This window comes from Micromonospora fulviviridis (assembly GCF_014648395.1).
In the GTDB taxonomy this organism is placed as follows: domain Bacteria; phylum Actinomycetota; class Actinomycetes; order Mycobacteriales; family Micromonosporaceae; genus Micromonospora; species Micromonospora fulviviridis.
Map to the genome: position 1 here is coordinate 510,643 of NZ_BMRA01000002.1, position 54,331 is coordinate 564,973.

Sequence of the window (54,331 nt, forward strand, 5' to 3'; positions counted from 1 at the left end):
GGCTCGGCGTCGGCCCGCTCGCCGACGTGCTCTTCGAGCACCTCGACCGGTCGTACGCCCGCGGCAGCCGGGAGTGGGAGATGTGGGCGCGCTGGCGGGGCCAGCCGGTGCGACTGCTGCACACCGGCGACGCGCTGCGCTTCGGCCAGATCTACCGGGCGGTGCAGCGCGCCATGGAGAGCGCGCCCGCCGCTCAGAAGGCGATCGGCTCGTCGGGCAGCAACCCGAGGCCGCGCAGCAGGCCGTAGGTGTCCTGCTCGCCCCAGAACTGGACGATCCGCCCGCCGGCCAGCCGGTACATCTTGCAGGCGCTCTGCACCGTGGTCGCGCCGGTCGCGTCCCGCCGGTAGGTCTGCGCCATCGAGACCACCACCCGGTCCCCGGCCGCGAAGATCTCCAGGATCTGCTGGTCGAGCACGGTCAACCCCGGCGAGGAGACGGCCGCCTCGGGGTAGCGCCGGCCGCGCACCGCCGTGCCGGAGCCGTAGATCTCCACGTCCTCGGCGACCACCTCGGCCAGCTCCGCCAGATCCTTGGTGACGAAGGTCCGCAGGTACCGCCGGACCACCTCGACGTTGCGCCGCTGCTCGGTGCCGGCCGCCTCGGCCCCGTCCCGGTCCGCCATGCCGGCACGCTACCCCGCCGGCCCCACCGCCGCACCGTCCCCTCTGGACTCCCGGTGGTTAGGCTGAGTGATGACCCTCTATTACCGGGACGACTCGGTACAGGTCACCTCCGAGACCATCCACGCCGGCGGGCACGTCGTCGCGCTCGCCGACGTCACGTACGTCTGGCACGCCCGCGGCGCCACCACCCTGGCGGTCCGGGGCCGGGTCCTGGGGCGCGGGGTGCTGGTCCTGCTGCTGTCGCTGCCGCCGCTCGTGGCGCTGGTCTGCGTGCTCTCGCTGGCGTGGGCCGCGCAGGACCGGGGCGACTGGAAGCTGGCGCTGGTCATCCTGGCGGCGTTCGTGGTGGGCGGGCTGGCCCTGACCCCGTTCCTGGAGGTGCCGCTCGGCTGGCTGGATCGCTCCTACGAGCGGGGCAACCGGGTGCACGAGCTGTGGGTGCAGCACCACGGGCGCGAGGTGCTGCTGCTGCGCACCCCCGACGCGCTCCGGTTCGGGCAGATCTACCGGGCCGTGCAGCGCGCCGTCGAGCAGCAGGGCGACCATCGGTGACCACCCGACCCGGCGCGGCCGTCACCGTCCGCACCGCTGGGGTGTGACGGCGGCCGCGCCGCCGTCACCCGGCGGCCCTGGCCGGCGGGACGCACACTGGGTGGCATGGCGATTCCCCTCCCCCGACCCGGCGCCGTCGTCGGGCTCACCCGTTCCGCCCTCGACCAGGCGCTCGGCTCGGCCGCCGCGTTCGCCGCCGTGCCGGCCCGCGCCTTCGCGGTGCTCGACGAGGTGGAGACGCTGCTGCGGCGGATCAACGGGGTGGTCGACCGGATCGAGGGCACCCTGGACCGCACCGACCGGGTGCTCGACGACGCGGAGGCGGCGGTCCGGGAGGTGGCCGTGATCAGCGCCGCCGCCACCGAAGCGATCGACACCGCGACCGACGTCGCCACGGCCGCCGCCGTCGTGGTGGGCGAGGCCGACCGGGTGGCCCGGGCGGCGGCCACCGTGGTGGCCGAGGCCGACGCGGTGGCCGCCCGGGCCGCCGGCACGGTGGTCGCCGCCGAGGAGGCGGCCGGCACCGCGGCCGAATTGCTGGGCGCGTACGAGCCGGCGCTGCGCCGGGCCGCGCCGATGGCGAGCCGGTTCGTCGAGCAGCTCAGCCCGGAGGAGGTGACCGCGGCGATCCGGCTGGTCGACGAGCTGCCGAAGCTGAAGGAGCACCTCACCTCGGACGTGCTGCCGATCCTGGCCACCCTGGACCGGGTCGGCCCGGACCTGCACGACCTGCTGGCCGTCACCCGGGACCTCAAGCTGGCCGTGGCCGGCATCCCTGGGCTGGGCATGCTGCGCCGCCGGGGCGAACGCCTGACCGACGAGCCCGTCGACTGACCGTCAGCAGTCGCAGCTGACCGCGGACCGGGGCGCGGTCAGCTCGTCCACCCGGCGGCGCACCGTGCCCGTCGGGGTGACCACCGGCAGCCCCTCCCGCGCCCAGTACTCGAAGCCGCCGAGCATCTCCTTCACGGGCCGGCCGAGCCGGGCGAACTCCAGCGCCGCCCGGGTGGCCCCGTTGCAGCCCGGCCCCCAGCAGTACGTGACCACCGTCGACCCGGCCGGCACGAGCTCGGCGGCCCGGGCGGCGATCTCGGCGGTGGGCAGGTGCAGGGCACCCGGCAGGTGGCCCTGCCGCCACGCGGCGTCGCCCCGGGAGTCGACCACGACGAGTCCGGGCGTGCCCGCCTCCAGCGCGGCGTGCACGTCGCTGACGTCGGTCTCGAAGCTGAGTCGGGCACGGAAGTGGGCAACGGCGGTGGCCGGGTCGGCCGGCGGCACGGAGAAGGTCATGTGCCGATCGTGCGGCCCGTCGGGACACCGGCGGGAGTGGCGTGATCGCCGTCCTTCGCTAACATCCCGCCATGACCTCCGTCGACCGGACCGTGGCGGTGCTCGCGTACCCGGGGATGTCGGTCTTCGAGACCGGCATCGTGACCGAGGTGTTCGGGCTGCCCCGGCCCGAGCTGGAGGTCGACTGGTACCGGCTCACCGTCTGCGCGGAGCGCCCCGGGCCGGTGCCGGTCGTCGGCGGGGCCGCCCTGCACACCCCGTACGGCCTGGAGACCCTCGCCGCCGCCGGCACGGTGATCCTGCCCGGGGTGCCGGACGTGACCGTCGACCCGTCGCCGGAGCTGGTGGGCGCGCTGCGCCGGGCGCACCGCCGGGGCGCCCGGCTCATGTCGATCTGTTCCGGCGCCTTCGCCCTGGCCGGCGCCGGCCTCCTCGACGGCCGGCGGGCCACCACCCACTGGCGGTACGCCGACCTGCTGGGCCGCCGCCACCCGGCGGTCACGGTCGACCCCGACGTGCTCTACCTGGACGACGGCGACATCCTCACCAGCGCGGGCAGCGCCGCCGGGCTGGACCTCTGCGTGCACGTGGTCCGGCGCGACTTCGGCGCGGCCGTGGCCAACGCGGTGGCCCGCCGGCTGGTGATCCCGCCGCACCGTGACGGCGGGCAGGCGCAGTTCATCGAGGCGCCGGTGAGCGTCGACCCGGAGGACGACCGGATCGCCGCGAGCCTGGCCTGGGCGGTGCGCCACCTGGCCGAGCCGCTGACCGTGGCGGCGCTGGCCCGGCAGGCGCACCTGTCGACCCGCAGCTACCTGCGGCACTTCGCCCGGGCCACCGGCACCAGCCCGATCCGCTGGCTCATCGACCAGCGGGTGCGGGCCAGCCTGGCACTGCTGGAGACGACCGACGCCCCGGTGGCCGAGATCGCGACGGCGGTGGGCTTCGACAGCCCGGTCACCTACCGGCACCACTTCGGCCGGGCCATGCGGACCTCGCCGTCGGCGTACCGGCGGGCGTTCCGGGCCGGTGCGCCCGAGGTCAGACCGGCTGGCTGAACAGCTCGTCGATCTCCACCCGGCGGGGCAGCGCCACCGAGGCGCCCAGCCTGCGGACGCAGGCCGCCCCGGCCGCCGCCGCCCAGTGCACCGCCTCGACCAGCTCCCGCCCCTCGCCCCAGGCCACCGCGAGGGCGGCCGTGAAGGCGTCACCGGCGGCCGTGGAATCGACCACGTCGACCTTCACGGCCGGGACGTGCACGGCCGGTCGGTCCCGCTCGACGTACCAGGCGCCGTCGCCGCCGAGGGTGAGCACCGCGCGGGGCACCAGTTCCAGCAGCGCCGCCGGCTCGTCCCGGCCACGGCCGGTGAGCGCCTGCGCCTCCGTCTCGTTGACCACCAGCAGGTCGACCGCGGCCAGCAGCTCCGCCGGCACCGGCCGGGCGGGCGCCGCGTTGAGCACCACCCGGGTGCCGGCCGACCGGGCCGCCAGCGCCGCCGCGGTCACCGTCTCGACCGGCACCTCCAACTGCGCGACCAGCACGTCCGCCTCGCGTACGGCGGCCAGCTCACCCTCGGTGAGCCCGGTGAACGCCTCGTTGGCGCCGGGCGTGACCAGGATGGTGTTCTCCCCCGCACCGCCCACCATGACCAGGGCGACGCCCGAGGCGCCGTACACCACCCGGAGGTGGCCGGTGTCGACGCCGGCCGCGGTGATCCGGGCCTTGAGCGTCACCCCGAAGGCGTCCGAGCCGATCGCGCCGAGGAAGACGCAGGACGCGCCGGCGCGCACGGCGGCGACGGCCTGGTTGGCGCCCTTGCCGCCGGGCAGCATGACGAAGTCGCTGCCGAGCACGGTCTCCCCCGGCCGGGGCAGCGCCGCGGCGGTGCCGACCAGGTCCATGTTCGCGCTGCCCACCACGGCGACCCGGGTCTGCTGCACGGCGTCGTCTCCCGTCGGCTCAGGCGGCGCGCGCGGTCCAGCGCTCGCCGGCCCGCGACACGACCAGCGGCAGGCCGAACGTCTTCGACAGGTTGTCGGCCGTGAGCGTCTCGGCGAGCAGGCCCTGCGCCACGACGCCCCCCTCGCGCAGCAGCAGCGCGTGGGTGAAGCCCGGCGGGATCTCCTCGACGTGGTGGGTGACCAGCACCATGGCCGGGGCGTCCGGGTCGTACGCCAGCTCCGCGAGCCGGGCGACCAGGTCCTCCCGGCCGCCCAGGTCGAGCCCGGCGGCCGGCTCGTCGAGCAGCAGCAGCTCCGGGTCGGTCATGAGGGCCCGGGCGATCTGCACCCGCTTGCGCTCGCCCTCGGAGAGCGTGCCGTACGTCCGCTCGGCGAGGTGGGCGACGCCGAGCTGGCCGAGCAGCGGGCGGGCCCGCGCCTCGTCGGTGCGGTCGTAGCTCTCCCGCCAGCGACCCACCACCGACCAGGCCGCGGTCACCACGACGTCGGTGACCCGCTCGTCGGTGGGGATCCGCTCGGCGAGCGTGGCGGTGGAGAGGCCGATCCGGGTCCGCAGCTCGTTGACGTCGGTGCGACCGATCCGCTCGCCGAGCACGTGCGCCACGCCGGTGGTCGGGTGCAGCCGGCCGGCGGCCAGGTTGAGCAGGGTGGTCTTACCGGCGCCGTTCGGGCCGAGCACCACCCAACGTTCGTCCAGCTCGACCCGCCAGTCGACGTCCTGCAGCAGCGCGCTGCCGGAGCGCTTGACGCCGACGCTGTCGAGGCTGACCACCAGATCCGCGTCCACGGGGGCGGGGGCGGGGGCGCCGGCGGCGCCGGGGATCAGGTCACCAGTCACCGTTCCATCCAACCACGCAGCCCGCCCGGTGCCCCCCACGGGCGTCGTCGCGGCCATAGGGTGGGGCGCCGTGTCGTTGGTCACCACTCCGGGAGGACGCCTCATGCCCGACCGCTGCCGGGAGGCGTGCGGATGAGCGCGGTCATCGAGATCGCCGGTCTCCGCAAGACGTTCCACACCCTGCGCCAGGGGCGCCGGGTCGCCGTCGACGGCTTCGACCTGCTGGTCGAGAGCGGCCAGGTGCACGGCTTCCTCGGGCCGAACGGCTCGGGGAAGACCACCACGCTGCGCGCCCTGCTCGGGCTGGTACGCGCCGACGCGGGCCGGATGAGCGTGCTCGGGGCCGACTCCCCGGAGCGGCTGTCCGAGGTGGCCGGGCGGGTCGGCGCGATCGTGGAGAGCCCCCAGTTCTTCGGCAACTTCACCGCCCACCGCACGCTGCGGCTGCTGGCTCTGGCCGGCGGGGTGCCCACCACCCGGGTCGACGAGGTGCTGGAGCAGGTCGGCCTGCGGGACCGCGGCGACGAGCGGGTCAAGGGCTACTCGCTCGGCATGAAGCAGCGGCTGGCGGTCGCCTCGGCGCTGCTCAAGGACCCGCAACTGCTGATCCTGGACGAGCCGGCGAACGGCCTGGACCCGGCCGGCATCCGGGAGATGCGTGACCTCATGCGGTCGCTCGCCGCGGCCGGGGTGACCGTGCTGCTCTCCAGCCACATCCTGGCCGAGATCCAGCTCATCTGCGACCACGTGACGATCATCAGCCGGGGCCGGCGGGTCGCGTACGGGCCGGTGGCGGAGGTGCTGGCCGGCTTCGACCAGCACCAGTGGCAGGTCCGGGTGGCCGAGCCCGAGCGGGCCGTGGAGCTGCTGGGGCGTGCCGGGCTGGCGGTGACCGCGTACCCGGAGCACCTGGTGGTGACCGGGGTCGTCGACCCCGAGCTGATCAGCCGCACGCTGGGCGAGCAGGGCCTCTGGGTGCGCGAGCTGGTCCCGCTCCGGCCGGACCTGGAGAGTGTCTTCCTGGAGCTGACCGGCGACCACCCGCACCCGGCGCTGCCCCGCCAGGTGGACGGGGCCCCGCCGCGCGACGGAGTGATCGACCTGGACGTCCGGGAGAGCCGGGAGGTGGACGCGTGAACCTGGTCCGTGCCGAGCTGGAGCGGCTGGCCGCCCGCCGCTTCGTGCAGCTCATGGTGCTGCTGCTGGTGGTCGCCTTCGCGGTGACCGTGGCGACCACGCTGGCCGGGTCGCACCGGCCCACCCCGCTGGAGCTGAGCCGGGCCCAGGCGCAGGCCGCCGATCAGGTGCGCGACATGGAACTGGCGCACGACCGCTGCCTGCGGATCAAGGCGGGCACGGTGACCCCGGACGAGAACGACTACCTGCCCCGGGACTGCGCGCAGATCGACCCGGCGCGGATGGAGAAGCTCCCGGCCGCCTCCGACTACCTCAGCGGCGTGTTCGTCTTCGCCAACGAGGCCGAGCCGCTGCTCTACTTCCTGATCGCGTTCCTGGCGATGTTCGGGTTCCTGGTCGGCGCCTCCTACATCGGCGCCGACCTGAACTCCGGCGGTGTGGTCAACCTGCTGCTCTGGCGGCCGCGCCGGATCGCCGTGCTCGGCGCCAAGCTGGGCACGCTGCTCGGCGGGCTGCTCGGGCTCTCCGCGCTGGCGTCGGTGGCGTACCTGGGGGTGTTCTGGCTGATCGGCGAGGTGTCCGGGCTGACCGGCCGGCTGGGTGGCGAGTTCTGGTCGTCGCTCGGCGTCGTCTGGGCGCGGGGCGTGGTGCTGGTGCTGCTGGCCGCGGCGATCGGCTTCGCGGTGGCCACGCTGGGCCGGCACACCTCGGCGGCGCTCGGCACGGTGGCCGCCTACCTGGTGGTGTGGGAGCTGGGCGCGCGGCTGGTGTTCCAGATCCTGGACGTGGCTCGCCCGGAGCGGTTCATGCTCTCCAGCTACCTGGGGGCCTGGCTCAGCGGCGAGGCCCGGTTCTGGGACGGGAGCGCCTGCGACGACGGCGTCGGCGGCTTCTGCGACGGCTCCTACACCCTGGGCTGGGCGCCGGGGCTGGTGGTCCTGCTCGGCCTGACCGGGGCCCTGGTCGTGGCGGCCTTCGCGGTGTTCCGCCGCCGCGACCTGATCTGAGCCGCGCCGGTGCGGCCCCCGACCGGGGGCCGCACCGGCAACTCCTTGCAGAGGCTCGCCGCTTCGTGAAGAATTCCTTCACATGGCGGCGCGGGCGACGACGGGCCGGCGGTCAGCCGACCGTCGAGCCGAACACCTCGTCGCGCACCGCGTCCAGGGCGGTACGCAGCGCGCCGCGCAGGATCGGCTCCTCGGTCAGCCCGGTGCTCACCACCCGCGGCCGGACCAGGGTGATGGCGGCGACCTCGTGCTGCACCCGCTCGGCCAGCGCCGCCCCGCCGGCCCGCCCCACCTCGCCGGCCAGCACCACGAGCGGCGGGTCGAGCACCACGCAGGTGCTGGCCACCCCGAGCGCCAGCCGGCGGGCCAGCTCGTCCAGCATCGGGCCCCCCTCGGTGCCGGCGGCGATGGCGGCGCGCACCGCGTCGGCCGCGCTGGCCGCGGCGAAGCCGTGCTCGGCGGCCACCGCGCGGACCGCGTCGGCCCCGGCGAGCTGCTGGAACGCCGGCTTGGCCCGCTTCGACACGTCCCGCGGGATGGGCACGCCGGGCACCGGCAGGTAGCCGATCTCGCCGGCCGCGCCGCTGCTGCCGTGGTGCAACCGCCCGCCCAGCATGATCGCCAGGCCCACGCCGGCGTCCACCCAGACCAGCACGAAGTCCGCCGTCCCCTGCGCCGCGCCGGACTGGGCCTCGGCCACGGCGGCCAGGTTCACGTCGTTCTCGAAGACCACCGGGGTGTGCAGGTCCTCGCGGAGCGCGGCGAGCAGGCCGCTGTGCCAGCGCGGCAGGTTGAACGCGAAGGTGATGTCGCCGGTGCCCGGGTCGACGAGACCGGGGGTGCCCAGCACGATCCGCCGTACGCTGGACAGCTCCGCGCCGGCGCTGCTGGCGGCCTGGACCACCGCGTTGTGCACCACGCCGACCGGGTCGTCGGTGTCCTTCGTGGACTGCTCGACCCGGCCCACCACCGCGCCGGTGATGTCGGCGCAGGCGGCCACCACCCGCTCGGCCCCGACGTCCACGCCGACCACGTACGCGCTGCCCGGGCGGACCGCGTAGAGCTGGGCGTTCGGGCCCCGCCCGCCGGCCTGCTCACCGACCCGGGCGACCAGGCCGCGTTCCTCCAGCCGTTCGACCAGCTGGGACGCGGTGACCTTGGAGAGCCCGGTCAGCTCGCCGATCCGCGCCCGGGTCAGTGGCCCCTGCTCGAGCAGCAGCTCCAGCGCCGCGCGGTCGTTGAGCGCCCGCAACAGTCGGGGGGTGCCGGGCAGCCGGGTCGCACTCATGCCACGTCCTCTATTTTCAGTAAAGTTTCTAAACCACAAACGCCTGCCGAGGGGTGTCCGTTAGCGTATCGGCCACCCCGATCCAAGGTCGTCGGACGACCCGGCAGGGAAAGGGGCTACTCGTGGGGTTGGATCCAGGACTCCGTCGGCTCGCGCTGGGCACGCTGCTGGCGGCGTACCCCGGCCCGGTCCCGCCCGACTGGGCGGTCGACCTGCTCGCCGACGGGCTCGCCGGGCACACCCTGTTCGGCACCAACGTCCACGACCCGGCCCAGCTGGCGGCGACCACGGCGGCGCTGCGCGCCGGCCGCCCGGACGTGCTCATCGCGATCGACGAGGAGGGCGGGGACGTCACCCGGCTGGCGCACGCCACCGGCAGCCCGTACCCGGGCAACGCCGCCCTCGGCGCGGTCGACGACCTGACCCTCACCCGCCAGGTGTACGCGGCGATCGGCGCCGAGCTGGCCGCCCTCGGCATCAACCTGGACCTCGCGCCGACCGTGGACGTGAACACCGCCGACGAGAACCCGGTGATCGGCACCCGCTCGTTCGGCGCCGACCCGGCCCGGGTGGCCGCCCACTCGGCCGCCGCGGTCGCCGGCCTCCAGTCCGCCGGGGTGGCCGCCTGCGCCAAGCACTTCCCCGGGCACGGCGCGACGGTCGCCGACTCCCACTACGAGCTGCCCACCGTCGACGTGTCGCCGGCCGTGCTGCGCGAGCGCGATTTGCCGCCGTTCGCCGCGGTGGTGGACGCCGGGGTACGCGCCGTCATGACCGCGCACATCCGGGTGCCCGCGCTGACCGGCGACGGTCCGGCCACCTTCAGCCGGGCGGTCCTGGTCGACCTGCTGCGCCGCGAGTACGGCTTCACCGGCGCCGTGATCACCGACGCGCTGGAGATGAAGGGCGCCGCGCTCGCCGCCGGCGGGGTGGGACCGGCCGCGGTCCGCGCCCTGGCCGCCGGGGCGGACCTGCTCTGCATCGGCGCCAAGGTCGACGCCGACCTGGTGGCGCACGTCGTCGAGGAGATCGTCGCGGCGCTCGCCGACGGCCGGCTGGACCAGGCCCGGGTCGAGGAGGCCGCCGGCCGGGCCGCCGAGCTGGCCGCCTGGACCGCCACGGGCGTCACCGCGGCCACGACCCCGGACGGCCTCGGCTACGCCGCCGCCCTGCGCGCGGTACGCGTGGAGGGCGACGTCACCGGCCTGGCCGCGCCGCTGGTGGTGCAGGTGCACGCCACCTCCACCATCGCCGAGGGGCGGGTGCCGTGGGGGCTGGGCCCGCACCTGGCCGGGGCCGAGGTGGTCCGCGCCGTCGCCGGCGAGACCGACCCGGAGGAGCTGCGCGGGCTCGCCGGTGAGCGGCCCATCGTGCTGGTCGGCCGGCACCTGCACCGGCTGCCCGGGGCCCGAGAGCTGGTCGACGCGCTGGCCGCCACGCACCCGGTGACCGTGGTGGAGATGGGCTGGCCCGGCGACTGGCGGCCGGCCGGCGCCCGGGCCTTCGTCACCACGTACGGCGCCAGCCACGCCAACGGCCGCGCGGCGGCACAGGTGCTCGGTCTGGCCGGCTGAGGTCTGCCGGGCCCTGTTGCGGGGTACTCCGGCCGGATGAGCACAGTCGACCCCTGGCACCGGGCGCTGGCCGACCTGGTCTTCCGGTCCCACCGGGTGCCGCCGGAGGCGCTGTCCACGGCGGTGACCGCGGCGGTGCGCGACCTCGGCGTGACCGTGACGACCTACGTGGTGGACGTCGAGCAGGAGCTGCTGCGCCCGCTGCCCGAGCCGGGTCGGCCGCTGCCGGATCCGCTGCCGATCGACGCCAGCCTGCCCGGCCGCGCCTACACCGAGGTACGGGTGCGCGCCGGGCAGGACGGCCGGCTCTGGGTGCCGGTAGTCGACGGCACCGAGCGGCTGGGTCTGCTGGAGGTCGGGCTGCCGGCCGGGGCGGACCCGGACGACCCGGCCCTGCGGGACGGCTGCCGGGCAGTCGCCGGCCTGGTCGGGCACCTGGTGGCCAGCAAGTCCGCGTACGGGGACGGCCTCCAGCGCGCCCGGCGGAGCGAGCCCATGGCGGTCTCCGCCGAGCTGCTCTGGCAACTGCTCCCGCCGCTCACCTTCGCCGTCGACACGGTGGTCGTCAGCGCGATCCTGGAGCCCTGTTACGAGGTGGGCGGGGACGCGTTCGACTACGCGCTGGACGGCGGCCGGCTCGCGCTCGCGGTGCTGGACGGCGTCGGCCACGGGCTGCCGGCGACCCTGACCACGGCGGTGGCGCTCGCCGCGCTGCGGGCCGCCCGGCGCACCGGCGGTGGACTGGCGGAGCAGATCGCCGCCGTGGAGACGGCGCTGCGCAGCCAGTGGCGGGACGGGCGGTTCGTGACCGCCGTGCTGGCCGAGATCGAGGTCGACACGGGCCTGATCCGGTACGTCAACGCCGGGCATCCCGCCCCGGTGCTGCTGCGCCGGGGACGGGCCGTACGCGCCCTGACCGGCGGGCGCCGCCCGCCGCTCGGGCTGAACCTGCCCGGCGGCGAGCCCGGCGAGGCCCGGCTGGAGCCGGAGGACCGGCTGCTGCTCTACACCGACGGGGTGACCGAGGCCCGGGACGCGACCGGGGAGATGTTCGGGCTGCCCCGGCTCGCCGACCTCGCCGAGCGGCACATCGGCTCGGAGCTTCCCGCGCCGGAGACGCTGCGCCGGCTGGCTCGGGCCGTGGCCGCGTACCGGGGCACCGCCTCCCTCGACGACGCCACCATGGTGCTGGTGGAGTGGTCCGGCGCGGCGGCCGCCCGGGTGGAGCCCTGAGCGGGCTCAGCGCAACCGGCGCCAGCCGGGCTCCACGGCGGAGCTGCCGTCGCCTCTCCCGCCCGGCCAGCCGAGCAGCACGTCGACCGCGGTGATCCGCAGCACCTTGGCCACCACCGGCTGCGGGTCGGCCACCCGGAGGGAGGCGCCCCGGCCGACCGCCTCGGCCGCGCCGCGCAGCAGGGCGGCCACCCCGGTCGAGTCGAGGAACGGGACCGCGCCGAGGTCGACCACGATCTCCACCAGGCCGGGCCGGTCCAGCACCTCGTCGAGCGCCCGGTCGAACGCGGGCACCCCGGCCATGTCGAGGTCGCCGACCGGGCTGAGGAACAGCCGGCCCTTCCCCGCGTCCCGCGTACCGATCTCCATGACCCGCCCGTCCGCTCCGCCAACGCCGTCGCGACCATACCGGCCGCGCGGGATCCGCGCGACGGGCAGCTACTTGAACGCGTTCAAATACTGTCGTACGCTGAGCCCGACTTCGATTTGAACGTGTTCAAGAGAGGCGACGGCGATGGATGCGAAGGTCTGGATGTACCTGGCCTACCTCGCGGTCAGCATCGGGCTGACCGTCTGGGTGGCCCGGGCGCTGTCCCGCAACGGGCTGGTGTTCCTGGAGGACGTCTTCGCCGACAAGCGGCTGGCCGACGCGGTCAACAGCCTGCTGGTGGTCGGCTTCTACCTGCTCAACCTCGGCTACGTCACGGTGGCCATGAAGGAGGCCGGCCCGGTGGGCGACACCAGCCAGGCGCTGGAACAGCTCTCCATGAAGGTGGGCCTCGTGCTGCTGGTCCTCGGCGCGCTGCACTTCTTCAACGTCTTCGCGCTCGGCCGCTACCGGCGCGGGCGGCTGCGCCAGCAGGCGGCCGCGCACCCGCCGCTCGCCCCGGTCGGCTACCTCCTGCCGCAGGGCGGCCCCCGACCGGTCAACCCGGCCGGATCGGCGCCGGCCGGGCCCACGCCGGGGCAGACGCCGCCCGCCCCGCCACGATGACGCTCGCCCCGGGCGGGCGCCCGACGGATCCCACCGGGCACGGGGCCGGTGGGATCCGCGGGTTCACCGTCCTCTACGACGCGCACTGCCCGCTCTGCCGGGCCGCCCGCCAGTGGCTCGCGTCGCGCGCCCAGCTCGTACCCCTGGAGTTCGTGCCGGCCGGGTCGGCGGAGGCCCGGCGGCGCTTCCCCGGGCTCGACCACGACGCCACGCTGCGGGACCTGACCGTGGTGGCCGACACCGGCGCGGTCTACGCGGGCGACGGTGCCTGGTTCGCCTGCCTCTGGGCCCTGGCCGACCACCGCACGACGGCCGAGCGGCTGGCCCGCCCGCACCTGCTGCCGCTGGCCCGGCGGGTGGTGACGACCGCCTCCGCGGTGCGTGAGCTGGTCCGGGAACCGCGGCCGGACCCGGGATACGGTGACGACGATGACCGAGCAGACTGCGCCGACGACCGCTGCGGACGGCCCGAGCACCGGGGCGACGGCCCGGGGTGAGCAGACCCGCCAGCTGATCCTGGACACCGCGATGCGGCTGTTCCGCGAGCGGGGGTACGCGCGCACCACCATGCGCGCCATCGCCCAGGAGGCCGGCGTGGCGGTGGGCAACGCCTACTACTACTTCGGCTCCAAGGAACACCTGATCCAGGAGTTCTACGCGGAGACCCAGCGTGAACACCAGGTGGTGGCCGCGCCGGCGCTGGCGCGGGAGCGGGACTTCGCCGCCCGGCTGGCCGCCGTGCTGCACGCCGGGGTGGACGTGCTGACGCCGTACCACTCGTTCGCCGCCAGCTTCTTCAAGACGGCGGCCGAGCCCACCTCGCCGCTCAGCCCGTTCTCCGCCGAGTCGTCCGGCGCGCGGGAGGCGTCGGTCGCGCTCTTCCGCGAGGTGCTGGAGGGTTCGGCCGCCAAGGTGGACGCCGACCTGCGCGAATCCCTGCCGGAGCTGCTCTGGCTCGGCTACATGGGCGTGGTGCTCTACTGGGTGCACGACCGCTCCCCCGGCCAGGCCAAGACCCGCCAGCTCATCGACGGCGCGGTCCCGCTGGTCGACCGGCTGGTGGGGCTGTCCCGGCTCCGGGTGCTGCGCCCCGTGACCCGCCAGGTGGTCACCTTGATCCACACGCTGCGTCACTGACCGCCCCGACCACCCCGCCGGACTGAATCGCAGGTCAAGTCCGCAACCGGACAGGGGTCACCGGCCCGTCACCCCTTGCTCGACACGCAGCGGACACATAGCGTTACCAGGGTCGGGACCTGGGGGGAGAGGCCGCGGACCGTGGATCCGGCCCGGGATCCACGGTCCGCGCCCGCCTCAGTGCGGGAAGACCCCGTACGAGGTCCAGCCCCGGTCCGGGAAGCCGGCCGCCTCGGCCACCCGCGCCGAGGCGTGGTTGTCGTGGTTGTGCAGGTAGGTGGGGACCGCTCCCTCGTCCAGCACCCGCCGGGCCGCCTGGGCGACCAGCCGCCGGGCCAGCCCGCGCCCCCGCGCCGCCGGCGCCGTGCCCACCGCCAGCTCGTGCCCGTACGCGTCGTGCCGCTTGATCCCCGCGCCGGCCTGGTACGCCCCGTCGGCGTCCCGGACCACCAGCACCTCCCGGTCGAACAGCCGCAGCCACGGCGGCAGCCCCGGCGTGGTGGGCGCGACCCACTCGCCGACGTCCGGCAGCGGCGCCGGAGCGGTGCTCCACCGGAACAGCCCGGCGTGGGTGGCGAACTCCGGCGCGCCGACCGCCGCCGGAAGGGCGGGCAGCAGACGTGCGCCGGGCCGCTCCCGGACCAGATCCCGGACCGCGGCGGCCCGGTCCGGCGGCACCGACAGGAGCGCGCACTCCGGGGAGGCGACCGCGATGGCCGGGCGCAGCCGGCCGTCCCAGGCCGGCCGGGCCCGCCGGTGCGACCGGACCACGTGCAGCCCGGGACCGGCCGGCCACTGCCCCAACCAGGTCGCCAGGTGCAGGAACAATCGCCGGTCGAGCACGTGATCACCGTACGCCCGCCGCGCCGGTCCGGCGCGCCGGATCCACCCGCCCGGCGCCGTAAGAACTCGGCAATAGATCGACTACTCGCCCGTGGCTACGCTGACCTCCGGGTACGGGGAGGTGCGCCGTGGCGCAACGGGTGCTGATGGTCGACGACGACCGGACGGTCGCCGACGTGGTCTGCCGCTACCTGGAGCACGCCGGCTACGAGGTCGAGCACGTCGGCGACGGTGCCGCCGCGCTGGCCGCCGTGGCGCGGCAGCCGCCCCAGCTGGTGGTGCTCGACCTCATGCTGCCGGTGCTGGACGGGCTGGAGGTCTGCCGGCGGCTGCGGGAGCGGCCGGACGGCGTACCCATCGTCATGCTCACGGCCCGCGGCGACGAGGCCGACCGGATCCTGGGCCTGCAACTGGGCGCCGACGACTACCTGAGCAAGCCGTTCTCGCCCCGCGAACTGGTGCTGCGGGTCCGCTCGGTGCTGCGCCGGGCCGGCGGCGACCCGGCCGGCGTACCCCCGGAACTGCTCACCGACGGCGGCCTGGAGGTGGCGACCGGCCCCCGGGTGGCCCGGCTGCACGGCCGGGAGCTGACCCTGACCCTGCGCGAGTTCGACCTGCTGGCGCACCTGATGCGGCACCCGGCGCGGGCGTTCCGCCGGGCCGAGCTGCTGGAGCGGGTCTGGGGGTGGCGCTTCGGCGACCAGTCGACGGTGACCGTGCACGTACGACGGCTGCGGGAGAAGATCGAGGCCGACCCGGCCGACCCCCGCCGGATCGTCACCGTCTGGGGCGTCGGCTACCGGTACGAGCCGGCCGATGCGTGACCTCGCGCTGATCTTCGGGGCGGCCCTGGTCGCGGCGCTGGCCGTCGGGCTGGCCGGCGCGGTGGCGCTGCGGTCGCTGCGCGGCCGGTCGATCACCGTGCACATCTCGGTGCTGCTCGCCATGACGGTCGGCGCCGTGGCGGCCGGGGTGGCGGTGGTCGCCGAGGCGATGTTCCTCTCCCCGCACGACCTCGAGGTGGTGCTGACCACGGTGTCCGCCGCCGCGGTGGTGAGCCTCGCCGTCGGCTGGCTGTTCGGTCGCCGGCTGGCCGCCGCCGCCGTCTGGGCCGACCAGGCGCGGGAGCGGGAGCGCCGGATCGAGAAGGGGCGCCGCGACCTGGTCGCCTGGGTCTCGCACGACCTGCGCACCCCGCTCGCCGGGCTGCGGGCGATGGCCGAGGCGCTGGAGGACGGGGTGGTGGGCGATCCGGCGACGGTGGCGGAGTACCACCGCCGGATCCGGGTGGAGACCGACCGGATGACCCGGCTGGTCGACGACCTGTTCGAGCTGTCCCGGATCAACGCGGGCGCGCTGCGGCTGTCGCTGTCCGCCGTGCCGCTCGGTGACGTGGTCTCCGACGCGCTGGCCGGCACGGCGCCGCTGGCCGCCGCGCGCCGGATCCGGCTGCTCGCCCCGGAGTCGGGCTGGCCGACCGTGACCGCGAGCGAGCCGGAGCTGGCCCGGGTGGTGGGGAACCTGCTGCTCAACGCGATCCGCTACACCCCGGAGGACGGCACCGTCCGGGTGGACGCCGGCCGGGACGCCGACACCGCCTGGCTGGCCGTCGCGGACACCTGCGGCGGGATCCCGGAGCGCGACCTGCCCCGGGTGTTCGACGTGGCGTTCCGGGGCGAGCCGGCGCGGACGCCGCGCGCGGCCGACGACGGCGGTTCCGGCGGGCTGGGGCTGGCCATCGTGCGCGGGCTGATTGAGGCGCACGGCGGGCGGGTAGATGTCCAGAACATCACCGACGGCTGCCGGTTCGTGGTCCGACTGCCGGCCACGGGAACCTGACGCATCGATCCGGCGTCATATTCATTTCCATACATGTACAAGTTTCTCTGGGACGGTAATGGTCATGCCGAATCAGCCGAATGACCGGTACCAGCAGGACGCCGAGCAGCGCTGGCAGGCCGTCGAGGCCGCCGGGCGGTTCCCGGCGCAGGCCGACTACCGGGGGGCGCGGCGCGGGTCGTTCTCCTGGGCCGAACTGAACGCGCTGCCAGCCGGCGCCTCCACCCGCCGCGGCCTCACCGCCCGCTGACACGCCCGGGCGCTCCGCACCGAGCTTTCGCACAGGTGTCCTGTAGCGTCTTGTGGTCCGAATACGGCCTACCACAGGAGAAGCTCCGCGCATGGGCAAGAAGACGATCCACGTCTCCGACTTCACCGGCCAGGTGCTGGGCCCCGACGACGAGGTGGTCAAGGTCGTCGTGCTGGAGCACCCGGACCTGGTCGCCGGGCCCGTGCAACTGGACGCCACCCCGGTCGAGGTGGAGAGCATCGACGACGCCGCGCTGGACGTCGCCGTCGTGGAGATCCACGACAAGCACGGCGGGGGCGAGCCGCGCCGGGTGGTGCTGACCGCCAGCGAGTTCGACGCGATGGCCACCGACGTGCCGATGGCGCAACTGCTGCGTACCGCCGAGCGGGTGAAGCCGCCCAAGGCCCGGCGCGGCGCCGAGAAGATCGACTACGGCACCATCGAGCACGCCGGCAAGCCGCACCGCGGCCGGGTCACCGAGGAGGAGGCCCGACTGGTTCGCGACCGGCTCGACGAGGTGAACAAGCGCCTCGCCGACGCGGGGATCCGCCAGGTCGACCCGGCCGACCCGGAGCACGCGGCCCGCTACGGCTTCCCCACCGCCTGACGCACGCCGGGCACGCGCCCCCGTGGCGCGTGCCCGGCCGGCGCGGGTCAGGCCCGCTTGCGGGCGATCTCGGCCAGGGCGCCCTCGACCGCGGACTCCAGCGCCGCCTTCTCCAGCCCGAGGCCGGTGAGCACGCCGTCGCCGCCCTCCTCCTCGAGCAGGGCGAGCAGGATGTGCTCGGTGCCGACGTAGTTGTGGCCCAGTCGCAGCGCCTCCCGGAAGGTCAGCTCCAGGACCTTCTTGGCCCGCGCGTCGTAGGGAATCAGGTCCGGCACCTGGTCGGCCTTCGCCGGCAGGGTCGCGCTGACCACCTCCCGCAGCCGCTCCAGGGGTACGCCGCGAGCCACGATCAGCGCGGCGGCCAGGCCCTCCGGCTCGGCGAGCAGGCCGAGGGCGACGTGCCCCGGCGTGATCTCGGCGTTGCCGGCGGCGCGCGCCTCCTCCTGGGAACTCAGCACCACGTTGCGGGCACGCGGGGTGAACCGGCCGAAGCCGGCGTTCGGGTCGAGCGCGGCGGCCGTCTCGGCCTTCGCGGCGGACCGCTTCTGGGCGGCCTGCTTGGTGACCCCCATGCTGCGGCCGATCTCCGTCCAGGAGGCCCCGGACCGGCGGGCCTGGTCGACGAAGTGCCCGATCAGGTGGTCGGCCACGTCGCCCAGGTGATCGGCGACCAGGACGGCGCCGGCGAGCTGGTCCAGCGCGTCCGTGTGCGCCTTCTTGATGCCCTCGATCAGCTCGTCGAGGCGTACCGGGTGGTTCATCTTCAGCGGCTCTGTCTCCTCCATGCGTCAACCATAGGTTGACGCTCCTCGCGCGTCAACCATCGGTTGACGATCTCCACCGGACATGACACAGCGCCCCGGCCCGCGGGGAGCGGGCCGGGGCGCGGTGCGGCGTGCCGTCAGGCGACGAAGCGGGTGCGGCGGCGCCGGGCGATCAGATAACCGCCCCCGCCGAGCAGCAGCAGCGCCCCGCCGGCCCCGGCCAGGACGCCGACGTTGGTGCCGGTCACCGGCAGGCCACCGCCGCCGCCCGTGCCGCCATCACCGGGCGCACCCGCGGTGCCGGTGGGTACGGCCGTCGGCACGGCGCCGCCCGTCGGGGTCGCGGTCGGCGTCGCGGTCGGGGTGGGCTGGGTGGTCGGCGGCGTGACCAACTGGGCGTACGCGAAGTTGATCGGCCGCGGCGTCTCCGGCAGCGGCAGCTCCCGCTCGGCCAGCGTCAGGGCCGCCTCGGTGCCGCGTACGGCCTTGGTGCCCTGGCCGGCGTCGCCGTCGGCGAGCTGCTGGACACCGCCCTGGGCGTCGACCCACTGCTTGCTGTACCAGTGGAAGACGATCGAGGTGACCTTGTCGGGCCGCGCGTCTGCCTTGACGGTCACCACGTCACCGACGATCGCCAGGGTCTGCTTCGCGGCCAGCTCGCTGTCGAACTCGCACCAGGCGGCCTCCAGGTTGCTGTCCACCACGTACCAGCAGTTGTCGTGCTTCACGGCGAGGTCCAGGTCGTCGAGCACCCGGATCTGAACCACCAGGCCCGACACCGGGGCGTCGCCGAGGTTGGTCACGCCGAGCGCGGCGGGTACCACCTCGCCCGCCTTGACCGGGTACTTCCTGTTGAGCCCGGTGGCCGGATCCCGCTCGGTGACGGCGGCCAGAGTGGCGCTGTCCGGGGCCGGAGCGGCGTGCCCGGCGGACGGCAGGGCGGTGACGCCGGCGGCGAGGACCGAGGCCCCCAGGGCGAGGCGGGCGGCGAAACGTGCGGTCATGCGAAAACCCCCGTATTCAGGATGACCGCAAGACCCTACCGACGTTCTTCGGCCGTCGGTGCCCGGCAAATGACCCATAGCGGACCTGTCGCTCCACTGTGGCCGGCACCTCACCACGGACAGAGACGCCGCTGGCCGGCACCCCCTCGGGGTGCCGGCCAGCGTTTGGCTCAGCTGTTCCAGTTGTGGGCGACGATGTCGGCGGCCTGCTGCTCCCACTGCGCGTAGGCGTCCGGGTAGGCCGACACCTGCACGGTCTGGGCGGCCTCGGTCAGCGGCATGTCCTGCCAACCATCAACCTGCTTCAGACCCTTCAGGAACGCCAGCGTCGAGTACTCCGGGTCGGTGATCTGCTCCGGCGTGCCCCAACCACTGGACGGGCGCTGCTGGAACAGACCCAGCGAGTCATGATCGTTCTTGTCGCCGAGGTGGCCCAGGTTCTCCAGCTTCGACTCCTGCAGGCTCGTGGCGATCGAGATGACCGCGGCCCGCTCCGGCAGACCCGCCTTCTTCGTCGCAGCGATGATCGCCTTGGCGTTGGCGGTCTGCTCGTCGTTCAGGGTGATCTTCGACTGGGCGCCCTGCACACCGTGCGGGATCAGCTTCGCGGTGTCCGGCTTGTCGGCCTGCACGGCCACGGCGACGGGCTTGCCCTCGACGGGGCCGGCGTCGGCGTGGGCGGCGACCGGACCGGCGAAGACGCCGCCGGTGAAGGCCAGACCAGCAATACCGAGCACGCTCTTACGCAGCATCGTGTTCATGGGAAAGCTCCATTCGGGGGTCGGCGCACACACAAGCCGATGGGGGTCGGCCGGGTGTGGTGGTGTGCGCAAGCACCGTCAGGCGCTCAAAAGTCTCGGGGGATCATCCGGTGCGCGGGGCAAAGCCTCTTCGTCGCGCCGGGACCATGTACAACGACCGGCGGCCCACCATCATTCCGGGCCCGGCCACCCCGCCTCGCGGGGTGCCTTTCCTCGGTCGTTCACCCGGATACAACGACGCGCACCCGCCCGCAATTCCGCCACCCGGGTGCCGCCGACCACCCGACGAACCGGACACCCCGCCCACGCCGGCCCGGTCGGTGGAACGTCATGGGTGTATCCGGACCTCGGTGACACCCATGACGTTCCACCCACGGCCCCCGCGCCCCGTCGATGGAGCGCCATGGAGGTTTCCGGACCTCCGAGACACCCATGACGTTCGACCCAACAGCCCCGCGCACCGCCGGTGGAACGCCATGTAGGTATCCCGGCCCCGGAGACAGACATGGCGTTCCACTCAGCCGTCGGGGCTAGGGTGGAAACGGACATTCGCCCCAAGGTCGGCGCTGGCGGCGGCCGACAGGGGGCTCGGTTCCTGGATGGGCCGGCGAGTGCGGCGGGGCGGGTGCCGGAAAAGCGTCAGGCCCGATCCGAGGGAGGACCGGGCCTGACCCAACCGTGCGCCGCCAGGGACTCGAACCCCGAACCCGCGGATTAAGAGTCCGCTGCTCTGCCAGTTGAGCTAGCGGCGCTCGCTGGCAACGGCAGGAACGGTAACACGCCGCCAGACGGCCCCCTTCCAGGGGCGGCCACCGTTCCCGCAGAGGGCCGGCGGCTACGGCCGGATCACCACCCGCCGGCCGCGCAGCTCCCCCTGCTCCAGCATCCGGTGCGCCTCGCCGACCGCCGACAACGGCAGCGGCACGACCTCGCGCGGGGCCACCCGACCGGCGGTGAGCAGCCGGTTCACCGCGCCCGCGGCCTCGGCCAGCTCAGAAGCGGTGGCGTGGGAGATCACGAACCCGGTGATGGTGCGGTCGTTCAGGTAGAGCGACCCGGCCGGCAGCACCGGTCGGGAGCGGAGGCCGGCCAGCAGCACGATCCGCCCGCGCAGCGCCAGCAGGTCGACGATCGACTCAAGTTCGTTGCGACCGGAGGTGTCCAGGTACATGTCCATGCCGTCGGGGCACACCGACCGCAGCCGGCTCAGCAGGCCCGGGTCCCGGTAGTCGAGGACCTCCGCGGCGCCGAGCCGGCGGCAGTAGCCGGCGTCGGCCGCTGACGCGGTGGCCACCACCCGGGCGTCCGCCGCCGCGGCGAGGGTGACGAGCGCCGCCCCGACGTTGCCCGCGGCGCCCTCGACCACCACGGTCTCCCCCGGTCGGAGCCGGCCGTGCACGAACAGCGCCAGGTACGCCGTGGCGGTCGGATGCAGCACGGTGACCGCGGTCGCCGGGTCGACCCCGTCGGGCAGCCGGTAGAGCCGGTCCGCCGGCACGACGGCCTGCTCGGCGGCGGCGCCCTGCCGGCCGTCGTACCCGAGGCTGTTGCACCAGACCAGGTCGCCGGCGCGGAGGCCGGGAACGCCGGGACCCGCCTCGGCCACCCGACCGACCAGGTCACGGCCGACCACGAACGGCAGCGGCATGGCCGTGGGGTACGCCCCGGAGCGGACGAAGGTGTCGACGGGGTTGACCGTGGTGGCGAGCACGTCGACCAGCGCGTCGGTCGGCCCGGGGCGCGGCGCCGGCAGTTCGCCGTACCGGATCTCGGTGGCCGGCCCGGGGCGCTCGATGTAGGCGGCTCGCATGCCCTCATTCTGGTCACCGGCCGGGCGGGAGCCGGTGGCGTGCGAAAAAGCTCAGGCCCGGTGCGATCGCACCGGGCCTGAGCTTCGCTTGTCGTGCGCCGCCAGGGACTCGAACCCCGAACCCGCGGATTAAGAGTCCGCTGCTCTGCCAGTTGAGCTAGCGGCGCTCGCTGACAACGGGAAGAACCTTAGCACGCCCCCAGACCCGGGTTCCAATCCGATACCGGGCTCCACCCTTCGGTCGAGCTTAACCGGCGAAAGCCCACAAACTTCGCAGCTCTCGGATCGAGGGGCGCAGGGCGCGGGCCCTCATGCGGCACGATGTCCGCCAGGCACGCGAGAACAGAGGTGGGGATGGGCAGGTTCGCGCGGACGGGGGCGGTGGTGGGCGTCCTGGTCCTCACGGCGTCGCTGGCACTGACGGGGTGTGGCAACGACCAGAAGAAGCCGGCGTTCGTGGCCGGCGCGCAGCAGGGCGACGCGGTCCCGACCACGTCGCCGGGCACGACGGGCGACCCGAGCCAGTCCGCCCTGCCGGCGCTGGCGGTCAGCCCGGCCGACGGGTCCGACAAGCGGCCGGTCAGCACCGAGATCAGCGCGCGGATCCCCGGTGGCGGCACGGTGTCGAAGGTCGTCCTCACCGCCGCCGACGGCGCCACCGTCGCCGGCCGGCTGCGCCGGGACGGCTCGTCGTGGGTGCCGTCGGCCCCGCTGAAGTACGGGACCCGGTACACCGCCACGGTCACCGGCACCGGCACGGACGGTCAGGCCCGGCAGGGCACCAGCAGCTTCACCACGATGGCCAAGCCGAAGTCGATGATCGGCTCCGGGCTCTACATGTTCAGCGGCAAGACGTACGGGGTGGCGATGCCGGTGGTCGCCGAGTTCTCGCCGGGCATCCCGAAGAAGGACCGCGCCGCGGTGCAGAAGCGGATGTTCGTGCAGACCGACCCGCCGCAGCCGGGCGCCTGGCACTGGCTCTACAACGGCACGCAGGCCTACTACCGGGCGCCGGAGTACTGGAAGCCGGGCACCACGATCACTGTCCGGCTGGCGCTGGCCGGGATCCCGCTGAGCAACGGCCGCTACGGCAACGTCGACCGGAGCGCCACCGCCAAGATCGGCCGCGCGTTCGAGATGAAGGTCGACAACGCGACCAAGCAGATGACGGTCTACGAGAACGGCGCGGTGGTCCGCACCCTCCCGGTGAGCCTCGGCAAGAAGAGCACCCCCTCCTCCAGCGGCACCATGGTGGTGATGGAGAAGAAGGAGTCCACGGTCTTCGACACCCGGGACGAGCCGGACCCCGACAACCAGTACGTCACCAAGATCGACTTTGCGCAGCGGATCACCTGGGGCGGCGAGTACATCCATGCGGCGCCCTGGTCCGAGGGGGTGCAGGGCAGGGCGAACGTCTCGCACGGCTGCGTCAACGTCTCGATGGCGAACGGCCGGTGGCTCTTCGGCAAGACGCTTGTCGGCGACCCGATCACGGTGCGGGGCACCGAGCGCCGGCTGGAGCCGGGCAACGGCTGGACGGCCTGGAGCATGAGCTGGTCGGAGTTCGTCGAGGGCAGCGCCCTGCCGGTGCCGAAGGGCGGCCAGGGATCGCCCTTCTGAGCAGGCGTAACGTGGGCGGACGCGTCATCGTCGGTGGCCGTTCGCCCGCGTACCGCCGGGTGGCGGAGGGATCACTCCGCTCGACAAAGCGCCGCACGATATCGGAATCGTTACATCACGGGCGGGGTGTTTCGGTTCACGTCCGGCAACGGGTAACCGTTCCGGTGCGTCTGTAGGGGACGATGGGACCCGGGACCACGACTGTGAGGGAAACATGCGAGCTAGCCAGGACGAGCTGATCCGGGGCGGCACCGCCCGGCGCGGCGGGCGACGCCGCGTGTTCGCGGCCGCGGTGCTCGCCGCCGCCATGGCCCTGACCGGCTGCACCAGTGGCGGCGGCGACGACAAGCCGTCGAGCTGGCAGGGGGGTGGGGAGAAGGGCCCGAAGGCGGCGGCCACCATCACCGAGCCCGCGGCCGACGCCAAGGACGTGCCGGCCTCCACGGCCGTCACCTTCACGACGAAGGACGCGCAGGAGACCACCGTCGAGCTGAAGGACTCCGCCGGCAAGGCCGTCGAGGGCCAGCTCGCGAAGGACGGGAAGAGCTGGCTGCCGGACGGCGCGCTGGACTACGGCGAGACCTACACCGCGACGGTGACCGCGACGGGCGACGACGGCAAGGCGGCCACCGCGACCAGCACCTTCTCCACCATGGCCAAGCCGGGCAAGCAGATCCGGGTCACCAGCTTCCTGGGCGACAACCAGGTCGTCGGGGTGGCCATGCCGCTGATCGTCAAGTTCGGCCGGGCCATCCCGGAGGACTACCGCGACGACCTGCAGCGCCGGATGACGGTCACCGCCAAGCCCGCCCAGGAGGGCATCTGGCACTGGGTGAGCCCGACCGAGGTGCGCTACCGGCCGAAGGAGTTCTGGAAGGCCAACAGCACGGTGACCTACAAGGTCCAGGCGGGTGGGCTGCCGCTCGGCGACGGCTGGTACGGGCGTTCCGACCTGACCGTCGACATCAAGATCGGCCCGTCGTTCGTGATGACCGTCGACAACCGCACCAAGAAGATGACGGTCACCAGGGACGGCAAGGTGATCAAGACGATCCTCGTGAGCCTCGGCAAGAAGACCACCCCGTCGTCCAGCGGCACCATGGTGGTGATCGAGAAGCTCCGCCACACGGTCTTCGACACCATGGAGGAGCTGGGCCCGGAGGAGGGCTACCGCACCGAGATCGACTACGCCCAGCGGCTCACCTGGGGCGGCGAGTTCATCCACGCCGCGCCCTGGTCCGAGGGCGTGCAGGGCAGGACGAACGTCTCGCACGGCTGCGTGAACGTCTCGATGAAGGACGGCAACTGGCTCTTCGCCAACACCCGGATCGGCGACCCGATCACGGTGAAGGGCACCGAGCGCAGGCTCCAGAACGGCAACGGCTGGACCGACTGGAACATGAGCTGGGACGAGTACGTGAAGGGCAGCGCCGTGCCGTACGAGCCGCCGGCCGAGCCGGGCGACGACACCAGCCCGAGCGCGGACGAGCCGAGCGTCGAACCGACCCCCTGATCGACGGCACCGAGCGGCCTCCTCCACCCGGAGGGGGCCGCTCGCCGTTGCGGGGACCGGAAAACGATCGAAGCCCCCTCCCGGAGGAGGGGGCTTCGATCATCTGGGGTGACTGATGGGAATTGAACCCACGACAACCGGGACCACAACCCGGTGCTCTGCCAACTGAGCTACAGCCACCATGCTCTCCGCGCCGGTCGACCCGGGCGGTGCGCGGACTAATAATAGCCACACCCCTGCCGGCCCCGTCCACCGGGTTCGGGCCGGCCCGCCCGGCGGGGCTCAGAGCTGGGCGGCGATCGCCTTGGCGCTCTCCACGTCCGGGCCGGGCAGCGGCACGAAGACGGTCCGCCGGTAGTACTCCAGCTCGCGGATGCTCTCCCGGATGTCGGCCAGCGCCCGGTGGGCCAGCCCCTTCTGCGGCTGGCCGAAGTACACCCGCGGGTACCAGCGCCGGCAGAGTTCCTTGATCGAGGAGACGTCGATCATCCGGTAGTGCAGGTGGGCGTCGAGCCGGGGCATGTCGCGGGCGATGAAGCCCCGGTCGGTGGCGATGGAGTTGCCGCAGAGCGGGGCGGTCCGCGGGTCCTTCACGTGGCTGGCGACGTAGTCGAGCACCATGTCCTCGGCCTCGGCCAGGGTGACCGTGGAGCGGCGTACCTCCTCGGTGAGGCCGGACTTGGCGTGCATGGTGCGCACGATCTCCGGCATCGCCTCCAGCGCCGCCTCGTCGGCGTGGATGACCACGTCGACACCCTCTCCCAGCACGTTCAGGTCGGGGTCGGTGACGAGCGCGGCGACCTCGATCAGCGCGTCCCGCCCGAGGTCCAACCCGGTCATCTCACAGTCGATCCAGACGAGAAGATCAGCCACCGGGACAGACTACGCGCCGCCGACCCGCCCGCGCCTGAAGCACCCTCGCCCAGGTGGACCGCTAGGGTTTCCCCGTGCCAGCCGAACCCGTCGCACCACCCGCCGTCACCGATGACGATCCGGGCGGCCGTACGGCTCGTCGGCTGGTCACGGTGGTGGCGCTCGCGGCGGTGCTGCCGGCGCTCTACCTGCCGGGCCTGGTGCACAACTTCTTCGACCTCAAGATCTACATGCGGGCGATGGACTGGTGGGCGGCCGGCAACCCGCTCTACGACTACGTCCAGCCGGACCGGGTGCAGGGCGCGCTCTACTTCACCTATCCCCCGTTCGCGGCGCTGCTGCTGCGGCCGTTCGCGCTGCTGCCGCTCGGCGCCACCATCGCGATCTTCACGGTGCTGACCGTGGTCGGCGTGGTGGTGACCACCCGCTGGCTGGTGCTGCCCGTCATCCGGCGGCACGACCTGCCGAGGCTGTTCACGGTCACGGTCGCCGTGCTGCTGGTCCTGGCCGTCGAGAGCACCCGGGAGACGCTCACCTTCGGGCAGATCAACATGCTGCTGGTGGTGCTGATCCTGGGCGACCTGCTGTTCGGCGTACCGCAGGGGCGGCGCTGGGCCGGCGTGGGCGTCGGGCTGGCGACGGCGCTCAAGCTCTTCCCCGGCATCTTCGTGCTCTACCTGCTGGCCACCCGGCGCTGGCGGGCGGCGGCGGTGGCCTCGGTGACCGCGGCGTTGGCCACGCTGCTCGCGGCCGCGGTCGCGCCCGGCGACTCGTGGCGGTTCTGGACCCACGAGTTGTGGGCGACCGACCGGGTGGGCCGGACCGACTACACCGGCAACCAGTCCCTGTTCGGCCTGCTCAGCCGCATCACCGCGCCGGACAAGCCCAGCCAGCTCCCGTGGCTGCTGCTGGCGCTGCTGGTCGCCGGGTACGGGCTGTGGCGGGCCGCCCGTGCCGCGCGGGCCGGGGACGCGCTGGCCGGCCTCACCCTGACCGGCCTGGTTGGCGGGCTGGTCAGCCCGATCACCTGGACCCACCACCTGTACTGGTTCATCCCGGCGGCGGTGGTGCTGGTCGACGCGGCGCTGGACGCCGACCGGGGCACGGTGGCGGGCGCCCGCCGGCGGCGCCGGCTGCTCGTCCTCGCCGTCGGCACCGGCTTCGTGATCGTCTACGGGGTGGTCACCTTCCAGGACTGGGGCGTCGCCCCGGCGCGCACCGACAACCCCGGCGAGTTCGTCACCCGCAACGCGTACGTGCTGCTCAGCCTGCTGCTGCTGGTCGTGCTGCCCACCCGCCGGCCGGCGCCGGAGCGGGCCGACGCCGCGGCCGGAAACTTGCACTAACTGGACAGAACTCGCGACAAGCGGCGTTCGGCGCTAATCTGGTCCCAACTACCTCAGGTTTCTCCCAGGTAGCACCGAATTCCCCCGGTGACGGTGGCCCTCCGCGTCGGCAGCGCGGAGGGCCACCCGCCGTGTGGGGCGGGTGTCACTCGTCGACCGGCGTGGCCGGCCGGACCGGCCGGGGCGTCTCCGCGGCGGTCACCGGGGGCCACGACCAGTCCGTGTCGGCCGGCAGGTCGGCCAGGCTCACCGACCGCCGGGTCGGCACCGGGCCGATCGCCGCGCGGGACCGCTCGGCGGGCGCCGAGCCGACGGAGACCAGTTGCCGGTCGGGCAGGGTGGACGGCTCCGACCGCTGGCCCAGCCCGCTGAGCGAGCTGACCCCCAGCCGCCCGGCCAGCACGGGAACCTGGTCCGGCTCGACGACGAAGACCACCTCGCGCGGGCGGGCCGGACGCAGCAGCAGCACCACGGCGAGGACCACCAGCAGCGTCCCGCCGGCCAGCAGCGCCCAGGCCACCCCCGGGAACCAGCCGGCGCGCAGCTCGGCGCGCAGGTCCAGGGCCAGGTCGGCCCGCCCGTCCGGCCGCATCACCACCAGGCTGAGCGACCGGTCGGCCAACTCGGCCGGGCTCCACTCCAGGGCGCCGATCCCCTCGCGTACCCAGAAGTCCGCGCCGAGCGGGACGGCGGCGGCGGTGCCGGCGGTGGCCGGGTCGAGGCGGACCGGCAGCGACCCGCGGGACAGGGCGACCCGGCGCACGGTGGCGTGCGGGACGTCGGCCAGCCACCGCCGCACCTGGTCGGTCGGGGCGAGGCCGAGGAAGGCCGGGCCGTCGGCGGTCCGCGCGGTGAGCCGCAGCCGGGCCTGACCGGCCCGGGCGACCGGCGCCTCGGCGCGGAGCAGCGCGTCCACGTCGGACACCACGACCGCGCGGGCGGGGGTGCGGACCGTCTCGAAGCGGGCGGCGAAGCCGCCGTCCGGGTCGGCGTGCCGAGCGGCGAGCCAGAGCCCGGTGCCCGCCAGCAGAGCCGGAATTCCCACGGTCAACAGCAGCATGCCGGCGATCGTGCGCACGAAACGCATTCGCGTCGTCCCCCTCGGTAGCGAAGTACCCGCCGACCTTACCGACGGCGACCGCACAATCGCCGGATATCCACGGCAAGCACCTGAAGGACCGCGGAAGGGCCGCCGGCCCGCCGGAAGATCCGGGCGACCATTCCGGCTCGGCGTGTCTGGCGCCACGCCGCGACGCGGAACGGTCGACGGACCGGCGGGCGGGCGCAGGTCAGGACTTCGCGGCGGTCTCCCGGCGGGTACGCAGGAAGGCCAGCCCGCCGAGGACCAGGCCGGCCAGGCCGGCGACCAGACCGGCCACACCGAACGCGGTGGCCGCGCCGGTGTCGGCGTCGTCATCGTCGTCGTCCGCGGCGGCCGCCGGGGCGCTCGCGGCCGGCGACGCGGACGCCGAGGCGGCGGTGAGGGTGAGCACCGGGGCCGGGTTCTCCGGCTCCTCCCCGCCCGGGGTGGGCTCCTCGATCCAGCGGGAGACGTTGCCGTCCGAGTAGGTCTGGAGCACCTTGAACACCATCCGGTCCGCCTGCGGCAGCGGGCCCATCGACACCGGGAACTCCTGGAACTCGCCCGGCTTGACCCCGCCGTTCGGCGCCGCCGTCCAGGTGAGCTTGGAGACGGCCTCGGTGAGCTGGCTGCCGTGCACCTCGATCGGCGGGTCGACCTTGCGCTTCTCCACCGCCACCGTCCAGCCGGGCACCGGCATGGTGGAGACCGAGCCGACCGGGGCGTTCTCCGGCAGGTTCACCTCGACCTTGGTGGTCGACGCCGTGTCGCTCTCGTTCGGCACCCGGAAGGCGAAGCGGCCGTAGCCGCCCTGCGTGGCCTCCTTCGGGTTGACGGTGACGTGCGCCGAAGCCGGCCCGGCCAGGCCGAGCACGGCCGTGGCCACGGCGGCGAGGGTGAGCGCGGCGGCGGTTGCGGGACGCCGGAGACGGATCATGTGGGCGAGCCTTCCGTTACTTGACGGGCACGGTGGCGGTCACCGTGGCCTGGTCGATCTCGGACGTACGGACGGTGAAGCGCAGCTGCCACTGCCCCGCCGCCGGGAGGCTGATCTCACCGGTGGCGTGGTTGTCGGTCAGCGGCAGCAGCGGGATCGTGATCGGCTCGATGCCGGCCGAGGGCAGCGCGGCGGTGGCCTTCCACTCCTGCACCGGCTGGGGCCGGTTGTCCTTCGTGTACGCGTAGAGGTGCAGCGAGTTGTTGCCGGTCTCGGCCGGATCCAGCTCGACCTGGAGCGAGTAGATCGGGCTGCTCAGCGTGGTGGAGAAGTAGCCGGCCGGGGTGCCGGCCACGTCGGCCGAGGCGGTCCGGGCCGGGGTGGTCTGCACGAGCGTCGCCGAGACGCCCAGCACCACCGCGGTGATCGCCAGCTCGGCCAGCACCGCCCGCCGCATCGACCCCGGGCACCCCGCGGCGGTGCGCCGCCGGACCAGCGCCCGGGAGTACGCCGCCACCCCGATCACCAGCGCGAACAGCACGATCTTGGCGAGCAGCAGCCGCCCGTACGTGGTGTCGACAAGCGCCTTCGGGGTCGCCACCTCGATCAGCCCCTGCACGGTGCCGGCGAGCAGCAGCGCGGCCACGGCCAGCGCCGCCCAGCGGGACCAGATCGGCAGGATCGCGTCCAGCTCCCGCTCGTCGGCCCGGCGCAGCAGGAAGACCGCGAGCATCACGAGGCCGCCCAGCCAGACGGCCATGCTGCCCAGGTGCACGGCGTCCACCACCACCGACACGGCGGGCGCGGGCGACGCGGCCGGGTGCCCGGCGAGGGGCCAGGTGAACAGCGCCGCCCCGCCCAGGATGGCCAGGATGAGCCCGTCGGTGCGGCCGACCGGGCCGGCGAAGAGCGGGCGGAGCAGGAACGCCGCCGCGGCGAGCAGGCCGAGCCGGACCAGGTGGGCGGTGCCGTACGTGCTGCCCAGCACGTCGCCGAAGCCGGAGCCGGAGACGTCGAACAGGCCGCCGCCGTTGGTGTAGGGCACCTGGAGCCACAGCTCGGCGAGGGTGGCCACGGCCAGCAGGCCCAGCCCCGACCAGGCCAGCCGGGCGGGGCCGCGCCGGGACAGCCGGCGCGGCCAGAGCGCGGCCAGCACCAGGGCCGGGCCGACGAGCAGCAGCAGCCCGGCGTAGCCCAGGTACTTGGCCACCTTGACGGCGTTGCCCACCACCGGGTTCGCCCGGGTGTCCGTGCCGGTGTCGGTCGGTGGCGTGGACGGCGCGCCGACCGAGTAGGTGAACGCCCCGGAGACCGGGTGGCTGTCGGCCGAGATCACCCGGTAGCTGACCAGGTAGGTGCCGCGCGCGCCGGACGGGTCCACCGGGATGGTGACCACCGAGCCCTTGAAGGTGGGCTCACCCCGGTCGGCCCGGGAGCCGTCGGGCGCGATCACCCGGATCTTGTCGGGGACCTTCCGGACCCCCTCGCTGAAGGTGATCACCACCTCGGCGGGCGCGCTGGGCACCACGGCCGAGGCGGCGGGGCTGCTGCTCACCAGCACCGCATGGGCGCTGGCCGGGGTGGCCGGGGCCAGCAGGAGGGCGACGAGGGTGACCAGCAGTCCGGCGGCGGCCCCCAGCCGGGCGACCCGGCGACGGTCGGCGCCGGCCACGGGGCGGCGGCGTACGGCAGCAGTCATGACCGTCATGCTTCCCGAACCGTGCGGCGCCCGGCGACCCGACCTCATCCGCGTCCCGGCGCCATGGACGGCCGCCCGGCGCGGACCGGCCGGGCGGGATGGCCCACCGGCGGGGCCTGCGGGGCCGCCCCGGCCGGCCGGACGGAGCGCGCCGCACGCACGTCGTCGCAGTTCACGAGAAGGTAGTCGGCGGGCCGGCGGGAAAAGTTCCCGGCGTGGGCCGGACCACGGAATGGGCCGAAGGACCCTGTCGGGCACCCGTACGCCGCGTAACCTCGTCTGTCGTGATCCCCGCCCCGCGCGACACCTCCGCCGGCCGCCCCGCGGCGGCCCACGAGGCTGCGCGGGACGCCGCGACCGACTGCGCGCTGGCCGCCCGCGACGGCGACCCGGCCGCCCAGGCCGCCTTCGTCCGGGCCACCCAGGCCGAGGTGTGGCGCTTCGCCGCCGCCCTGGTCGACCCGGACAGCGCGGACGACCTCACCCAGGAGACGTACCTGCGGGCGTTCCGGGCGCTGCCCGGCTTCGAAGGGCGGTCCACCGCGCGGACCTGGCTGCTCGGCATCGCCCGGCGGGCCTGCGCCGACCACCTGCGCACCGTGGTCCGCCGCCGGCGGCTGGACCAGCGGCTCGCCGCGCACGCGGCCGCCGACCGGCCGTACCCGGACCCCGCCGGGCAGCTCGGCGCCACCGACCTGGTCCGCCGGCTCCCCGCCGAACGGCGCTCCGCGTTCGTGCTCACCCAGCTGCTCGGCCTGTCGTACGCCGAGGCCGCCGCGGTGGAGGGGGTGCCGGTGGGCACCATCCGCTCCCGGGTGGCCCGGGCCCGCGACGAGCTGGTCGCTGCCGTCGGCGACGCGCTGGCGGGTTGATCGTGGAACTTTCGTCGGAGACGGGCCGTCCAACGACCGTGACCGCATCCCGTACCCGGGCCGCCCGCCGGCCCGCCGTCCGGCCCTGGCTCGGCATCGCGGCCCGCCTCGGCCTGGCCGCCGTCTGGTTGCTCGCCGGTGGCGCGAAGGTCGACGACCTGGCCGCCTCCGGGCGGGCCGTCAACGCCTACCAGGTGATGCCGTACGACCTGGCCACCGTGATCGGCGCCGCGCTGCCCTTCGTCGAGCTGGCGCTCGGCGTGCTCCTGCTGGTCGGGCTGGCCACGCGGGTGGTCGCGGGCGTCTCCGCGGCGCTGCTGCTGGTCTTCGTCACCGGCATCGCCTCGGCCTGGTCCCGCGGCCTGGCCATCGACTGCGGGTGCTTCGGCAGCGGCGGGCAGCTCGCCGCCGGCCAGGCCCCGAGCTACCTCCCGGAGATCCTCCGGGACCTGGGATTCCTGGTACTGGCCGGATTCCTGCTGATCTGGCCCCGCACCCCGTTCTCGGTGGACGGCTGGCTGGCGGGCGAAGCACCCGTGGAGGACGTCGATGAGTAGTCGCAAGGGGCGGAAGAACGCGGCCCAGGTGGTCCGCGCCCAGATCGCCCGGGAGAAGCGGCGCACCCGTACGATCTGGACCTCCGTCGCCGCAGTGGCGGTGCTCGTGATCGCCGGGTTGATCGGCTGGGCGGTCTACTCCAGCCAGAAGTCGGAGACCTTCACCACCCCGCCCGGCGCCAACCCGCCCGGCACCGCCATCGTCCTCGGCCAGGGCCCGGTCACCGTCGACCTCTACGAGGACTACCTCTGCCCGGTCTGCAAGCAGTTCCAGCAGACCAGCGGCGAGACGCTCAACCAGCTGATCAGCGAGGGCAAGATCCGGGTGAACTTCCACCCGGTGGCCTTCCTCAACCGCTTCTCCACCACCGAGTACTCCACCCGCTCCTCGGCCGCCGCGGGCTGCGCCGCGCAGGGCGGCAAGTTCAAGGAGTTCACCGACCAGCTCTTCGCCCGGCAACCGGCCGAGGGCAGCGCCGGGCTCAGCGACGACGAGCTGATCGACATCGGCGCCGGCGTCGGGCTGAACCGGGACGACTTCGGCTCCTGCGTCAACGACGGCAAGTACAAGGGGTGGACCGAGCACGTCACCGACGACGCCAGCAAGTCCGGCGTGACCGGCACACCGACCATCCGAGTGAACGGCAAGGACGTCGCGGACCGCTCTCCGGAGGGGATCAGGGCGGCCGTGGAGGCGGCCGGCAAGTGATCCCCGCACCGCTGCGGCGGGCCGGCCTGGTGGTCACCGCCGCGCTCGCCGCGCTCCTCGCCCTCGCCACTCCGGCCTCCGCGCACGGCGGGGACGCCCCGGCCGGCACCGACTACCGGGCCGAGGTCACCGGGATCGGCCCCGCCCGGCCCGGGCTCACCGCCCGGATGGTCGAGGCCGGCGCCCGGCTGGAGCTGACCAACCGCACCGGGGCCGACATCGAGGTACTCGGCTACTCCGGCGAGCCGTACCTGCGGATCGGCTCCGGCGGGGTGTACGAGAACAGCCGCTCCCCCGCCACCTACCTGAACCGCACCCTCGCCGGGGACACCCCGCTGCCGCCGGAGGCCGACCCCGCGGCCGCGCCGGCCTGGCGGCGGATCTCCGACGGCCCGACCGCCCGCTGGCACGACCAGCGGACCCTCTGGCTGGAGTCGGAACCGCCCGCCCAGGTGGCCGCCGACCCGGGCCGTGAGCAGCGGGTCCGCGACTGGGTGGTGCCGCTTCGCGCCGGCACCGCGACGGTCGAGGTGCGCGGCACCCTGGACTGGGTGCCGCCGCCGGACGCGTACCCCTGGTGGGTGGCGGCCACCCTCGGCTTCCTGGTCATCGGCGCGGCCGGGCTGGTCCCGGCCGGCACCGCCACCGGTGTCCGCGCGCTGCGCGGGGTCGGCGCGCTGCTCGCCCTGGGCGGGGCGGCGGCCGTGGCGTTCACCGTCGGCAAGGCCGTGGACACCGGCGCGGCCGGGGCCGGCGGGGTGCTGCTCGAACTGCTCACCGGTCAGCTGTGGACGTTGCTCACCGGGCTCGGTGCGCTCGCCGCCGGCGGGTACGCCCTGGCCCGCCGCCCCGCCGCCGACTTCGCGCTGGCACTGGCGGGCGCCTGCCTGACCCTGTTCGTCGGGATCGCGAACGTGGCCGTCCTGTCCCGTTCGGTGCCCCCGGTGGCCGGCCCACCCGGCCTCACCCGCGTGCTGGTCACCGTGGCCCTGGCCGCGGGCGCCGGCGCGGTGGCCGCCGGCCTGCTCCGCCTGCGCACCGCCTCGCGAGCGGCCCTGCACACCAGGGCGGCCCCGGTCCGCTGACCCCTCTCGCGATCGTGCGGTTGCGGCCCCGTGCGGGCCGGAAGTGCACGTTCGCGGGGTCAGGAGCGGCGGGGAGCGAAGCCGTACGGCAGCTCCAGGCGGTGCTGCGCCAGCAGCGCCTCGTCGGAGAGCAGCTCCAGCGTGGGAGCGTCGGCGACGATGCGGCCCGCGTCCAGGATCACCGCGCGGTCGCAGAGCTCCGCCGCGTACGGCAGGTCGTGCGTGACCATGAGCAGGGTCACCGGGAGGCCGCGCAGGATCTCCGCCAGCTCCCGGCGAGCGGCCGGATCGAGGTTGGACGACGGCTCGTCCAGCACCAGGATCTCCGGGCGCATGGCGAGCACGGTGGCCACCGCCACCCGGCGGCGCTGCCCGAAGGAGAGGTGGTGCGGCGCCCGGTCCCGGTGCTCGCCCATCCCCACGGCGGCGAGCGCCTCGTCCACCCGGGCAGCCAGCTCCGCCCCGCGCAGCCCCAGGTTGGCCGGCCCGAACGCCACGTCCTCGGCGACGGTGGGCAGGAAGAGCTGGTCGTCCGGGTCCTGGAAGACGATGCCCACCCGGCGGCGGATCTCGGCCAGGGTGTCCCGGTCCCGGCTCACCGCCAGGCCGCCGACGCTGACCGTCCCCTCGGTCGGGGTGAGGATGCCGTTGAGGTGCAGCACCAGGGTGGTCTTGCCGGCGCCGTTCGGCCCGAGCAGCGCCACCCGGTCGCCGCGCGGCACGGTCAGGTCCACCCCGTGCAGGGCGACGTGACCGTCCGGGTACGCGTACCGGACGCCACGGACGTCCAGGGAGGGCGGCTGCTGCACGTACCCGATCATGTCAGGACGAGCGCGACGGCGGCGATGGAGGCCGCGATCACCGGCACCGTCGCGGCGGCCGCCCACTGGCCGGCGGTGGCCGCGCCCGCGCCCTGCCACACCGCCGGCATCCGGCCGGTGTAGCCGCGGGAGACCATGGCCAGGTAGACCCGCTCGCCCCGCTCGAAGGCACGCAGGAAAAGCGCGCCCACGCCGGCGGCGAAACCGCGCAGCTGCCAGAGGAAGCGCGGGTCGTCGCCCCGGGACACCCGGGCCACCCGCATCCGCCGGGCCTCCCCCACCAGCACGTCGAGGTAGCGCAGCATGAAGGTGGCGATCTGGGTGAGGATCTGCGGGCAGCGCAGCCGGTCCAGGCCGACGATGAGGTCCCGCGTCGTCGTGGTCGCCGCCAGCAGGAGCGACGCGAGTACGCCGAGCGTGCCCTTGGCCAGGATGTTCCACGCGCCGTGCAGCCCGTCGACGGAGAGGCTCAGCCCGGCCACCTCGACCCGCTCCCCGGTGCCGAAGAACGGCAGCGCGAACGCGAACAGCACGAACGGCAGCTCGATCAGCGCCCGGCCGAGCAGCCAGCGCGGCCCCACCCGGGCCAGCGCCGCCACGGCGCCGACCAGCAGGGCGTAGCCGCCGAAGGCCCAGTACGCCTCCCGGGGCGTGGCGACCACCGCGACGGTGAACAGCACCATCGCGACGATCTTCACCTCCGGCGGGAGGCGGTGCACCCGGGAGGACGACTCGCGGTAGAGCACGTGGGCGTGACCGGCACCCATCGGGGGCTCAGCGGGTGCCGGCGGCGCGCGCCGGACGCTCGTCGCCGGCGCGCCCGCTGCCGGGGCCGGCCTGGTCGCTCGCCGGCCCGGCCGTCGCTCCGGTCCCCGGGACGGTGGCCGAGCCGGTCGCCGGGCCGCGGCGGCGGGCCAGCCAGAACAGGCCGCCGCCGAGGGCGAAGGTGAGCAGCACGCCCAGCACGCCGGACAGGCCGGTGGAGAGGAAGCCGTTGCTCACCCCCCGCACGCCGTAGTCGGCGAGCGGGCTGTCGGCCAGCTCGTGGTCCTTCGCCTGCTGGGCCGGGCAGCTGCCGCCGGTGATCTCGCCGTCGGCGTTCACCGTGCAGCCCTTGAGCAGCGACGAGTCGAGCCCGTCCGGGTGCGCCGAGGCGTAGTTGCTCACCACGCCGGCCAGCAGCAGGGCGACCAGCAGGCCGCCGAGGACGAACGGCCAGGGACGCTTGCTCATCGGGCACCTCCGGCGACCGGGACGGCGGGAGCCGGCACGGCCGGCTTCAGGGCGCGCAGGGCGTACACCAGATCGGGGCGGACCTTGGCGACGGTGACCACGGTGGTCGCGGTGATCAGGCCCTCGCCGATGCCGATCAGCAGGTGGACGCCGGCCATCGTGCCGGCCAGCCCGGTGAGGTTGCCGCCCAGGTCGGTGGTGCCGCCGAGCCAGTACTGGAGCACGAAGCCCTGGGACGCCACCACGACGCTGACCAGCGCGGAGACGAAGGCGGTGACGGCGAGCCCGGTCGGGGTGCGCGGGAGGACCCGCAGCAGCAGCGCGATCAGCACGTACGCGGCGGCGGTGCCGAGCAGCGCCATGTTGGTGATGTTGAGGCCGAGCATGGCCACCCCGCCGTCGCCGAAGACCAGCGCCTGCACGACCAGCACCACGGCGACGCAGAGCGCGCCGACCCACGGGCCGACCAGCATCGCGGCGAGGGCGCCACCGAGCAGGTGGCCGCTGACCCCGGCCGTGAAGATCGGGAAGTTGAGCATCTGCACGGCGAAGATGAACGCGGCCACCAGGCCGGCCATCGGGGCCAGCCGGTCGTCGAGGTCACGGCGCCCACGCAGCACGCAGAAGGTGAGCACGGCCAGCGCGAGGGCCGCGAACACCGCGGCGACGGGACCGTCGATGATCCCGTTGGAGATGTGCATCGCCAGGGTTTCCACCCGCTGAGCTTATTTGCGCACGGTCGTTGTTGCCAATCCATTGCAACAAGCCATGGTGATCATCACGCGAGCGGCGCGTCGCCACCCGCGCCGGACCCGACGGCGGCGGTATCGTCAGCGCCATGACCGACCGCCTGAACCCCGGCGACCCCGCCCCCGAGTTCACCCTCCCCACCGACACCGGCGGGACCCTGTCCCTGGCCGACCTGCGCGGACGCAAGGTCATCCTGTACGCGTACCCGGCCGCCATGACGCCCGGCTGCACCAAGCAGGCCTGCGACTTCCGCGACTCGCTCGCCTCGCTCCAGGCCGCCGGCTACGAGGTGGTCGGCATCTCCCCCGACAAGCCGGAGAAGCTGGCCAAGTTCCGCGACCGGGACGCCATCACCTTCCCGCTGGTCGCCGACACCGACAAGGCCGTGCTGACCGCGTACGGCGCGTTCGGCGAGAAGCAGATGTACGGCCGGACCGTCACCGGGGTGATCCGCTCGACCTTCGTCATCGACGAGGACGGGAAGATCGAGCGGGCGCTCTACAACGTCAAGGCCACCGGACACGTCGCCAAGCTGCGCCGGGACCTCGGCCTCGACTGAGCTGTCACAGGCCGCCACTACCCTGCGTGCATGCCTCGCTACAAACACTCTCCGGAGACGCTGTCGGCAGCAGCGGCAAAGGCACGGAGCATCGCGGAGGTGCTTCGGCTGCTGGGCATACCGATGAGCGGCGGCTCGCACGCCCACATCAGCCGGCAGCTGAAGCGCTTCGGCATCGACACCTCACACTTCACCGGGCAGGGGCACAACCGCGGAGTGCGGGGTCGTCGGCAGGCACCGTCGGAGACTCTGGTCCGGCTGCCACCGGACGCGAACAGAACACCCGGCTTCCGGCTCCGGCGCGCCCTTGCTGCCATCGGCGTGCCCGAACGATGTGAGATCTGCGGCCTTGGCCCGAGGTGGCAGGACGCGCCACTCCTCCACGTCGACCACTTGACTTCCTCCCCGTGCCTGAAGGTCGGGGGATTCCCGTGGCTGAGGCGCGTTCACGCCGCGAGCCGTTCGGGTGGTTGGCGCTTCACAGACAGCCCTGCGGCTAGGTCTCCACGCCCTGTTACCGCCAGCCCGGCGGCGAGGATGTTCTTGGCCGCGTTCACGTCGGCGTGGTCCTGATGGCCGCAGGCGACGCACCGGAAGACCGCTTGGCTCTCGCGGGACTCCGAGGCGACATGCTTGCAGGCGTTGCAGGTCTGCGACGTATACGCCGGATTGACCTTCTCGATCTTTGCCCCGTGGTAGCGGGCGGCGTGTTCCAGCTTGAGCAGGAATACGCCCCACCCTTTGGCGAGGATGGCCCGGTTCAGGCCGGCCTTCTGGCGGACGTTACGGCCGGGCTGCTCAACGGTGCCCTTCGCGCTGGCCGTCATGTTCTTGATCCGCAGGTCCTCGACAGCGACCATGCCGTGCTCGCGGACCAGGCGCACGGCGGTCTGCACGGCGAAGTCAGCTCTGCGGGCCCGGATACGGGCGTTGAGCCGGCCGAGTTGCGCGCGGGTAGCGTCGCGACGTTTCGATCCGCGGTTGCGGCCATAGACCCGCAGCGACCGCGATAGGCGCTGCTGCAACCGCTTGAGCCGGGCCGCCTCGCCTGCAGTGACGAACTCCCGCTCGTCCAGCCCCCCGTCAGAGGTGGCCACAGCCACGGCCACACCCCGGTCCACACCGACCGGCGGCTTACCGTTCGGGGCAACCTCGGTCCCGCCGTCCTCGACGCAGAACGAGATGTACCAGCGTCCGCCGTCACGCAAGACGGTGGCGTTGCGGATGGCGCCACCCAACGGCCTGGTCCACCGAAACCTGACCGGCCCGAACTTCGGCAGCCGCACCTCAGCCCACCTGCGGTTCAGTCGCTGCACCGCGATGTGCTTGGGGTCGGGAAACCGGAACGACGGGGCCGTGCGGGCCCTGGACCGCCAGCGCACCTTCCACGTGCCATGCGTCTTGCACGCCCGGTCCAGGTCCCGCAGGGTTTGCTGCAACGTGTGCGACGGCGCGTCGGCCAACCACGCGCAGTCCGGGTCCTTCTTCGCCTCGGCCATCTGCCCGGCCTGCTCGTTGTAGCCGATGAACGCGCCACGGCGGCGGTACTCACGGCGCTGCTCCAACGCCGTGTTCCACACCGCCCGACACACCGCACCGACCTGTTCGGCGTAGGCGGCCTGCTCGTCGGTGAAGGCGAGGAGATAGCGGCGGCCGGTCAGCATTCAGCGGCCCTTCTGCTGCTCGACATACTCCTCCACCGCTGCCAGCGGGGCGTCACCGGTGGTCGCCACGAAGTACGAGTTCGTCCACAAGGTCGGCAGCCGGGAACGCAGCGACGGGAACTCCTCACGCAGCACCCGAGACGTCCGCGCCTTGATCGCCTTGACGAGCTTGTGGACACCGAACTGCGGGTCCACCTCGACCAGCAGGTGAACACGGTCAGGCATGACCTCCAGCGCCACCAGCCACGCCCCTTTCTCCTCCACCACCTCACGGATGAGCTGCTTCAACCGCTCCTCGATCCGGCCGCCGAGCACCCGGCGTCGGTACTTCGAGCACCACACGACGTGGAAAGCGCACTGGAACACGACGTTGCTGTTCGACCGCAGGGCAACGGACACCCCCGCAATATACAGCCTCGTGCTATCTACTGTCCGTCCGAAATTGATACGCACGGCCCACAGCTAAAGCCGGGGGCCCGCGCACTACGCACTTCGATCAACGGCGACCGGCTCGACAACCGGCCATCCAATCTGCGGCTGCTGTGTCCCAACTGTCACAGCCAGACGGCAACCTATGCCGGCCGCGTCCGGACGCAGGCCGACGCGCCAGCCTTGCCGGACGTCTCGGCTCAGGAGAGTTCAGGCGACCCATCGCCGGACGCTGAGGCATTGATCAGGAAGGTCAGCGCGGGTCACGTGACGACCGTGGAGGCCGCCCACCTCCTCGGCTGCACGAGAGACCACGTGAGCAGGATGCGGCGGCGCCTCGACGCGACTGGGACCATCGCACCGCCACCGCGGGTCCGTGACCGGCCGGTCCGGCACCGGTTCCGGGATTCGGTCATCCGTTTCGCGCTGGCGCACCCTCAGGCCGGCTCCCGGAAGATCGCCTCGGCGTTGACCGACGCCTCAGACGCCGGCGCGGCGATCAGTCATCGCACCGTCCAGGAAATCCTCCGGGAGGCCGGGCTCACCACGCCGGAGGCCCGACGCTCTAGACTCAGCAGGTCTGCGGGAGTGGCGTAACAGGCAGCCGCGATAGGTTTAGGTCCTATTGTCCGAAAGGACGTGGGGGTTCGACTCCCCTCTCCCGCACCAGCCCGATGTCATGAAGGTCACGAACGCGGGTTCACGTCGCGTCGCCTCGCGCAGGATGGCGGGCGTGAACCTGCGTTTCGTCCTGGACCCCGACCTCACCCCCGAGCTGCGCGAGCAGATCATCGCCCTCTGGGTGGACGTGACCAACGCCGGCGGCGCGGTCGGCTTCGTCGCCCCGGTGACCGAGGCCGAGGTGCGGCCCGTGGCCGCGGCCACCTTCGCGGCGATCACCGACGGGCCGGACCGGCTGCTGGCCGGCTACGAGGGGGACCGCCTGGTCGGCGTCCTGATCATCGGGGACAACCGGTTCCACCTGAAGACGCACTGGCGGGTGCTGAAGCGGGTCATGGTGCACCCCGACACACAGGGGCGCGGCCACGGCGCGGCGCTCATGCGCGAGGCGGAGCGGATCGGCCGGGAACTGGGCCTGGCGGCGCTGCACGTGACGGTCCGGGACGGGCTGGGCCTGGGTGGCTTCTACGAGCGCCTCGGCTACCGCGAGGTCGGCCGGCTGCCGGGCGCTCTCCGGCTCGCACCCGGCGACGACCGGGACGAGGTCTTCATGTGGCTCGACCTGGACCCCGCCGCGGCCTGACTCCGCCTCCCGCTGCGGTCAGCCGCAGCCGGCGGGGACCGGGGCGAGGCTGGCCGGCGGCGCGGCGGCCGCGTCCACCACGGCGGGGGTGCCGGGCGGTGCGGTGGTCGCCGGGCTGGCGGAGGCGCTGGGCCGCGAGCTGGGCCGGGCCGACGGCGAGCGGCTGGGCGTGGCCGACCGGGCCGGGGCGGCGGCGCCGTACATCCGGACTGTGCTGCGCTGGACCTGGCCGGGGAGCATGCGGATGCCGGTGGCGGTGGCGCGGTGGCCGTACACGTCGGTGACCCGGATGGTGTACGGCCCGGGGCCGGCGCCGGAGGGGATGAGCCAGTAGTTGTAGTCCTCGCGGGCGGCGGCGCGCCAGGACCCGCCCTGCCGCACCTCGACGGCGCGCAGCGGGTTGCCGTGGTCGCCGACCAGGACGGCGAACCACCACTGGGAGGCGCCCTCCTTCACGCGGAAGGTGAGCGGGCCGGGCAGCGGCGGGTCGACGACCGCGCGGTAGCTGACCTTGACGACGCCCTGCACGGGGTCGGCGATCCGGGCGAACGCCTCGGCGGAGAGGTCGAGGTGGCCGGGTTCGCACTCCGGGCACTGGTCCATGACGAGGACGCGGACGGTTCCCTTGGGGCCGGTGACGTCGAGGTGGCCGCCGCAGGACGCGCCGGCCGCGTACTCGGTGGGGCCGAGGGCGACGTAAAGCCGGTTGGCGGGCGCGGTGGGCCGCGAGCAGTTGCCGCCGGCCCCCTTCGAGTCGTAGAAGGTGGCTTTTCCGGTGTGGACGGTGCCGCCGATCGGCGGGGCGGCGAGCGCCCCGACGGGCAGGGCGCGGGGCGGCGGGGCGGCGCAGGCGGGGGCGGCGCCGCCGCGTACCGCGAGGATCACGGCGACCACGGCGGCGAGCGCGGCGAGGCCGCCGGCGGCGAGCCACCGGCGCGGGCCGGCCGGCGCACGGCGGCGGCCGGCCCGGGTGGGCCGGTGTTCGTCCGCGGCGGGCAGGGGGCGGCTGGGAGCGCTGCCGTCGGTCACGCCGGTCGATGCTGCCGGACCGGTGGGGCGCCGGACAAGCGGGCTAAGCGAAAGCTAAGACGGGTTCACACGGGACCGTCACCAGGCGACGCCGATGCCGTCGCCCGGGTACCAGTGCCCGGCGGGGGTCTCCCGGTAGGCGAGGAATCGCCGGCCGGTGCGTTCGGCGTGCTCGGCGAGGACGTTGGTGGCGGTGACGTTGTCGGTGAGCAGCACGGCGCCGGGGGCGAGCTTCGGTTCGACCGCCTCGAACTCGCTGCGTTCGTGCACCCGGCTGTGGTCGCTGTCGTGCAGGAAGAGGTCGACCGGCCGGTCGAGGGCGCCGATCGAGGCGACCGAGTCGCCGATGACGAGGTCGACGACGTCGGCCCACGGGGTGGCCCGGGCCAGGTAGCCGGCCTCGGGGTTGATGTCGAGCGAGGTGAGCCGGCCGGGGTGGCCCTCGGCGGCGTTGCGGAGCAGCGCGGCGGCCAGGACGCAGCTGCCGAGGCCCTTGTCGACTCCGGTCTCCACGACGTGGGCGGGTTTGCGGGCGCGGACGATGGCGTACCAGCCGATCCGGCGGGCGTAGCGGACCTGCCGGTCGGCCAGGCCGCGGCGGGAGGCGGCGGCGGTGGCGGTCTCGATGTGGGCGCGCAGCTTGTCGTCGCCCTCGATCTCGGCGAACCAGCGGCGCACCTGCCCGACGGGGACGTCGCAGGTCACGCTGACGAACCAGGCCAGGTGGTGCCGGCTGAGCTTGGTCAGCTCGTACGTGTAGTTGTGGTGCTCCCGGGAGGTGAGCAGCCACCGGGCGGAGGTGCGCAGCACCCGGGCGTCATGCCGGGCCACCCGGGCCAGGCGCTTGGGGAAGGCGGCGACCGGCGCCAGCCGGGTGCGGGCGATGGCCCGACGGAGCTTCGTTGCATCCACCCGTGGTGTTGTACCAGGTTCGGGGCGACGGTTGAGGAGGAAAGCGCCGAACGGGTGGCGGAGGTTGGCCGGTCGGACGAGGGTCGGCGTGACGGAGCGTGAGTCAGTAGCATCGCGCGCATGCCAGATGCCCAGCAGATCGTCGACCCGGAGCCGGACGCGCCGACCGCACCGTCCGAGGTGGACGGGACCGGCGAGGAGGTGACCGATCCGCGCCCGCGTCGGCGGCGTGGGCGGCGCGTCGCCCTGATCGTGCTGCTGGTGGTGGTGCTGCTCGTCGGCGGCGGCGTGGGTGGCGGTTTCTTCTACCTGCGCTCGGTCGATTCCCGCATCGAGCGCGTCGACGCCTTCCAGGGCGTGCCGCAGGAGGCGCGCCCGCCCGTCGCCGCCAAGGGCGCCATGAACATCATGATCCTGGGCAGCGACTCACGGGACCCGGAGAACACCACCGGCTCGCGGTCGGACACGATCATCGTGGCCCACCTGCCGAAGGACCGGAAGAGCGCCGAGTTGGTCTCCATCCCGCGGGACACCTGGGTGCACGTCCCGCGTTCGAAGGACGGCCAGCACGGCGGCCGCGAGGCGAAGATCAATGCGGCGTACGCCTGGGGTGGGGTGCCGCTCATGGTGCAGACCGTCGAGCAGTTCACCGGGGTCCGGATCGACCACGTGGCGATCGTCGACTTCGCCGGGTTCAAGGACATCATCGACGCGATCGGCGGCGTCGACATCGACTCGGAGCGGGAGTTCACCTCGATCCACCCGCCGTTTCGCAAGTTCGCCAAGGGTGTGCAGCACATGGACGGCGATACGGCCCTGGACTGGTCGCGGCAGCGCAAGCAGTTCCCGGACGGCGACTTCGCCCGGATCCGGCACCAGCAGCAGGTGATCCGGGCCATCCTCGACCGGGCCGCCTCCGGCGGCATCCTCACCAATCCCGGCAAGCTGAACGACTTCGTCAAGGCGTCCTCGGCGGCGGTGTCGGTCGACAAGGGGATGTCCCTGCTCGACATGGCGGGCGACCTGCGCAACCTGCGGGGCGGCAACCTGTTCTTCTTCACGAGCCCGACGAAGGGCACCGGCCGGGTCGGCACCGAGAGCGTGGTGTTCCCGGACCCGGCGAAGGTGCGCACCTTCTACGACGCGGTGCGCCGCGACGCGGTCAAGGAGATCGTGGGCAGCGCCCAGCGGTGACCCGGCCGGTGGTCAGGCGCCCGGCCCGCGCGGATGCCGGGTGCCGAGCAGTTCGATCATGGCGGAGTGCGCCGGCTTGGGCCGGTACTGGGCATCCAGCAGGCACGCCGCCCCGTAGCCGCGGTGGTAGTTGGGGATCCAGCTCCGGGCGTCGGTGAAGCCCCAGACGGTCAGCGACACGCAGGCCGGCACGGACAGGCAGGCGGCCAGGACGTCGCGGTAGACGGCCGCCTGCTGGCGCAGCTTCTCCGGGCCGGCCGGCAGCTTCACCCGGACGTCGAGTTCGGTGATCGCGACGGAGACGCCCAGGGCGGCGAAGCGGCGCAGGTTGGCGGCGAGACCCGAGGGCGGCCGGTCCGACTCCAGGTGGGCCTGGAAGCCCACCCCGTCCAACGGCACTCCCTGGGCGCGCAGGTTCCGGACCAGCTTCAGCAGGGCGTCGGCCTTGCGGGTCCGCTCCTCCGTCCCGTAGTCGTTGATGAACAGGCGGGCGCCCGGGTCGGCGGCGTGGGCCCAGCGGAACGCGTCGGCGATGTAGCCGGGACCGAGCTTGCGCAGCCACAGCGTGTCCCGCAGCGAGCCGTCCTCGTCGAGCGCCTCGTTGACCACGTCCCAGGCCCACACCCGGTCCCGGTAGCGGGAGACGACGGCGGTGACGTGCGCGCGGAGCACGGCCCGGAGCCGCTCCGGCGACCAGTCCGGCGACACCCACTGCGGTACGTCGTTGTGCCAGACCAGCGTGTGGCCGTAGACGGACTGGCGGTTCCGCTGGGCGAAGTCGACGAGCTGGTCGGCGCCGACCCAGGTGTTGACCCCTTCCGAGGGCTCCAGGTTGCGCCACTTCATCGCGTTCTCGGCGGTCACCGTGTCGAACTCCCCGGCCAGCACGTCCCGGTAGGTGGAGTCGAGGCTGAGCGCGCGCCCGTCGATGGCGGTGCCGATCCGCACCCCGGACGGCATCAGGTCGCGCAGCTTGTCGCGCTCGGGTGTGGCGGCCGGCGGGGAGGGCGTCGGCGACCCGGCGGCGGACGGGCCTGGGGAGCGGTCGTGGGCGTTCGCGACGACCACCACCAGCGCGGCGAGCAGGACGGCGCTGACCGCCAGGGTCGCCGCGAGCAGCCGGGTGTGCCTGGTGGCGCGACGAGCGTCGCCGGTCACCGCGGGGACGGCTCGGCGCCGAGCGCCCACGGCGCGCGGATGAAGTTCAGCCGGGCACGGTCGGCGAAGTCCACCCGGGACAGGCCGGGCACCGCGTCGTCGGTGAGCATGGCGGCCAGTATCCGGGTCACCTCCGCCGGGTCGCGCGGGACCCGGCCGAGTCGCAGCGACGCCGGCTGGGCGATCTCGTCCAGGAAGTCGTCGCACTTCTTCTGGTACGGCACCAGCGTGAATGGAACCCCGGCCAGGTAGGCGAAGACGGCGCCGTGCAGCCGCATGTGCAGGCCCAGGTCGCACCGCTTCATCTCGTCCCAGCACGCCCGTACGCCGTCCCGGGCGGTGACGACGCGGATGTCGCAGAGCCCTTCGACGGCGGCGCGCAGCCGCCGGCTGACCCGCTCGTCCCCGTGCACCGGATGGGTGTTGTAGACGAAGACGGTGACATCCACCGGCTCCTTGAGGACCAGGGCGCGGATGCCCTCGATCAGCGCGTCCTCGCGCCGCCGGGACTCCTCGTCCCCGGCCTCGTAGTCCACGCCGAGCAGGGTCACGCCCAGCCGGGCCCGCCGTGCCGGCCGGGGCGCCCGGGGCGGGATGGGCTCGCCGAGCGCCTCGGGCAGCAGGCCGGCCAGGTCGCCGGCGGGCACCAGCAGGCCCGGATGGCCCGCGCTCCGGAGGATCTCCGCGGAGGCGAGGTCGCGTACCCCGATGAAGTCGATCCGGCGCAGCACGTAGAGCAGCCGCCGCTCGGCGACCGGCGACAGGAAGGGCCCGACCGAGACACCGAGGGCGGCCATCGGGTGCCCGGACACCCGGGAGAAGAGCGAGAAGAGCTTCTTCTCGCTGAGCGGGCCCATCTCCCGGAACACCGACCCGCCACCGAAGACCACCATGGAGGAGCGCCGGAGCAGAGCGGCCTTGTTGAGCAGGGTGCCGGCGCGGCCGGTCACCCCGCCGCGGACGTACCAGCGGGGATCCATGCCGGTGCGGTCACCGGGCAGGTCCACCAGCGGCGGCGCCGCGAAAACCGGCGCCGCGGAGCCCCAGTACGCCCGGAGCGCCCAGTCCACGACCACGCAGAAGGCGTTGTCGCCGACGTTGTCCATGCCGTAGTAGCCGACGACGAGTGGACGCCGGGCGGCGGGCGCTGGCTCAGGACGCACGGGAGTCCTCTCCGGTCAGGCGGCGCCGGACGTCCCGCCAGGACGGCAGCGTGGCACCGGCGACCACCCGCCGGCGCACCGCGACCCAGAAGAGACAGCAGAGCGCGATCTCGGCGACGACTGTGGCCGTCGCGGCCCCCATGATGCCCCACAACGGTGTGGCCACCGCCAGCGCGGCCAGGTAGACCGCCGCGCCGGCGCCCTGGTAGGCGACCTTGCGCCGGAGGAGGCCGCCGCTGGTGAGCAGGGACGCCACGGCGGCGCCGCCGAAGCGGAACGGGATGGCCAGGGCCAGCACGGCGAGCACGGCGGCCGAGTCGGCGTACTCGGCGCCGAGCAGCACCGGCAGCACCGGGCCGGCGGCCACCGCCACGAGCGCCGCGACCACCGCCCCGAGCAGCACCATCCCGGCGCCGCCGTAGCGATAGGCCAGCAGGATGGCGTCCCGGTCGGAGCCGGCCCAGCGGTGCAGCTTGGCGAGGAAGTACTGCTGGTAGACGACCCGCGGGACCAGGTAGACGGCGGCCAGCACGGACATCGGCACGGACAGCAGGGCGGCCGCCTCGGGGCTGAGGAACTCGCCGGCCACCACCGTCCCGAGGTACATGCCCAGCAGGTAGAACACGTTGCCCAGCACGAACGGCAGCGCAGCGCCCAGCACGTCGCGCACCGCCACCGGCCGGTCCGGCGACGGCGCGGGGCCGGACCGGGCGTGGCCCTCCAGCGGCATGACCCCGCGCAGGAACGGGCGCATCACGGCCAGGCAGGCCACCACGGTCAACAGGGCGACGACGGCGTACCCGGCCGCCGCGGCGACCACGCCCAGGCCCGCGGCCCACACGGCGAGCACCACCAGCACCCGCCCCAGGTGCGGCGCGAACTGGAGCGCGGACAGCCCCCGGTAGTCGCCCCGCAACTGCTGCACCGACGCGACCAGACCCAGGGCGGCCTGCGCGACCACCACGGCGGCCAGCAGCACCCGGACGGTCGCCGCCCGCGGGTCGGGAAGCGCCCCGAAACCCCACAGCAGCACCACCGCGACGATCAGGGCGGAGCAGGCGGCGACGACCCGCACGGAGGGCCCGACCCAGCGGTACGCCCCGGCGCCCCGCTGGCCGAACTGCTGCAACCACAGCTCGGACACGCCGAACACCGCCAACGGGGCGGTCAGCGAGATCAGCGCGAGGGCGGTGGTGAACGTGCCGAAGGCGGCCTGCGACAGGCTGCGGGCCAGCAGGATCTGGGTGGCGAACGCGGCGACGGTCACCCCGACCTGGCTGAGCCCAAGCATCCCGAGGTGCACCAGCATGGCGACGACCCGGTTGCCGCGTGGGGACCGCACGGTACGGTCCGCGGGCAGGTCAACGGCCGAGGGTGACAAGCCACTTCCCCGCTTCGCTCAGGGCACGCAGGGCCTTGATGCCCAGGCCGGCTCCCGGCACCGCGGACGGCCGGTACATGTCCACGAGGCGGAACCAGAACCCCAGGCCGCCCATCCGGCCCCGGGTGACATTGCCGTCGTGGCGCCGGAACAGCACGACGGGATGGGCCAGCCGGCGCGGGTGTACGCCGGCACGCAGCGCCCGCAGCACCAGCTCGATGTCCTCGAAGAGCCGGAAGCTCTCGTCGTAGCCGCCGATCCGGTCGAGCACCCGGCGGTCGATGGTGGTGCCGGAATGCTTGAACGGCAGCCGCGGCCGGGTCAGCACGCCGAGCAGCATCCGGCGCGGGGTCGGGTACTCGGGTAGCCGGATCGTGCGCGCCCGCGCCCCGCTCACCTCGCGGTAGTCGGTGTAGACCCAGTGCGCCCCCGTGCTCGCCAACAGGTGGTGCAGCCGGGCGAGCGCGTCGGCGGAGAGCTCGTCGTCGGAGTCGAGCACGGTGACGTAGCGGCCGGTGGCCATCCGCAGCGCCACGTTGCGCGCCTGCGCGATGCCGCTGGGCGGCTGGGTGAACACCCGGACCCGGCCGTCCGCGGAGAGCATGGCCTCGTCCAGCACCCGGGTGACCGGCACCCGCGAGCCGTCGTCGACGACGACCACCTCGAAGTCGGGGAAGCTGTTCGCGAGCACGCTGCGGACGGCGTTGACCAGCAGCACGGCCCGGTCCCGCACGACGATGCACACCGAGAAGGTGGGGACCACCCGCGGCGCCTCGGCCGGCTGGGGCAGGTGGCGGGGCCGAGCGACACCCTGGATCCCGCCGGGCAGCTCCACCCCGTGCTCCCGCAGGGGCGCCGACGGCCAGAAGCTCATCGAGCGTCCCCGCCTTCCTCCGCCACCGGAGTCGTCTCCCGGTCGATGCCGATCAGCAGCACCGCGCCGAAGACGAAGAGCCAGAGAAAGTACGGGTAGGCCAGCGGCTTCTGGGTCAGTCCGAAGAGGACGAGTGTGGCGTAGAGCACGGCCAGCGGCAGCCGCCCGGCCGGGCTGAGCTGGGCCCGGATCAGGCGGTAGAGCCCCACCAGGACGGCGATGGTCAGCCCCACGCCGACCACGCCCCAGATGACGAGCACCCGCAGCCAGTCGTTGTGCATGTCCCACGGCTCGTAGCCGAAGCCGAACAGCCACACGTCCAGCGGGGACCGGTGCAGGATCTCGGCCACGTCGTTCCAGATCGCGCCCCGGCCGTGCATGAACGTGTCGGAGCGGACGTCCAGCGACCCCACCTCGGTGAGGGTGACGTGCGCCTTGTTGCGGACGGTGGCACTGGACAGCGCCCCGGCCGCCGCGGCCACCAGGACCACCGCCGCGCCGACGGCCAGCGGCAGCCGCCGGCGCGTCATGCCGGTCCGCCAGCCGCGCAGCCGCCGCGCCTCGAAGGCGACGACGATGACGGCCAGGCAGACGATGGTGAAGCGGTGCAGCGAGACGACCCCGGTGGCGACGAAGAGCACGATGAGGGCGTAGCGCACCACGGCGCGTACCCGCAGCCGGTCGCCGAGCACGTAGATCAGGAACACCGCGAACATGAGCAGCCGGCCGAGCGACATCGGGTGGTAGTAGCCACCGGAGGCTCGGCCGATCTTCTGTCCCGGCAGCTCGAAGTAGAACGAGTACGGGAGCACCCCGGCCACCTGGAGCCAGGCCAGCACGCAGTGCACCACCGCGGCGACCACCACCACGCCCGCGACCAGCGCGAGCCGTCGGGAGCGCAGCCAGCCCGGGCGCAGCAGCGCGAGGCCCAGCAGGGCCAGCGGGGCGAAGCCGACGACCAGACGGAGCGCCTCGGCGGGAATGGCCGAGGTGGGCTCCAGGTGCGGGCCGTAGATCGAGTAGCGGCGGACGTCGAAGAGTTCGAGCAGGTCCTCCCGGGCCGGCACCGCCAGGTAGTCGATGCCGGACATGACGAGCATCGCGACCAGCGCCACCAGCATGTAGAGCAGCGGGCGGGCGGGCAGCCGGCGGCCGGTGTACACCACCGCCGCGAGCGCGCCCAGCATCAGCAACGCGCCCAGCACCGTGACGACGACACCGACGTCGAGCGCGTCACCGGCCTTCGACTCGCCGACGTCGAGCAGCGGCTTGACCGCGACCAGCGCCAGCGCCCCGGTGACCGCGTGACGGGCGAGGCGCTCGATCCGGGTCGTCGGGGCGTCCGACGACGCGGCGCCCGGTGCGGGATCCCGGGCCGGGTGGGTCAGGGTCTCCATCGGGGGGTGCGTCTCCCAGGGTCTGTCGCCGCGGCCTCGGCCGCCGGTGCGGTCGACGGTCGTCGGCCGGTCGCGGCGGCCGTGAGAACCCGACCACCATCCTCATAGGACCGGTGGAAATCGGGCTCGAAACAGGAGGACGATACCAGCGGAGAAGTGGCCCGCGGTGCCCCGAAAGACGTGGTCCACACCGCATCTGCGCCGGTCCGGGCTGCTCTATTGCTGCACATCAGACCGGTCCGGCTCATCGGACACATCCCTTTGAGGGCCCTGCGCCCGATACGCCGCCCGCCTTGCGGCCGGCCCGACCCGTCCGGCAAGCTGACAGCCGTTCCCGCCCGGGTCCGCCGCCACGCACGGACCGGGCCAACCCCTCCTCCGAAGGTGTCGACAGGTGCACGGACCGGCCGAGCCGAAGACGATCAGCGTGGTGATCGCCGCGCACAACGAGGCGACGGTGATCGGCGGTTGCCTGGACGCGCTGCTCGCCGACGCCGAGCCGGGCGGGCTGGACGTCGTCGTGGTCGCGAACGGCTGCACCGACGCCACGGCCGAGGTGGCCGCCGCGCGCCCCGGCGTACGCGTGGTGGAGCTGGCGGAGGCCGGGAAGGCCCGGGCGTTGAACGCGGGCGACGCGGTGGCGCGGGGCTTCCCCCGCTTCTACCTCGACGCGGACGTGGTGCTCAGCCCGGGTGCGTTGCGGCGGATGGCCGAGGCGCTGGCCGCCGACGGGTCACCGCCGCTCGCGGTGACCCCGCGCCGGGCCATGGTCACCACCGGACGTTCCCTGCCCGTACGGGCCTACTACGCGATCAGCACCCGGCTGCCCATCTTCGGCGACGCGCTCTTCGGCCGCGGCGCGGTGGGCCTGTCCGCGGCCGGCCGGGCCCGGTTCGACACCTTCCCGGCCGAGATCGCCGACGACATGTTCCTCGACTCGCTGTTCACCTCGGCTGAGAAGAGCGAGGTGTCCGGAGCGACCTCGTACGTGCAGGCGCCGCGCCGGACGCCGGACCTGGTCCGCACCCTGGCCCGGGTGCGGGCCGGCAACACCATGCTGCGGGCCAGTCACGAGGGGGTGCGGCCCTCGGCGCGCTCGTCCTGGCTGCGGGACGTGGTGCTGCCACGGCCGTGGCTGGTCCCGGCCGCCGCGGTCTACGTCACGCTGACCCTGGTCGCGGCCGCGCAGGCCCGCCGGCACCCGCGCGACGGCTGGGGCCGGGACAACTCCACACGCTGACCGGGCTCAGCGCTGGCGTCGGCGCAGCAGCAGGGCGAGCAGCCCGACCACCAGCGCCCCGCCGAGCGCCGCGAAGATGACCGCCGGCAGCGCCGAGGGGTTCGGCTCGTCGGCCGCCAGCTTCTCCCGGTCGGCGGCGCTCTGCCGGTACGCCTGCGCGAGCAGGTTGGTCGGCTCGGCGTCGGCGACCGCGGCGAGATGGGACACCGCGGTGCCGCTGCGGCCGGTGAACCAGGCGTCGAGCCCCGTGCGGTAGAGCCGGTCGGCGTCGGAGAGGGTGTTGCTCACCCCCGCCTCGCCGAGCAGCGTCGTGGCGGCGGAGACCGGCACCAGGGCCCGGTTCGCGCCACCGTCGGCTGCCCGGTCGCTGTCCACCACGCCGACCACCCGACCGGCGGTGTCCACCGCGATGCCGCCGTGCGAGTAGATCCCGATGTCGTCGTTGACCCGCTGGACGGCGACGCTGCCCTGGTCGCCGGTCCCGGTCACCTGCACCACCTTGGACTCGACGGTGAACCGGGCGCCCCGGAAGGCGGTGTCGGTGGTCTGGTAGCCGAGAAGCAGCAGCACGCTGCCCGGGCCGGGGCCCTCCGCCGGGCCCAGCTCCACGACGGGCAGTTTGGCCTGGGAGAGCTTGACCACGGCCAGGTTGCCGGCGTCCGGTTCGAGCACCCGGACCACCTGGCCGGGGACCGCCGGGCTGGCGGCCAGGTCACCCCGGGCCACGTTGAACTGGCCGGAGACCTGGCTGGTGAACGGCGCGGCCGGGTCGGTGCCGGTGAACCGGGTGGTCGCCAGCTTCGTCCGGACGAACCCGTCGAGGCCGGCGGCGGTGAGCCGCTTCTGGTCGATGAGGATCCGGCCCAGCGTGTAGAGGGCACGCTCGCGGGCCGAGTCGTCGGTCGGCCGGACACACTGGCCGTTGGTGACCACCATCCCGTCGGCGTTTACCACGAAGCCGGAGCAGCGCCGCTTGAACGTGACGGGGGTGGGGCTGATCGGCGCGTTGCTCTTCGCGTCCCGCAGCATGCCGGTGAAGCTGGCCTCGACGAAGACCAGGGACGGCGCGGCGACCGCGAGCGCGCGCTCCTCGGCGCTGTACGGCGCGGCCTGCGTCCAGGGCTTGAGCCCCGGAACGGCTGCCGACGCCGCCGGCGCGGCCGTCGCGAAGCTGGTCGCCGGGTCGGGTCCGGACGGGGAGTCCTCGTCACCCGCGTTCGCCCAGAGCAGCGCGCCGGTGCCGACGGCGACCACCAGGACGACCAGGACGGCGACGAGGGCCACGCCCGGGCCACGCCGGCGCGCGGGCCGCGACACGGGCTGGATGCGGCGCACCGGATCGGCGAACGGGTCGGCCGGCGGCGCGTCGGTGGACGGGACCGGCCGCGCCGGCGAGATCGGCGCCGCCTCCACGGGCGGCTGCTGCCGGGGCACGACCGGCTGCGGCGCCTGCTGGTGCGGCACCGGCTGCGGCGACACCGGTTGGTGCGTCGGCACGGCGGCGTGCATGGCCCAGGGCAGCGGGGCACCCGAGGTCGGGGTCGGGGTGCCGGAGACCGGCGCACCGGAGACCGGCTGCGGCGGGTCGGCGACCGTGCCGGTGGCGGGAATGAGGACGTCCGCCTCCGCCTCGGCCGGGTGCAGCTCCATGCCGAGGGTCTGGAACAGCCGCTGGGCGCCCATCCCCTCCTCGGAGGGGTACGCCACCCAGGGCTTGGCGGCGGCGAAGTCGGCGTTGACGTAGCGCTGCCCGTCGGGACTGTGGGCCATGGCGTTCGCCGCGTTGGTGAACGCCTCCCGCCACGGCTGGTCCGTCGCGGCGGCGCCGTCCAGCATCGCCACGGTCACCAGCCGGTCCTGCCCGTCGATGGCCCACCACGCCGTACCCACCTGGCAGACGCCGAGCGCCTCGGTGAACCTGTACGGACCAACCGGCTGCATGCCACTTCTCCTCTGCTCACCCGCCGTGCGGATAGTACAGAGCGGGTGCCCACCCGTTCGCCCGCCAGTGGGTGGGCCCCACATGGGACTTCCGGCCCGATCGGCAGGTGACGTGACGACGGTGTTGTCTTTGGACAGCCGACGGGCCGCCACCTCGTCGGTGGCGGCCCGTGAGGTATGCGCTCAGCTACGTACGTCAGTCCACCCGGATTTCGACGAGGACCGCCTGCGGCGGCTCGCTACCGGTACCCGGCCGGATCGGCACCGACTGGTTCGGCGGAATGGTGAACTTCTCCTGACCCTCGGGCAGGTTGGCGGTCGCTTCCACCGTCTCGGTCCCACCGCGGATACCGAACGTCCCCGGAATCTCCAGCGTCAGGTAACCGCTCCCGCCGAGGATCTTGAAGCAGTGGAAGGTGCCGGCGAAATCGACGATCTGCTCGACCTGGATCTCGCCCGCCGCGCACTGGACGTCGTCGTCCATCGAGCGGCTGGCGGTCCACATGATGTGGCCGTCGCCCTTGTAGAGCTTGAGCCCGTGCTCCGCCAGGATCTGGGCGGCTCCCGGGTGGTTGAAATCCTCCTCCAGGGAGGGCTGGGTGTCAGCCGCCGTCGACATCGTCGCGGGGATGACCACCGCACCGCCGGCAATCAGAGCAGCTGCCCCGACCCATGGCAATACCTTCATCGCTTGCTTCCTATCCGAGAGTTGGTCCGGCCATAGGCCTGGGCCGAATGCCGACCTTCACTAACATCAAATGAACGGATCAAGATCCTCGCACCAGGTCCACGACAAGCTCGTCGGCGACGACCTCCGCCCGGATCACCGCCGCCGATATCACAATGTCGACGCCGACCGTCTTTCCTGCTCGTGTCACGAATTTGACTTGTTCGATGCTTCGACCAATCATCGATCGGTACTCATTGTCTCCCGAGACGTCGAACGCTGTCCATTTACCGGCCGTCTTGAGAAAAGCAATGTTCTCAGGACTCAGGCTACCCCTGAACGGGTCCTCCCACTGCCCCTGCTCGACGTGGAGAGATTCTCCGTCGGAACTCGAGTCGAGGCGCACCGTCAGTTCAGAGCGGACAGTGAGCTCGAGCGGCCCTTCTCGCCGGTCGCATGAACCGTCAGGAAGGACATAGTTGATCCGCCGGACTGCGCTCAACTCCTGACCCACCAGCGAGCGCAGTAGTTCAGCCTCGTTCAATCTCTGATCCTCCACCGTCTGCTCACCCTGAACAGGAACAGGGGACGGGCTTCCCTCCTGCGAACCACGTGCTCGTGTTCGCTCCCGGATACAAGCTGACAAACGTTCCATCCGTCTTCGTGATCAACAGGTCTTCGCCCTGAACGTACATGAGGTGATCCGGCCCATCCTGTTGGATCGGGCCGATCCTCACCTCGTGGGGCCCGTCGTGAATCTCCTGGATCCGCTTCATGAACTGCGCGCGGTGGGCAGGATTCGCCGCGTCCAGCCCATAATCCTCCGCATGTTTGCCCCACTTCTTGC

58 protein-coding genes and 4 tRNA genes (2 of these 62 running past the window's edge) are annotated in these 54,331 nt (G+C 73.6%); 27 read left to right on the forward strand and 35 right to left on the reverse strand.

Translation table 11 applies throughout. The features are described 5' to 3' along the window. On the forward strand, positions 1-248 hold the 3' end of the coding sequence (locus IEY96_RS07315) for a DUF6232 family protein (protein ID WP_189194018.1). The gene continues 265 nt to the left of window position 1, outside the view; the window shows 248 of its 513 coding nt (coding positions 266-513); its start codon lies off the left edge, out of view; its stop codon occupies positions 246-248. On the opposite strand, the gene IEY96_RS07320 is transcribed toward IEY96_RS07315, so the two are convergent. After that, positions 194-625, reverse strand: a complete 432-nt coding sequence (locus IEY96_RS07320; protein WP_189194019.1) for a nuclear transport factor 2 family protein — start codon at positions 623-625, stop codon at positions 194-196. The two genes, IEY96_RS07315 and IEY96_RS07320, sit on opposite strands and share 55 nt — an antisense overlap. A gap of 70 nt (positions 626-695) precedes the next feature. Between IEY96_RS07320 and IEY96_RS07325 the strand changes: the two genes are divergently transcribed. Then, positions 696-1,178, forward strand: coding sequence for a DUF6232 family protein (locus IEY96_RS07325; RefSeq protein ID WP_189194020.1), 483 nt, complete (start codon positions 696-698; stop codon positions 1,176-1,178). A gap of 105 nt (positions 1,179-1,283) precedes the next feature. Next, on the forward strand, positions 1,284-2,012 hold the full coding sequence (locus IEY96_RS07330; RefSeq protein ID WP_189194021.1) for a hypothetical protein: 729 nt from the start codon (positions 1,284-1,286) through the stop codon (positions 2,010-2,012). A 3-nt stretch (positions 2,013-2,015) separates the two neighbouring features. Here the strand turns inward: IEY96_RS07330 and IEY96_RS07335 are convergent, their stop codons facing one another. Next, positions 2,016-2,468 carry a rhodanese-like domain-containing protein gene (locus IEY96_RS07335; protein WP_189194022.1) on the reverse strand — a complete coding sequence of 151 codons (453 nt, stop codon included), beginning with the start codon at positions 2,466-2,468 and terminating at the stop codon, positions 2,016-2,018. 71 nt (positions 2,469-2,539) lie between these two features. Between IEY96_RS07335 and IEY96_RS07340 the strand changes: the two genes are divergently transcribed. Further along, positions 2,540-3,526 (forward strand): helix-turn-helix domain-containing protein, encoded by a 987-nt coding sequence (locus tag IEY96_RS07340; RefSeq protein ID WP_189194023.1) that lies wholly within the window; start codon positions 2,540-2,542, stop codon positions 3,524-3,526. Here IEY96_RS07340 and IEY96_RS07345 read toward each other — a convergent pair. Together IEY96_RS07345 and IEY96_RS07350 are read right to left on the reverse strand one after the other, a co-directional pair. Continuing rightward, positions 3,510-4,409 (reverse strand): ribokinase, encoded by a 900-nt coding sequence (locus IEY96_RS07345; protein WP_189194024.1) that lies wholly within the window; start codon positions 4,407-4,409, stop codon positions 3,510-3,512. The genes IEY96_RS07340 and IEY96_RS07345 overlap by 17 nt on opposite strands. A gap of 19 nt (positions 4,410-4,428) precedes the next feature. Further along, entirely contained in the window at positions 4,429-5,325 is an 897-nt protein-coding gene (locus IEY96_RS07350; protein ID WP_189194025.1) for an ABC transporter ATP-binding protein, read from the reverse strand. A gap of 75 nt (positions 5,326-5,400) precedes the next feature. On the opposite strand from IEY96_RS07350, the gene IEY96_RS07355 reads away from it, so the two are divergent. Then, entirely contained in the window at positions 5,401-6,405 is a 1,005-nt protein-coding gene (locus tag IEY96_RS07355) for an ABC transporter ATP-binding protein (RefSeq protein WP_189194026.1), read from the forward strand. Next, positions 6,402-7,412, forward strand: coding sequence for an ABC transporter permease subunit (locus IEY96_RS07360; RefSeq protein WP_189194027.1), 1,011 nt, complete (start codon positions 6,402-6,404; stop codon positions 7,410-7,412). The genes IEY96_RS07355 and IEY96_RS07360 overlap by 4 nt, the downstream gene beginning before the upstream one ends. A 112-nt stretch (positions 7,413-7,524) precedes the next feature. On the opposite strand, the gene IEY96_RS07365 is transcribed toward IEY96_RS07360, so the two are convergent. After that, the gene (locus tag IEY96_RS07365) at positions 7,525-8,700 is read right to left on the reverse strand and encodes an ROK family transcriptional regulator (RefSeq protein ID WP_189194028.1); all 1,176 of its coding nucleotides are present in this window, start codon (positions 8,698-8,700) and stop codon (positions 7,525-7,527) included. 122 nt (positions 8,701-8,822) lie between these two features. On the opposite strand from IEY96_RS07365, the gene IEY96_RS07370 reads away from it, so the two are divergent. Together IEY96_RS07370 and IEY96_RS07375 are read left to right on the forward strand one after the other, a co-directional pair. Next, positions 8,823-10,274 (forward strand): glycoside hydrolase family 3 N-terminal domain-containing protein, encoded by a 1,452-nt coding sequence (locus IEY96_RS07370; protein WP_189194029.1) that lies wholly within the window; start codon positions 8,823-8,825, stop codon positions 10,272-10,274. A gap of 36 nt (positions 10,275-10,310) precedes the next feature. After that, a complete protein-coding gene (locus tag IEY96_RS07375; RefSeq protein WP_189194030.1) occupies positions 10,311-11,507 on the forward strand; it encodes a PP2C family protein-serine/threonine phosphatase in 1,197 nt (398 codons plus the stop codon). A gap of 6 nt (positions 11,508-11,513) precedes the next feature. Here the strand turns inward: IEY96_RS07375 and IEY96_RS07380 are convergent, their stop codons facing one another. Beyond that, the gene (locus IEY96_RS07380; protein WP_189194031.1) at positions 11,514-11,876 is read right to left on the reverse strand and encodes an STAS domain-containing protein; all 363 of its coding nucleotides are present in this window, start codon (positions 11,874-11,876) and stop codon (positions 11,514-11,516) included. Positions 11,877-12,021: 145 nt separating this feature from the next. On the opposite strand from IEY96_RS07380, the gene IEY96_RS07385 reads away from it, so the two are divergent. Genes IEY96_RS07385 through IEY96_RS07395 form a run of 3 tightly spaced genes read left to right on the forward strand, consistent with a single transcriptional unit; the run spans position 12,022 to position 13,638 of the window. Continuing rightward, positions 12,022-12,501, forward strand: a complete 480-nt coding sequence (locus IEY96_RS07385) for a hypothetical protein (RefSeq protein WP_189194032.1) — start codon at positions 12,022-12,024, stop codon at positions 12,499-12,501. Beyond that, positions 12,498-12,998 (forward strand): thiol-disulfide oxidoreductase DCC family protein, encoded by a 501-nt coding sequence (locus IEY96_RS07390; RefSeq protein ID WP_189194033.1) that lies wholly within the window; start codon positions 12,498-12,500, stop codon positions 12,996-12,998. Before IEY96_RS07385 ends, IEY96_RS07390 begins: the two co-directional genes overlap by 4 nt. Beyond that, on the forward strand, positions 12,931-13,638 hold the full coding sequence (locus IEY96_RS07395; RefSeq protein WP_189194034.1) for a TetR/AcrR family transcriptional regulator: 708 nt from the start codon (positions 12,931-12,933) through the stop codon (positions 13,636-13,638). Before IEY96_RS07390 ends, IEY96_RS07395 begins: the two co-directional genes overlap by 68 nt. Positions 13,639-13,815: 177 nt before the next feature. Here the strand turns inward: IEY96_RS07395 and IEY96_RS07400 are convergent, their stop codons facing one another. Continuing rightward, positions 13,816-14,481 carry a GNAT family N-acetyltransferase gene (locus tag IEY96_RS07400; protein ID WP_189194035.1) on the reverse strand — a complete coding sequence of 222 codons (666 nt, stop codon included), beginning with the start codon at positions 14,479-14,481 and terminating at the stop codon, positions 13,816-13,818. Positions 14,482-14,609: 128 nt separating this feature from the next. Here IEY96_RS07400 and IEY96_RS07405 point away from each other — a divergent pair, with 128 nt between their 5' ends. From IEY96_RS07405 to IEY96_RS07420, 4 genes are all read left to right on the forward strand, one after another. Next, complete coding sequence (locus IEY96_RS07405) at positions 14,610-15,305, forward strand: response regulator transcription factor (protein WP_229791426.1); 696 nt, start codon at positions 14,610-14,612, stop codon at positions 15,303-15,305. Further along, positions 15,298-16,320, forward strand: a complete 1,023-nt coding sequence (locus tag IEY96_RS07410) for a sensor histidine kinase (RefSeq protein ID WP_189194036.1) — start codon at positions 15,298-15,300, stop codon at positions 16,318-16,320. Before IEY96_RS07405 ends, IEY96_RS07410 begins: the two co-directional genes overlap by 8 nt. Positions 16,321-16,384: 64 nt before the next feature. After that, a complete protein-coding gene (locus IEY96_RS07415) occupies positions 16,385-16,570 on the forward strand; it encodes a DNA repair protein (RefSeq protein WP_189194037.1) in 186 nt (61 codons plus the stop codon). Between the two features lie 91 nt (positions 16,571-16,661). Continuing rightward, positions 16,662-17,177 carry a hypothetical protein gene (locus IEY96_RS07420; RefSeq protein ID WP_148427109.1) on the forward strand — a complete coding sequence of 172 codons (516 nt, stop codon included), beginning with the start codon at positions 16,662-16,664 and terminating at the stop codon, positions 17,175-17,177. Positions 17,178-17,224: 47 nt separating this feature from the next. Here IEY96_RS07420 and IEY96_RS07425 read toward each other — a convergent pair whose 3' ends face one another. The 6 genes from IEY96_RS07425 to IEY96_RS07450 all read right to left on the reverse strand — a co-directional run bounded on the left by IEY96_RS07425 (position 17,225) and on the right by IEY96_RS07450 (position 21,683). Continuing rightward, the gene (locus IEY96_RS07425) at positions 17,225-17,962 is read right to left on the reverse strand and encodes a Clp protease N-terminal domain-containing protein (protein ID WP_189194038.1); all 738 of its coding nucleotides are present in this window, start codon (positions 17,960-17,962) and stop codon (positions 17,225-17,227) included. A 116-nt stretch (positions 17,963-18,078) separates the two neighbouring features. Beyond that, positions 18,079-18,945 carry an LPXTG cell wall anchor domain-containing protein gene (locus IEY96_RS32525; protein ID WP_229791427.1) on the reverse strand — a complete coding sequence of 289 codons (867 nt, stop codon included), beginning with the start codon at positions 18,943-18,945 and terminating at the stop codon, positions 18,079-18,081. Between the two features lie 170 nt (positions 18,946-19,115). Continuing rightward, positions 19,116-19,706, reverse strand: coding sequence for a hypothetical protein (locus IEY96_RS07435; RefSeq protein WP_189194039.1), 591 nt, complete (start codon positions 19,704-19,706; stop codon positions 19,116-19,118). 679 nt (positions 19,707-20,385) lie between these two features. Next, positions 20,386-20,458, reverse strand: a tRNA-Lys gene (locus IEY96_RS07440). 83 nt (positions 20,459-20,541) lie between these two features. Then, positions 20,542-21,516, reverse strand: coding sequence for an NADPH:quinone reductase (locus tag IEY96_RS07445; RefSeq protein WP_189194040.1), 975 nt, complete (start codon positions 21,514-21,516; stop codon positions 20,542-20,544). A 94-nt stretch (positions 21,517-21,610) separates the two neighbouring features. Next, positions 21,611-21,683 (reverse strand) — tRNA-Lys (locus tag IEY96_RS07450). 187 nt (positions 21,684-21,870) lie between these two features. On the opposite strand from IEY96_RS07450, the gene IEY96_RS07455 reads away from it, so the two are divergent. Together IEY96_RS07455 and IEY96_RS07460 are read left to right on the forward strand one after the other, a co-directional pair. Next, the gene (locus tag IEY96_RS07455) at positions 21,871-23,136 is read left to right on the forward strand and encodes a L,D-transpeptidase (protein ID WP_189194041.1); all 1,266 of its coding nucleotides are present in this window, start codon (positions 21,871-21,873) and stop codon (positions 23,134-23,136) included. 214 nt (positions 23,137-23,350) lie between these two features. Further along, complete coding sequence (locus IEY96_RS07460) at positions 23,351-24,649, forward strand: L,D-transpeptidase (protein ID WP_189194042.1); 1,299 nt, start codon at positions 23,351-23,353, stop codon at positions 24,647-24,649. Between the two features lie 104 nt (positions 24,650-24,753). Here IEY96_RS07460 and IEY96_RS07465 read toward each other — a convergent pair. Both IEY96_RS07465 and orn read right to left on the reverse strand, forming a co-directional pair. Beyond that, positions 24,754-24,829: transfer RNA gene (locus IEY96_RS07465), tRNA-His, on the reverse strand. Between the two features lie 102 nt (positions 24,830-24,931). Continuing rightward, positions 24,932-25,522, reverse strand: a complete 591-nt coding sequence (gene orn, locus IEY96_RS07470; protein ID WP_189194043.1) for an oligoribonuclease — start codon at positions 25,520-25,522, stop codon at positions 24,932-24,934. A 74-nt stretch (positions 25,523-25,596) separates the two neighbouring features. On the opposite strand from orn, the gene IEY96_RS07475 reads away from it, so the two are divergent. Further along, positions 25,597-26,868 carry a glycosyltransferase 87 family protein gene (locus tag IEY96_RS07475; RefSeq protein ID WP_189194044.1) on the forward strand — a complete coding sequence of 424 codons (1,272 nt, stop codon included), beginning with the start codon at positions 25,597-25,599 and terminating at the stop codon, positions 26,866-26,868. Positions 26,869-27,013: 145 nt separating this feature from the next. On the opposite strand, the gene IEY96_RS33330 is transcribed toward IEY96_RS07475, so the two are convergent. The 3 genes from IEY96_RS33330 to IEY96_RS07490 form a co-directional block, all read right to left on the reverse strand. Further along, positions 27,014-27,955, reverse strand: a complete 942-nt coding sequence (locus tag IEY96_RS33330; RefSeq protein ID WP_189194045.1) for a hypothetical protein — start codon at positions 27,953-27,955, stop codon at positions 27,014-27,016. A gap of 202 nt (positions 27,956-28,157) precedes the next feature. Further along, positions 28,158-28,886, reverse strand: coding sequence for a YcnI family copper-binding membrane protein (locus tag IEY96_RS07485; protein ID WP_189194046.1), 729 nt, complete (start codon positions 28,884-28,886; stop codon positions 28,158-28,160). 16 nt (positions 28,887-28,902) lie between these two features. Then, a complete protein-coding gene (locus tag IEY96_RS07490) occupies positions 28,903-30,585 on the reverse strand; it encodes a copper resistance CopC/CopD family protein (RefSeq protein WP_189194047.1) in 1,683 nt (560 codons plus the stop codon). A 284-nt stretch (positions 30,586-30,869) separates the two neighbouring features. Between IEY96_RS07490 and IEY96_RS07495 the strand changes: the two genes are divergently transcribed. Genes IEY96_RS07495 through IEY96_RS07510 form a run of 4 tightly spaced genes read left to right on the forward strand, consistent with a single transcriptional unit; the run spans position 30,870 to position 33,808 of the window. Beyond that, entirely contained in the window at positions 30,870-31,457 is a 588-nt protein-coding gene (locus tag IEY96_RS07495; protein ID WP_107079070.1) for a sigma-70 family RNA polymerase sigma factor, read from the forward strand. A gap of 38 nt (positions 31,458-31,495) precedes the next feature. After that, the gene (locus tag IEY96_RS07500; protein WP_229791428.1) at positions 31,496-32,014 is read left to right on the forward strand and encodes a MauE/DoxX family redox-associated membrane protein; all 519 of its coding nucleotides are present in this window, start codon (positions 31,496-31,498) and stop codon (positions 32,012-32,014) included. After that, positions 32,007-32,723 carry a DsbA family protein gene (locus IEY96_RS07505; protein ID WP_189194049.1) on the forward strand — a complete coding sequence of 239 codons (717 nt, stop codon included), beginning with the start codon at positions 32,007-32,009 and terminating at the stop codon, positions 32,721-32,723. The genes IEY96_RS07500 and IEY96_RS07505 overlap by 8 nt, the downstream gene beginning before the upstream one ends. Further along, the gene (locus IEY96_RS07510) at positions 32,720-33,808 is read left to right on the forward strand and encodes a hypothetical protein (protein WP_444543425.1); all 1,089 of its coding nucleotides are present in this window, start codon (positions 32,720-32,722) and stop codon (positions 33,806-33,808) included. The genes IEY96_RS07505 and IEY96_RS07510 overlap by 4 nt, the downstream gene beginning before the upstream one ends. Positions 33,809-33,867: 59 nt before the next feature. On the opposite strand, the gene IEY96_RS07515 is transcribed toward IEY96_RS07510, so the two are convergent. From IEY96_RS07515 to IEY96_RS07530, 4 genes are read right to left on the reverse strand one after another with little or no spacing between them, the layout of a single operon-like run. After that, positions 33,868-34,629: an energy-coupling factor ABC transporter ATP-binding protein gene (locus IEY96_RS07515; RefSeq protein ID WP_189194050.1), complete on the reverse strand. Its 762-nt coding sequence runs from the start codon at positions 34,627-34,629 to the stop codon at positions 33,868-33,870. Beyond that, positions 34,626-35,396: a cobalt ECF transporter T component CbiQ gene (gene cbiQ, locus IEY96_RS07520; protein ID WP_189194051.1), complete on the reverse strand. Its 771-nt coding sequence runs from the start codon at positions 35,394-35,396 to the stop codon at positions 34,626-34,628. The genes IEY96_RS07515 and cbiQ overlap by 4 nt, the downstream gene beginning before the upstream one ends. Positions 35,397-35,403: 7 nt before the next feature. After that, positions 35,404-35,862, reverse strand: coding sequence for a PDGLE domain-containing protein (locus IEY96_RS07525; protein ID WP_189194052.1), 459 nt, complete (start codon positions 35,860-35,862; stop codon positions 35,404-35,406). Continuing rightward, positions 35,859-36,578 (reverse strand): energy-coupling factor ABC transporter permease, encoded by a 720-nt coding sequence (locus IEY96_RS07530; protein ID WP_189194053.1) that lies wholly within the window; start codon positions 36,576-36,578, stop codon positions 35,859-35,861. Before IEY96_RS07530 ends, IEY96_RS07525 begins: the two co-directional genes overlap by 4 nt. A gap of 122 nt (positions 36,579-36,700) precedes the next feature. Between IEY96_RS07530 and bcp the strand changes: the two genes are divergently transcribed. Next, positions 36,701-37,171 carry a thioredoxin-dependent thiol peroxidase gene (gene bcp / locus IEY96_RS07535; protein ID WP_189194054.1) on the forward strand — a complete coding sequence of 157 codons (471 nt, stop codon included), beginning with the start codon at positions 36,701-36,703 and terminating at the stop codon, positions 37,169-37,171. Positions 37,172-37,617: 446 nt separating this feature from the next. Here the strand turns inward: bcp and IEY96_RS07540 are convergent, their stop codons facing one another. Further along, a complete protein-coding gene (locus IEY96_RS07540; RefSeq protein ID WP_189194055.1) occupies positions 37,618-38,835 on the reverse strand; it encodes an RNA-guided endonuclease InsQ/TnpB family protein in 1,218 nt (405 codons plus the stop codon). Beyond that, a complete protein-coding gene (tnpA, locus tag IEY96_RS07545; protein WP_189194056.1) occupies positions 38,836-39,234 on the reverse strand; it encodes an IS200/IS605 family transposase in 399 nt (132 codons plus the stop codon). Between the two features lie 612 nt (positions 39,235-39,846). Between tnpA and IEY96_RS07550 the strand changes: the two genes are divergently transcribed. Further along, positions 39,847-39,933: transfer RNA gene (locus tag IEY96_RS07550), tRNA-Leu, on the forward strand. A gap of 55 nt (positions 39,934-39,988) precedes the next feature. Next, positions 39,989-40,528 (forward strand): GNAT family N-acetyltransferase, encoded by a 540-nt coding sequence (locus tag IEY96_RS07555; RefSeq protein WP_189194057.1) that lies wholly within the window; start codon positions 39,989-39,991, stop codon positions 40,526-40,528. An 18-nt stretch (positions 40,529-40,546) separates the two neighbouring features. Here IEY96_RS07555 and IEY96_RS07560 read toward each other — a convergent pair whose 3' ends face one another. Both IEY96_RS07560 and IEY96_RS07565 read right to left on the reverse strand, forming a co-directional pair. Next, positions 40,547-41,557 carry an expansin EXLX1 family cellulose-binding protein gene (locus IEY96_RS07560; RefSeq protein WP_229791429.1) on the reverse strand — a complete coding sequence of 337 codons (1,011 nt, stop codon included), beginning with the start codon at positions 41,555-41,557 and terminating at the stop codon, positions 40,547-40,549. A 78-nt stretch (positions 41,558-41,635) separates the two neighbouring features. Next, positions 41,636-42,469 carry an O-methyltransferase gene (locus IEY96_RS07565; RefSeq protein WP_189194058.1) on the reverse strand — a complete coding sequence of 278 codons (834 nt, stop codon included), beginning with the start codon at positions 42,467-42,469 and terminating at the stop codon, positions 41,636-41,638. 120 nt (positions 42,470-42,589) lie between these two features. Here IEY96_RS07565 and IEY96_RS07570 point away from each other — a divergent pair, with 120 nt between their 5' ends. Then, the gene (locus IEY96_RS07570) at positions 42,590-43,663 is read left to right on the forward strand and encodes an LCP family protein (RefSeq protein WP_189194059.1); all 1,074 of its coding nucleotides are present in this window, start codon (positions 42,590-42,592) and stop codon (positions 43,661-43,663) included. Positions 43,664-43,675: 12 nt separating this feature from the next. Here IEY96_RS07570 and IEY96_RS07575 read toward each other — a convergent pair whose 3' ends face one another. From IEY96_RS07575 to IEY96_RS07595, 5 genes are read right to left on the reverse strand one after another with little or no spacing between them, the layout of a single operon-like run. Then, positions 43,676-44,821: an endo-1,4-beta-xylanase gene (locus tag IEY96_RS07575; RefSeq protein ID WP_189194060.1), complete on the reverse strand. Its 1,146-nt coding sequence runs from the start codon at positions 44,819-44,821 to the stop codon at positions 43,676-43,678. Further along, positions 44,818-45,984, reverse strand: a complete 1,167-nt coding sequence (locus IEY96_RS07580; RefSeq protein WP_189194061.1) for a polysaccharide pyruvyl transferase family protein — start codon at positions 45,982-45,984, stop codon at positions 44,818-44,820. Before IEY96_RS07580 ends, IEY96_RS07575 begins: the two co-directional genes overlap by 4 nt. Continuing rightward, positions 45,974-47,326, reverse strand: a complete 1,353-nt coding sequence (locus IEY96_RS07585; protein WP_189194062.1) for a lipopolysaccharide biosynthesis protein — start codon at positions 47,324-47,326, stop codon at positions 45,974-45,976. Before IEY96_RS07585 ends, IEY96_RS07580 begins: the two co-directional genes overlap by 11 nt. 19 nt (positions 47,327-47,345) lie before the next feature. Then, positions 47,346-48,239 carry a glycosyltransferase family 2 protein gene (locus tag IEY96_RS07590; RefSeq protein ID WP_189194063.1) on the reverse strand — a complete coding sequence of 298 codons (894 nt, stop codon included), beginning with the start codon at positions 48,237-48,239 and terminating at the stop codon, positions 47,346-47,348. Next, on the reverse strand, positions 48,236-49,636 hold the full coding sequence (locus IEY96_RS07595) for an O-antigen ligase family protein (RefSeq protein WP_189194064.1): 1,401 nt from the start codon (positions 49,634-49,636) through the stop codon (positions 48,236-48,238). The genes IEY96_RS07590 and IEY96_RS07595 overlap by 4 nt, the downstream gene beginning before the upstream one ends. Positions 49,637-50,030: 394 nt before the next feature. On the opposite strand from IEY96_RS07595, the gene IEY96_RS07600 reads away from it, so the two are divergent. Beyond that, positions 50,031-50,876 carry a glycosyltransferase family 2 protein gene (locus IEY96_RS07600; RefSeq protein ID WP_229791430.1) on the forward strand — a complete coding sequence of 282 codons (846 nt, stop codon included), beginning with the start codon at positions 50,031-50,033 and terminating at the stop codon, positions 50,874-50,876. A 6-nt stretch (positions 50,877-50,882) separates the two neighbouring features. Here the strand turns inward: IEY96_RS07600 and IEY96_RS07605 are convergent, their stop codons facing one another. The 4 genes from IEY96_RS07605 to IEY96_RS07620 form a co-directional block, all read right to left on the reverse strand. Further along, positions 50,883-52,817 carry a trypsin-like peptidase domain-containing protein gene (locus IEY96_RS07605; RefSeq protein ID WP_189194065.1) on the reverse strand — a complete coding sequence of 645 codons (1,935 nt, stop codon included), beginning with the start codon at positions 52,815-52,817 and terminating at the stop codon, positions 50,883-50,885. 196 nt (positions 52,818-53,013) lie between these two features. Continuing rightward, on the reverse strand, positions 53,014-53,505 hold the full coding sequence (locus IEY96_RS07610) for a hypothetical protein (RefSeq protein WP_189194066.1): 492 nt from the start codon (positions 53,503-53,505) through the stop codon (positions 53,014-53,016). Between the two features lie 79 nt (positions 53,506-53,584). After that, the gene (locus tag IEY96_RS07615) at positions 53,585-54,043 is read right to left on the reverse strand and encodes a hypothetical protein (RefSeq protein ID WP_189194067.1); all 459 of its coding nucleotides are present in this window, start codon (positions 54,041-54,043) and stop codon (positions 53,585-53,587) included. Positions 54,044-54,050: 7 nt separating this feature from the next. Further along, on the reverse strand, positions 54,051-54,331 hold the 3' portion of the coding sequence (locus tag IEY96_RS07620) for a polymorphic toxin-type HINT domain-containing protein (protein WP_229791465.1). 3,775 nt of this gene lie beyond the right edge of the window; only the last 281 of its 4,056 coding nucleotides appear in the window; its start codon lies off the right edge, out of view; the stop codon is at positions 54,051-54,053.

Excerpts from the sequence above, each read along its gene's own strand:
- IEY96_RS07320 (WP_189194019.1), bottom strand. The coding sequence starts at position 625 with ATGGCGGACCGGGACGGGGCCGAGGCGGCCGGCACCGAGCAGCGGCGC.
- IEY96_RS07325 (WP_189194020.1), top strand. The coding sequence starts at position 696 with ATGACCCTCTATTACCGGGACGACTCGGTACAGGTCACCTCCGAGACC.
- IEY96_RS07330 (WP_189194021.1), top strand. The coding sequence starts at position 1,284 with ATGGCGATTCCCCTCCCCCGACCCGGCGCCGTCGTCGGGCTCACCCGT.
- IEY96_RS07335 (WP_189194022.1), bottom strand. The coding sequence starts at position 2,468 with ATGACCTTCTCCGTGCCGCCGGCCGACCCGGCCACCGCCGTTGCCCAC.
- IEY96_RS07340 (WP_189194023.1), top strand. The coding sequence starts at position 2,540 with ATGACCTCCGTCGACCGGACCGTGGCGGTGCTCGCGTACCCGGGGATG.
- IEY96_RS07350 (WP_189194025.1), bottom strand. The coding sequence starts at position 5,325 with ATGGCCGCGACGACGCCCGTGGGGGGCACCGGGCGGGCTGCGTGGTTG.
- IEY96_RS07355 (WP_189194026.1), top strand. The coding sequence starts at position 5,401 with ATGAGCGCGGTCATCGAGATCGCCGGTCTCCGCAAGACGTTCCACACC.
- IEY96_RS07365 (WP_189194028.1), bottom strand. The coding sequence starts at position 8,700 with ATGAGTGCGACCCGGCTGCCCGGCACCCCCCGACTGTTGCGGGCGCTC.
- IEY96_RS07375 (WP_189194030.1), top strand. The coding sequence starts at position 10,311 with ATGAGCACAGTCGACCCCTGGCACCGGGCGCTGGCCGACCTGGTCTTC.
- IEY96_RS07380 (WP_189194031.1), bottom strand. The coding sequence starts at position 11,876 with ATGGAGATCGGTACGCGGGACGCGGGGAAGGGCCGGCTGTTCCTCAGC.
- IEY96_RS07385 (WP_189194032.1), top strand. The coding sequence starts at position 12,022 with ATGGATGCGAAGGTCTGGATGTACCTGGCCTACCTCGCGGTCAGCATC.
- IEY96_RS07390 (WP_189194033.1), top strand. The coding sequence starts at position 12,498 with ATGACGCTCGCCCCGGGCGGGCGCCCGACGGATCCCACCGGGCACGGG.
- IEY96_RS07395 (WP_189194034.1), top strand. The coding sequence starts at position 12,931 with ATGACCGAGCAGACTGCGCCGACGACCGCTGCGGACGGCCCGAGCACC.
- IEY96_RS07410 (WP_189194036.1), top strand. The coding sequence starts at position 15,298 with ATGCGTGACCTCGCGCTGATCTTCGGGGCGGCCCTGGTCGCGGCGCTG.
- IEY96_RS07415 (WP_189194037.1), top strand. The coding sequence starts at position 16,385 with ATGCCGAATCAGCCGAATGACCGGTACCAGCAGGACGCCGAGCAGCGC.
- IEY96_RS07420 (WP_148427109.1), top strand. The coding sequence starts at position 16,662 with ATGGGCAAGAAGACGATCCACGTCTCCGACTTCACCGGCCAGGTGCTG.
- IEY96_RS07425 (WP_189194038.1), bottom strand. The coding sequence starts at position 17,962 with ATGGAGGAGACAGAGCCGCTGAAGATGAACCACCCGGTACGCCTCGAC.
- IEY96_RS32525 (WP_229791427.1), bottom strand. The coding sequence starts at position 18,945 with ATGACCGCACGTTTCGCCGCCCGCCTCGCCCTGGGGGCCTCGGTCCTC.
- IEY96_RS07435 (WP_189194039.1), bottom strand. The coding sequence starts at position 19,706 with ATGAACACGATGCTGCGTAAGAGCGTGCTCGGTATTGCTGGTCTGGCC.
- IEY96_RS07445 (WP_189194040.1), bottom strand. The coding sequence starts at position 21,516 with ATGCGAGCCGCCTACATCGAGCGCCCCGGGCCGGCCACCGAGATCCGG.
- IEY96_RS07455 (WP_189194041.1), top strand. The coding sequence starts at position 21,871 with ATGGGCAGGTTCGCGCGGACGGGGGCGGTGGTGGGCGTCCTGGTCCTC.
- IEY96_RS07460 (WP_189194042.1), top strand. The coding sequence starts at position 23,351 with ATGCGAGCTAGCCAGGACGAGCTGATCCGGGGCGGCACCGCCCGGCGC.
- IEY96_RS33330 (WP_189194045.1), bottom strand. The coding sequence starts at position 27,955 with ATGCGTTTCGTGCGCACGATCGCCGGCATGCTGCTGTTGACCGTGGGA.
- IEY96_RS07485 (WP_189194046.1), bottom strand. The coding sequence starts at position 28,886 with ATGATCCGTCTCCGGCGTCCCGCAACCGCCGCCGCGCTCACCCTCGCC.
- IEY96_RS07490 (WP_189194047.1), bottom strand. The coding sequence starts at position 30,585 with ATGACTGCTGCCGTACGCCGCCGCCCCGTGGCCGGCGCCGACCGTCGC.
- IEY96_RS07505 (WP_189194049.1), top strand. The coding sequence starts at position 32,007 with ATGAGTAGTCGCAAGGGGCGGAAGAACGCGGCCCAGGTGGTCCGCGCC.
- IEY96_RS07515 (WP_189194050.1), bottom strand. The coding sequence starts at position 34,629 with ATGATCGGGTACGTGCAGCAGCCGCCCTCCCTGGACGTCCGTGGCGTC.
- cbiQ (WP_189194051.1), bottom strand. The coding sequence starts at position 35,396 with ATGGGTGCCGGTCACGCCCACGTGCTCTACCGCGAGTCGTCCTCCCGG.
- IEY96_RS07525 (WP_189194052.1), bottom strand. The coding sequence starts at position 35,862 with ATGAGCAAGCGTCCCTGGCCGTTCGTCCTCGGCGGCCTGCTGGTCGCC.
- bcp (WP_189194054.1), top strand. The coding sequence starts at position 36,701 with ATGACCGACCGCCTGAACCCCGGCGACCCCGCCCCCGAGTTCACCCTC.
- IEY96_RS07540 (WP_189194055.1), bottom strand. The coding sequence starts at position 38,835 with ATGCTGACCGGCCGCCGCTATCTCCTCGCCTTCACCGACGAGCAGGCC.
- IEY96_RS07555 (WP_189194057.1), top strand. The coding sequence starts at position 39,989 with ATGGCGGGCGTGAACCTGCGTTTCGTCCTGGACCCCGACCTCACCCCC.
- IEY96_RS07570 (WP_189194059.1), top strand. The coding sequence starts at position 42,590 with ATGCCAGATGCCCAGCAGATCGTCGACCCGGAGCCGGACGCGCCGACC.
- IEY96_RS07590 (WP_189194063.1), bottom strand. The coding sequence starts at position 48,239 with ATGAGCTTCTGGCCGTCGGCGCCCCTGCGGGAGCACGGGGTGGAGCTG.
- IEY96_RS07595 (WP_189194064.1), bottom strand. The coding sequence starts at position 49,636 with ATGGAGACCCTGACCCACCCGGCCCGGGATCCCGCACCGGGCGCCGCG.
- IEY96_RS07605 (WP_189194065.1), bottom strand. The coding sequence starts at position 52,817 with ATGCAGCCGGTTGGTCCGTACAGGTTCACCGAGGCGCTCGGCGTCTGC.
- IEY96_RS07610 (WP_189194066.1), bottom strand. The coding sequence starts at position 53,505 with ATGAAGGTATTGCCATGGGTCGGGGCAGCTGCTCTGATTGCCGGCGGT.